The sequence below is a fragment of the Leisingera sp. ANG-M6 genome, assembly GCF_000813905.1.
In the GTDB taxonomy this organism is placed as follows: Bacteria; Pseudomonadota; Alphaproteobacteria; order Rhodobacterales; family Rhodobacteraceae; genus Leisingera.
In genome coordinates, this window is record NZ_JWLG01000003.1 from 114,790 (window position 1) to 167,246 (window position 52,457).

Consider the following 52,457-nt stretch of genomic DNA (forward strand, 5'->3'; position numbering starts at 1 on the left):
TTCATCGGCTCCTGATTGTAGTCCCAAATGTCCTGACCAACGTCATAGACAAAGCTGCCACGCCCATTAAGTCTGGTAACAAGCGGCCTCCAATTTCCTGTTGACCGGTTCACACTGCTTTCGAGCAGTTTCTCGAACCTGTGGAACTGCATAAACAGCTTGGTCAAGCCGCATGTCCTCCGGCCTCGGTCAGCACGAATGCATCGGCGCATTGCTTGGCCAGCGCGCGGACACGGCCGATATAGGCTTGGCGTTCGGTGACGGAAATCACCCCGCGCGCATCCAGCAAGTTGAAGATGTGGCTGGCCTTGATGCACTGGTCGTACGCGGGGTGCGCCATGATGATGCGCTTGCCGGTCTTCGGGTCCATATGCTCCTGCGCCAGAATTGCCGCGCATTCGGCCTCGGCCTCCTCGAAATGGCGCAGCAGCACCTCGGTGTTGGCCACGTCAAAGTTCCAGCGGGCGTATTCTTCCTCGGTCTGCTTGAACACGTCGCCATAGCTGAGCGGGATCAGCGCGTCCGGGTCGTTGAAGGGCATATCCATCACGTGATCGACGCCCAGGATATACATCGCCAGACGCTCCAGCCCATAGGTCAGCTCACCCGACACCGGGTGGCAGTCATGGCCGCCGACCTGCTGGAAATAGGTGAACTGGCTGACTTCCATACCATCACACCAGACTTCCCAGCCCAGGCCCCAGGCGCCGAGCGTTGGCGACTCCCAGTCGTCCTCGACAAAGCGGATGTCATGCATCGCCATATCGACCCCGATCGCCTCAAGGCTGCCCAGATACAGCTCCTGCAGGTTCGGCGGGCTGGGTTTGATCAGCACCTGGTACTGGTAGTAATGCTGCAGCCGGTTCGGGTTCTCGCCATAGCGCCCGTCGGTGGGGCGGCGCGAGGGCTGCACATAGGCCGCGGCCCAGGCCTTGGACCCCAAGGAGCGCAGCGTGGTCGCCGGGTGGAACGTGCCGGCGCCGACTTCCATGTCATAGGGCTGCATCACCGCACAGCCTTTGGCGGCCCAGTAGTTCTGGAGCCTCAGGATAATCTCTTGGAAGGAGCGCGGCGCGCCGTTGGTCTGGGTCATCTCTTATCCCTTTGGGGGCATCTGGGGCAGCAATTGCGGTGTTCTTCCTATGCAAGGCTCTTGGCAGGGTCAACGCCCTGCGGCGCGTCAGGCCCCGGCTCTGCCCCGATGCCCGCAGCGCATCGGCAACAAAAGTGCGGGAATGCGGCAACGGGCGGGGAATTCCCCCTGTCATGAGGAGTTCCCTTTGCCGCCGCAAAATGCTTTATCTCCGCCTCAAAGAATAAGAGTACTTCCGGGATACGAGGCCCTGACCATGAAAAAACTGTTTGCCGCTCTGGCCCTGCCGCTGATTGCGCTGGCCATTGCGTTCACGGCGCCGGTTTCGGCGCAAAGCAGCCGCGACGGTGTCTGGATCCAGATTGCCGCCCGCCCCTCCCTGCGCGAGGCCGAAAACGAGGCCCGCAGCTATGCCGCCCGCCTGCCCGATGTCTCCGGCTATGCGCTTGGCGGCGGCTGGTACGGCGTGGTGCTGGGCCCCTACGCCCGCGAGGACGCGGAACGCGTGCTGCAGGTCTACCGCGCCGAGGGCCAGATCCCGCGCGACAGCTTCATCGCGTTCCAGCGCAACCTGCGCAGCCAGTTCTACCCGGTTGCCGCGGATGCCACCCAGCCCGCAGAGCCGGCTCCGGCGCCCGCACCGGCTGAACCTGCAGTGCAGGAGCCCGAACCGCAGCCGCAAACCGCTCTGCAGACCACCCTGCCGGATGAGACCCCTGCACAGGCACGCCGCAGCGAAAGCGCGCTCAGCCGTGAACAGCGGATGGAGCTGCAGGTCGCCCTGAAGGCGGCAGGCTTCTACAATTCCGGCATCGACGGCGCCTTTGGCCGCGGCACCCGCGCCTCGATGAGCGACTGGCAGGCGGCCCGCGGCTTTGAGCCGACCGGCGTGCTGACCACGGCCCAGCGCCAGGTTCTGATGGATGAATACAACGCGCCGCTGATCTCCGTGGGCATGGCCCGGGCTGAGGACGCCAAGGCCGGCATCGCGCTGCAGATCCCGGCGGGGGAAGTTGCCTTTGACCGCTATGAATCGCCCTTTGCCCACTACTCCAGCAAAGGCGGCCTGGGTGCCCAGCTGCTGCTGATCAGCCAGCCCGGCGACAAGCGCACCCTATTCGGCCTCTACGACATTCTGCAGACGCTGGAAATCGTGCCGCTGGACGGCCCGCGCGAACGCAGCGCCAGCAGCTTCACGATCGAAGGCCGCAACAATCAGATCGTCTCCTTCACCCAGGCCAGCCTGAACAACGGCGAGATCAAGGGCTTCACCCTGGTCTGGCCCGCCGGTGACGAAGAGCGCCGCGCCCGTGTTCTGGCCGCGATGCAAGCCAGCTTCACCCGCCTCGACGGCGTGCTGGATCCGGCTGCAGGCGGTGAAGCCGTGCAGGATATCGACCTGGTCTCCGGTCTCGAAGTCCGCAAGCCGAAACTGTCGCGCACCGGTTTCTTCGTGGATGACCGCGGCAGCGTCCTGACCACGTCCGACGTGGTGGCCGGCTGCACCCGGATCACCCTCGATCACGGCTACCAGGCGGAGGTCGCGGCCAGCAACGCCGCCGACGGCATCGCTATCCTGAAACCGGCGGAGGCGCTGGCGCCTGCGGCGGTCGCCGGCCTCAGCACCGCCTCGCCCCGCCTGCAGTCCGAGGTTGCGGTCTCCGGCTTCTCCTACGAGGGCGTGCTTGGCGCTCCCAGCCTCACCTGGGGCAAGATCGCTGATGTGAAAAGCCTGGACGGCAACACCAATGTTGCCCGGCTGGAGCTGGCAGCACAGCCCGGCGATGCCGGCGGCCCGGTGATGGATGCAACCGGCGCGGTGCTGGGGATGCTGCTGCCGCAGCAGACCGGCGGCCAGCAGCTGCCCGAAGGCGTCAGCTTTGCCGTGAACGCCGATGTGATCCGCGGCGCCCTGGACGCTGCAGGTGTAACCCCGGCTGCACAGCCGGCCTCCGCGGGCAGCCTGCCGAACGCGGCGATCACCCGTCTGGCCTCCGGCATGACCGTTCTGGTCAGCTGCTGGGAGTAACCTGCGCCTGCAAGCAAACTGATGACACAAAACAGCCGGCGCGGATTTCGCGCCGGCTTTCTTCTTTGCAGTGCCCGCAGTCTCCCATGCGGTGGCGCGCTCCCGCCCGGCACCGGGCCTTTTCAGGCCCTCAGCCCGTTGGGCATGGCACCGTGCCTGCGCACGGTGCCGCGCCGCGCATCCGCGCGGCGCCCGGCCCAAGGCCGCCAAGGCGGCTGGCGCAGCCAGGCACCTGCGGGCGCGGGAGCGCTCCGCTGCCTGAAGCCTCTGATCAGTACGGGTGGATACGGCCGTCCCAGGTGTGAAAGCAGCCGGTGGTGTCCAGGGTCAGAACGTCGAATTCGTTGATCAGCCCAGTAACCGACTCCTGCACCGTGATATCGCCGTCATAACCGCCCATATCGGTCTGCACCCAACCGGGATGATAGATGCCGACGGCAATCCCTTCCGGCTTCAGGTCGGTTGCCAGGTTGCGCCCGATATTCAGCGCCGCCGCCTTTGATGCGCGGTAGGCATAGCTGCCGCCCGGCGCTCTGGTGTGGCTTGCCATCTGCGACGACAGAATGGCGATCTTGGGGCTTTCCGCCAGCCGCAGGTTCGGCAGCATCGCCTGCACGGTCAGGAACACGCCGGTCACATTGGCGGCCATCGTTTTGGTCCAGACCTCGGCGGAATAATCCTCCAGCCCCATTGCCTTGTCGATATAGACGCCGGCATTGCAGACCAGCAGATCCACCGGGCGGCCCTTGATCTGGGCGGCAAAGCGCGCCTGCTGGCCCGGGTCGGAGACATCCAGCTTGACGCCCGAGGAATGGTCCCGCGAGGTGCCCGTCACCTCATGACCCGCCTCCCGCAGCTGCTTTACCAGCTCCTTGCCGATCCCGCGGCTGGTTCCCGTTACAACTGCATGCATTCTGCCCTGTCCTTCAGTTTTCTGGCCCTCAATTTGATTTGCGTCCGGGACGGAAGGGCAGCGGCATCACCGGCACCCCTTCCTCGATCAGCTCCCGCGCGTCTTCCAGCTTGGCCTCACCGTGGATCGCCCGCTCCGGCGCCTCGCCCAGATGCATCGCCCGCGCCTCCCGCACGAAGTTGCCGCCGACGTAATCGGAGTTTTCCTCAACCTTCTTGCGCAGCTCGGCCAGCGCCTTTTCCACCTCGCCAGAGGGGCGGCTCAGCATGCCCGGCTCTGACGCAGAGGGCAAAGGTGCGGGGGGCACAGGGACTGGCACAGCTTTCGGCGCGGCCTGTGGTTCCGGCTCGCCGACACCGGACACGGCCTTGCGGCCCGTGCGCACCCGCGGCGCCATGATGGCCTTTGTCACCTTGGTGCCGCCGCAGACCGCACAGGACACCATCCCGGCTGCCGCCAGCTTGTCAAAAGCCGCCGCCGACTGAAACCAGCTGTCGAACGCATGCCCGTCCGCACATTTGAGGCTGTATTGAATCATGCTTTCTCTCTTAGCAGGAAAGGCTGATTAAATCTGCCTTTCCGGCAAGCGCAAGAGGTCTCTGTGTCCGCCGCGCAGCTACCGCGCGCCATTCTGGTTCTGCAGCCGCTGCCGCAGCCGTGCCGTCAGCTCCTCCGGCGCCACATCCGCCTCCACCGCCAGCCGCCTCAGGCCAAAATGCACATGCGCCATCTCCCGGTAATAGCCGGAAAACACATAGTTCACCGCCGCCCCCGCAACTGCGCCGGCAACCGGCACCACCTGTGCCGCCAGTTTCTGCCCCAGCACCGCACCCAGCTTGGGCGCCACCTGCGCAATCAGCTTGTGCAAGGCCCCGGGCAGCCCCAGCCGGACAGAGACAAACCCCAGATCCGCCCCGTCATCCTCCGCCAGCGGTCCCGCCGCGGCAAACACCTGAATGCAGTCAAAGGTCACGCTTTCAGCATCGGGATCAAACCCTTCTTCCGCCGCCGCGCTCTGAATGGTGCGCAGCAGAAAGGCGGTGGTGGCCGGCAGCTCCACCAGGGCGCCCGGCAGCCCGGCAGCGCCGCCCGCGGCCCCCATGGCCGCGCTCACCATCCGGTCAACGCCGGGTTTCTGATCCGGCACCAGGCGGCGCGACTGGCTGGCGCCCTTCATCGCCACCCGCAACGCGGTCTCCGTGGCACCGGTCAGCCCTGCCCGCACCGGTTCCGGCAGCCGCTCCAGCAGGCTCTCACCGCTGCCGCCCAGCCGGTTCAGCAAGTCAACGCCGGCCCCGCCAGCCGCCCGGTAGCGCGCCGCCAGCGCATCCAGCTCGGCGTCGATCTCCTGCGGGGTATAGGCCCGCGCGTTTGTCACGATGTCTTCCACATGCGCCTCCTCTGCCTCCCTAAAGATCGGCAGCGAAAGGCATAATTTCAAGCCTGCCAGCGGCTCACCTGCCCCTGCACGCCGTCCCAGGCACCCGCCTGCAGCGCCAGCCCCAGAACCCGCTCCGGGTTGGTCGGGGGCGGCATTTCCACCCCCGTGAGCTTGGTAAAACCAAAGCGCTGGTAATAGGGCGCGTCCCCTACCAGCATCACCCTGGCCCAGCCGGTTTCCTCTGCCTTGGCCAGGCTGTCGCGAATCAAAGACCCGCCCAGCCCCTCGCCTTGCCGCGTCGGGTGCACTGCCACCGGGCCCAGCAGCAGCGCAGAGGCACCGCCAATCAGAACCGGCCAGTACCGGATTGCCGCAGCCAGAATGCCGTCGCTGTCGCGTGCCACCTCGCTCAGGCCCTCAACCGGCGGCACCCCATCGCGCAGACGGTAGGACGACAGCGCCTCGCGCCCGGGCGCAAAGCACAGGTCATACAGCGCCTCGACCTCCCACCGGTCCTCCGGCTGCTCTGCCCTCAATTCGATCACGCTGCCCTGCCTCCGCATTCTTCCCTGCAGGCTGGCGTTTGGCCTAGCATGCGCGTAAGCCTTGGGCAAACATCTATGACCAGAGCAGGAAACAGAAATGTTCTACCGGCCCGAGGACGGCCACGGCCTCCCCCACAATCCGTTCAACGCCATTGTCACGCCGCGCCCGATCGGCTGGATTTCCAGCCGCTCACCGGACGGGGTGAACAACCTGGCGCCCTATTCCTTCTTCAACGCCGTCGCCTACACCCCGCCGCAGGTGATGTTTGCCTCCACCAGCGCCAAGCCGGACCAGGACGGTACCAAGGATTCGGTCGCCAATATCGAGGCCACCGGCGTCTTCTGTGTCAACGTGGTCTCCTACGCGCTGCGCGATGCGATGAACGCCAGCTCCGGTGCTCTGCCCAAGGACGTGGATGAGTTTGCCCATGCCGGCCTTGAAGCCGCGGAATGCGAAACCATCGCCTGTTCCCGCGTCGCCGCCGCCCCCGCGGCGCTGGAGTGCAAACTGACCCAGATCGTCACCCTGCCGGGCGAAGCCAACAAGGTGGTCTTCGGCGAGGTCACTGGCGTGCACCTGCGCGACGACTGCCTGCGCGATGGCGCCTTCGACGTCACCACCTTCCAGCCGCTGGCCCGCCTCGGCTACCGCGATTATTCTGTGGTGCGCGACCTGTTTTCCCTGTCCCGCCCCGGCGAGTGAGGCCCGCGATGCCGCTTCCCGATCCCCGTAAGCGCAACCCGATCACCCTGCCCGACGGCACGCCCCACGCGGGCACCGTGATGCTTTCGCAGGTCCTCGATCATCCGAACATCAAGGCAGGCGACTATTCCTACGCCTCCGATTTCGATCCGCCGCAGGACTGGGCGCAGCACCTGGCCCCCTACCTGTTCCCCGGATCGCGCGAGCGGCTGGTCATCGGCCGCTTCTGCCAGATCGCCCACGGGGTGCGCTTCATCACCGCCTCGGCCAACCATGCGCAGGACGGGCTCAGCTGCTACCCCTTCCCGGTATTCGACCCGGAGCAGATGGCAGGGTTCCAGCCCGACACCCGTGATACCACCGTGGGCAATGACGTCTGGATCGGCTACGGCGCGCTGATCCTGCCCGGTGCGCGCATCGGCGACGGCGCCATCATCGGCGCAGGCACCGTGGTGCGCGGCACCGTCCCGCCCTACGCCATCGTCACCGGCAACCCCGGCGCAGTGCAAAGCTACCGCTTCTCCAAACCCCAGATCGCCCGGCTGCTGGCGCTCAAATGGTGGGACTGGCCCGCCGACCTCATCACCCGCGCCGAACCGGCGCTGCTGTCCGGCGACCTCGACATGCTCGAAAGCATCGCCCCCGACTGACACCCTGCCCCGGCATTTGCTGGTCCGGAGCCGCCGTCGCCTGGGACCGGACGGCCGCGCGGGGCCTGCGGGGCCAAGGCAAATCGCCGAGGGGCCCCGCCTAGGTGGGGAGACGGCTATTTTCCTTGGCGCAGCGGGAACCGGGTGGCAGGCACGGATCAGGGGATGGAGGATCCGGATCAGCGCTTGCTGGTATGGTGAGCCAGAAGCCCCTTCAAAACAGAAAGCCCGCAGTCCTCAGAACTGCGGGCTTTTCTTTTACACTCCAGGCTGTTCAGTGGCCGCCCAGAATCCCGGTCTTGACCGAGTAATCCACCGCAACCTCATATTCCGGATCGTCGTCGCTATCGACCATCAGGTGGCCCGCCTTGGTCAGCAGCTGGTGGCAGTCGCGGCTCAGATGCCGCAGCACTAGCTTCTTGCCCTCGCCCTCATACTTCCCGGCCACCGCCTCGATCGCCTGCAGCGCCGACTGGTCCACCACCCGGCTGCGGGCAAAATCCACGATCACGCGCTCCGGATCACCCGCCACGTCGAACAGCTCGATGAACCCGTCGGTGGAGCCGAAGAACAGCGGCCCCTCAATCTCGTAAACCTTGGCGCCCTTGTCGGTCGCGGACTCGCGGGTATAGGCGTGGATACGGCGCGCGTTATTCCAGGCATAGGCCAGGGCTGAGACGATAACGCCCACAACCACCGCAACCGCCAGGTCCGACATCACTGTGACAACCGTCACCAGCACAATCACAAAGGCATCCATCAGCGGCACCTTGGTCATGATCTTCAGGCTGTTCCAGGCAAAGGTGCCGATCACCACCATGAACATCACGCCCACCAGCGCCGCCAGCGGGATCTGCTCGATCAGCGGCGAAGCCACCACGATGAACAACAGCAGGAACAGCGCCGCGGCAATGCCCGCAATCCGCGTCCGTCCGCCGGATTTCACGTTGATCATCGACTGGCCGATCATCGCACAGCCGCCCATGCCGCCAAAGAAGCCGGTCACCACATTGGATGCGCCCTGCGCGATGCATTCCTGCGAAGCACCGCCGCGCTTGCCGGTGATCTCCCCCACCAGGTTCAGCGTCAGCAGGCTCTCGATCAGACCGATGGCGGCCAGGATCACCGCATAGGGCAGGATGATCCACAGTGTCTCCAGCGTGAAGGGCGCCAGCGCAGTGCCATAAAGCCCCTCACCGGTGCCAAACGGATTGTGGAAGCTCGGGAACCCGCCCTTGATCGAGGCCATATCGCCCACCGTCGGCACGTCGATGTTCAGCGCAATGACCAGAACCGCTACAACGCCGATCCCCGCCAGCGGCGCCGGGATCACGGATGTGATCTTCGGCATCCCCCAGATGATCAGCATGGTCAGGCCGACCAGCCCCAGCATCATGTAAAGCTGCATCCCGCTCAGCCATTCCGCGCCGCCCGACCCCGGCACCTTGAACTGCGTCAGCTGCGCCAGGAAGATCACAATCGCCAGCCCGTTCACAAAGCCCAGCATCACCGGATGCGGCACCAGGCGGATGAACTTGCCCCAGTGCATGACACCCGCAATGATCTGCAAAATCCCCATCAGAACCACGGTGGCAAACAGGTACTCCACCCCGTGCTGCGCCACCAGCGCCACCATCACCACCGCCAGCGCGCCGGTCGCGCCTGAGATCATGCCCGGACGCCCGCCGAACACAGCCGTGATCAGCCCCACCATGAAGGCCGCGTAAAGCCCGACCAGCGGATGCACCCCCGCGACAAAGGCAAAGGCGACGGCTTCCGGCACCAGCGCCAGCGCCACGGTCAGGCCCGACAACAGCTCGGTGCGCACGCGGCCCACGGTAAAGCCCTCGTCCTGCATGATCGAAAGATTGGGCGGGGAAATCTGCTTGGCCAGCAAAGCCACGGCTGCGCGTCTCATGTCAGGTACCTGTGCTCGGGAGGAGGAGTGTTCGCTGCCCGCCCCTAGCGGAAAACCGCCAACGGGGCAAGGGCGCGGGATATTTGCGTCCCCCGTGAACCTTCGCCTGCCTCTGCCCGGCAGCACCGCAGCATCTTTTCTCAAATCCCGCGGGAACCGAACCCCGCGCAGGGCGTTTCTCCGATGAGTACTCACGCACAAGCCACCAACACACCGAGGAGTGAACGCTATGAAAAAGCTGCTACTTTCCACGGCGCTTGCCGCCGTGACCGCCCTGCCCGCCTTTGCCTCCGATACCACCGTCGGGGAAGCCGCCGAGGCAACCGCCGAACAGGGCGCTGAACTGGCGTCCGATGCCGCAAACGCAGCTGAACAGGCCGGCGAGACAATTGCCGAAGAAACCAGCGAAGCAGCGGCTGAGGCTGAAGCGGCAGCGGAAGCTGCGGCAGAAGAAGTGACGGAAGAAGCCGCAGAGGCAGAAGCCGCAGCCGAAGCAGAAACGGCTGAAACCGAAACCATGTCTGACACCGGAACCACCGCCGCCATGCAGCCCCGCGCCCCGTTTGAGCGTGACGGCTACATGACCGCGGAGGAAACCGACCTGACCGCCGAAAAACTGACCGGCGCCGCCGCCTATGACGCCAACGACGAATGGATCGGCGAGGTCTCCGAACTGCTGCTGACCGACGAAGGCAAGGTCAAATCCGCAGTCATCGACGTCGGCGGTTTCCTGGGCCTTGGCGAGAAGCCGGTTGAGCTGGACCTCTCCAAGATCGACATCCTGCGCGCCGACGACGGCTCCGGCCTGCGCGTCTACATCCCGATGACCGAGGAAGAACTGAAGGCGATGCCCGACTACGAGGGCTGACCCCAACCGCGCTGCCCCTGCAGCCCACCGAGACCCCGCCCCCCGGGCGGGGTCTTCGCGTTTCAGGGCGGCACCGCCGCTGGTTCGGAGACCGGGGCGGCCTGTCGTACCTTTTTTGGTTTCTCTCCTGCCTTGTGCGCAATGTGTCGCGCGCGAAAATTCTGGTCTGACGTGCGCACGTAATACTTTAACGCTTGTTGCAACTTCACCGCTCGTCCCGCCTTGAAAACACTCCCCAAGCCGCCGATGATCCCTCTATTCGGTTTGAGGGATTTGAGATGCAGCGATTCAAAAGCTGGGACGAGATTGAACCCACCGCAACCAAGGCGGAGCGGAAGCTGAAGCAGGCGGCAGAAGCCGGTGAATTCTGCATCTGCGGCCCCAAAGGTCAAACCCCGCCCGAGCCAGCGGACTGGTCGTCGCTACCCGCTGACCGCCGCATCCGCGCCGATGTGCTGCGCTTCTTCCTGCTCGGCGGCTGCGCAGACAGCCTAGTCACAGAAGTCGGCGTTATGCTGACTGGCGCGCTGATCAGCGGTGAATTGGATCTGGCGGATTGCGAAATCCCCGGCAACATGCTGGTGCATAATTGCCGTTTCCAGCATGGCATCCACGCCACCCGCTGCAACGCATTGAAAAATTTTCGGCTCGAGTCCTGCAAGCTGCCGTTTCTTTCAGCTGCCGGGCTTAAGGTCGGCGAGCAGCTGGACTGCGAAGGTGCAGAGTTCCAAAGTCAGGGCGGGATAGCGCTGAACCTCCAGGGTGCAAAAATCGATCAGAATGTTTTTCTAGGCTCTGCAAGAATACTCGGTGAGGCAAATCTGAATGGCCTTCAAACCGACGGGCAACTGGGTTGTACCAGTGCTACATTTCGGAACCAAGGAAGGTCGGCCCTTAGCGTCCAAGGTGCAAAAATTGGACAGGATGTCTTCCTCAATTCTGCAAAAGTCCTTGGTAAGGCAGACTTGAATGGCATCCATATCGGAGGACAGCTGGGATGCGATGACACTGAATTCCAGTGTCCTGGTAGAATCGCCCTGAACCTCCAAGATGCAGTTATCGGCCACGGGTTATTCTTTCGTCATCAAGTAAAAATAAAAGGAGCCGTAGACCTAAGAGCTGCACGCTGTGGTGTTATGGTCGATGATCCAGACTGCTGGCCCGAAAGAGGCCAACTAATTCTTGACGGGTTCAGTTATGGTCGCATTATCGGCTCCACAGATGCCCAGACCCGGCTTACTTGGCTGGCACGCAGTGATAACCAAAGTCGAGAGTTTTTCCCGCAACCTTATAAACAGCTCGCAAAGGTATTGCATGATGCTGGGCATGAAGCCGATGCCAAAACCATCCGGGTTGCACTAGCCCAAAAGCTGGCATTTGAGGCCCGCAGGCTGCGCCGAATCGAACTTGACGGCAACTGGGGGCCTGCCTGGGCCAGCATCTGGTATGATATCACCCGCCCGGTTTTGTGGCTTATTCATCAGGTACTGAATATTCTCACCAGCCACGGCTTCCGCCCCGAGCGCAGTCTTTTTGCCCTCGTTCTTCTTTGGCTGCTCGCCGTTCTCCCAGCTCATCTTGCCTGGAAAGAAGGCAGCTTTGCCCCGAATTCCAGCATTATCCTCACATCCGAGGAATGGGCAGAATACGATACCCGCAATGGTCCTCCAGACGTGGAAAACCCAGCGCAGGACTGGAGCGACAACACAGTTGCGGGACGCGACTGGGAAAGCTTCCACCCGCTCGCTTACGCAGCAGACGTCGTGATCCCCATTATCAATTTCGGCCAGACCGACGCCTGGGCGCCCTCAACCACCCGCGGCCCGGCCGGTGTGTTCCTCTGGTGGGCGCGCTGGCTCTTCACCCTGGCGGGCTGGATCGTCACCGCCCTTGGTGCCGCAGCACTGACCGGGATCATCCGGCGCGAATAGCCCCTGCTCTTTCATCTTTCCCCAAATACTCATGTCCCGCTGCCCGGCAGGCGGCTTTACCGCCGAGAGGGGCAGGCAACCGCCCCTGGCACCCATCCGCTGCACAGGCGGTGCACAGGCGGTGCACGCCTGTCACCCCCTGTTTACCGTACCGCTCTTGCCAAATCCCGCTCCGCTTGCGCATATCCAAAACCAGCAGCAAAAGGAGGGCAGGAAATGACCCGGGAAACCATGATCGCCGTGATCGGCGGCTCCGGCATTTATGAGATCGACGGGCTGGAAGGCGCCCAGTGGACCACGGTCGAAACGCCCTGGGGCGCGCCGTCGGACCAGATCCTGACCGGCTCGCTGGACGGCGTCAAAATGGCCTTCCTGCCCCGCCACGGCCGCGGCCATGTGCATTCCCCGACGCAAGTTCCCTACCGCGCCAATATCGACGCGCTGAAGCGGCTGGGGGTGACGGATGTGTTCTCCGTCTCCGCCTGCGGCTCCTTCCGCGAGGAGATGGCGCCGGGCGATTTTGTTGTTGTGGATCAGTTCATTGACCGGACGTTTGCGCGCGAGAAAAGCTTCTTCGGCACCGGCTGCGTCGCCCATGTCAGCGTCGCGCATCCGACCTGCGAACGGCTCTCGGACGCGGCAGAGACGGCAGCGCGGGAGGCTGGCGTCAAGGTCCACCGCGGCGGCACTTACCTGTGCATGGAGGGGCCGCAGTTCTCTTCGATGGCCGAAAGCAAGATGTACCGCGAGCAATGGGGCTGCGACGTGATCGGCATGACCAATATGCCCGAGGCCAAGCTCGCCCGCGAGGCAGAGCTGTGCTACGCCTCCATCGCCATGGTCACCGATTACGACAGCTGGCACCCGGAGCATGGCGCGGTGGAAATCACTGATATCATTGCCACTTTACAGGGCAACTCCGCCAACGCCCGCGAACTGGTGCGCCGCCTGCCCGGCCTCTTGGGCAAGGCGCGGCAGGACTGCCCGCACGGCTGCGACAAGGCGCTGGAATACGCCATCATGACCGCCCCGGAGAAACGCGACCCGGCGCTTTTGGCCAAGCTGGACGCGGTGGCAGGCCGGGTGCTGGGCTGACACTCGGACATCCCGCTCCGCAAAAGCCCTGTGCTGCCAAGGAAGCCCTTGCATGGCCCGGCAGCATCGGCCAAACCCGCTGTGGCCCCGGGCGCGAAACCCGGGGCGCCGCATTCAATTCGCCAAGGGGAGCCGCGCCGATGCCCAAGAAACCCGCCGTCAAGGATTACATCCGCACCATCGTCGATTTCCCGCACGAAGGGATCATGTTCCGCGACGTGACCACGCTGTTTGCCGATCCGCGGGGATTTCGCATGGCCATCGACCAGATGCTGCACCCCTACGCCGGTGAGCAGATCGACAAGGTCGTGGGGCTTGAGGCGCGCGGCTTTATCCTCGGCGGCGCGATTGCCCACCAGCTGGGCACCGGCTTTGTGCCGATCCGCAAGAAGGGCAAACTGCCCGGCACCACCATCAGCCAGGACTACAAGCTGGAATACGGCGAGGCGATTGTGGAGATTCACGACGACGCCATCCAGCCGGGCGAGAAGATCCTGGTGGTCGATGACCTCTTGGCCACCGGCGGCACCGCGGGCGCGGGCATCAAGCTGATCGAACGGCTGGGCGGCGAGATCGTCTCCTGCGCCTTCATCGTCGATCTGCCGGAACTGGGCGGGAGCAAGCTGCTGGAGGACATGGGCATGGACGTGCATGTGCTCTGCGAGTTCGAGGGTCTCTGAAGCCCGCCTCCTGACCGTATCTGTGCGTGGCCGGAAGGCTCCCGCCGGTCAGGCGCCTTTCCAGGGAAAGACTGTTCCCGTTGGGCATGGCCCCTTCAGGCCCCTTGGGCCGAAGGGGCGCGCCGCGCGGATGCGCGGCGCCGGGCCCAAAGCCGCCAAGCGGTCCGGCGCAGCCGGGCAGCCGGGCAGCCGCGCAGCCGCGGGTGCGGGAGCCCCCAAAAATACCAGACCAAATCACTCCGCGCGCAGCACCGCGCCCGGATTCATGATGCCATTGGGGTCCAGCGCCTGTTTGATGGCGCGCATCGCCGCCAGCTTGGCCGGGTCGCCATAGCGCTCCAGATCACCTGATTTCATCCGCCCCACCCCGTGCTCGGCACTAAAGGAGCCGCCGAAGGCCTGCACCAGATCATGCACCGCTTCTTTCACCGCACCGCGCGCGGCCTCATACTCCTCGCGCTTGCGGCCCTTGGCCGGGAACACGTTGTAATGCAGGTTGCCGTCGCCCAGGTGGCCAAAGCAATTGATGCGGAAATCGCCAAGCCGGGCAACCGCCGCCCGGCCCTGTTCGATGAATGCCGGGATCTCCGAAATGGGCACCGAAATGTCATGGCTGGACACCGAGCCGATAGCCTTGTTGGCCAGCGGGATATGCTCGCGCACCGCCCACAGCATCTGCCGCTGGCTGTCCGACTGGGCGATCACCCCGTCGCTGGCAAGCCCTGCTGCCTCGGCGGCTTCAAACAGCGCGGCCAGGGTGTCCTCCGCCTCCAGCCCGCGCGGCAGTCCCAGCTCGATCAGCACGCACCATTCCGGCGCCTCGGCAAAGGGCTGGCGGACCTGCGGCAGCGTCTCCGCCAGGAAATCCAGCCCCTGCCGGTGGATCAACTCAAAGGCGCTGACGCCCTCACCCGCGTGATCCCGGGCCAGGGCCAGCAGATCAATGGCCGCCTGCGGGTCCGTCACGGTAAAGACCGCGGTGCCTTGCGACGCCGGGATCGGCGACAGTTTCAGTGCGGCAGCGGTGATCACCCCCAATGTGCCCTCGGCCCCGATCAGCAGGTTCCGCAGGTCATAGCCGGTATTGTCTTTCCTGAGCCGCGACAGCCCGTTCCAAATCTCGCCTGAAGGCAGCACCGCCTCCAGCCCCAGGCAGAGGTCGCGGGCATTGCCGTAGCGCAGTACGTTAACGCCGCCCGCATTGGTCGCAAGGTTGCCGCCGATCCTCGCCGAACCTTCTGCCGCCAGTGACAGCGGGAACAGGCGCCCGGCTTCCTGCGCCGCCGCCTGCACGTCCGCCAGAATGGCGCCACCTTCCGCGATAAGGACATTCTCCCGGGCGTGCACCGCCCGGATCGCCGCCATCCGCTCCAGCGAGATCAGCAGCGGCGCCGGTCCCTTCGCCATCACCTGGCCGCCGACCAGCCCGGTGCCGCCGCCATAAGGTACAACCGGCACCCGCGCGGCATTGGCTTCGCGGAGCAGGATGGACACTTCCTCCACGCTGCGCGGCAAGGCCAGCAGCCCCGCCTGCCCCCGGTACCGCCCACGCGGCTCTTCCAGATAACGCGGTTCGGGAGCGCGCAAAACGCCCTCTGGCAGCAGGGGTGACAGGCGGGCAGCAAAGGCGGGATCGGCGGGGTTCAGCGTCATGCCCTATCCATGCCGCAAGGCCCCGCAACTGGCAAGGCAGCTCACTCCCCGTCCAGCAGGTACTTGGGCCGCAGCACATGGATGGTCGGGCGGCTGGGCAAGCTGCGCAGGGACACCGACAACTCGCTGTTGCCCTCATCCACCACATCAAACTCCGGGCCGATCCGGGACAGGAAACTCTGCAGCGAATAATCGCTGAACCAATGCATCGGAATGATCACCGAGGACCGCAGCCGCCCCAGCACCTCCAGCATCTGATCCAGCGGCAGGGTTATGCCTCCATCCACCGCCGCCATCACCACATCGAGCCGCCCCAGCGCCGCGTATTGCTCTGGTGTCGGCACATGGTGCAGGTGCCCGAGGTGACCGATGCACAGACCCGCGGCCTCAAAGACAAAAATAGAATTGCCGCGCGCCTCCACCCCGCCAAACATGTTGCGGATGTCTGTGGGCACATTGCGGATCAGCATCTCGCCGAGGTCGAGGTGATGCTCGATGCCTGCACCAAACGGCCCCCAGCCCTCCAGCACATGCGGGATCGCGGGGTCGGGATGAGCGGTCCAATGGGTTTCATGGGCGTGGTTCATGGTGACCACATCCGGGATCAGCGGCGCAGCGCCGGTGAAGCCGGTGAAATCGGTGACCACATTCAGCCCGCCCTCGGTGCGCAGCAGGAACGAGGCATGGGCGATGTAGCGAATCTGCACGCTGTCTTCTGCCACCGGGTCCTGCCAGCTGGCCTGCTGCAGGTACTCCAGACCGGGCGTCGCCTCTGCCAGGGCAATGCAATGGCTCTGCCTCCGCTCCTGCGCCTGGAGGGCAGCGGAACACAGAATGAAACACAGGAAAGTGGCAAACGCGCGCATGAGGCAGGTTCTAGGGCGCAAACCGCCATTGTCAGCCCTTACCGCAGAAAATTCGCCCTGCAAGCGCTCCCGCCTGCGCCAGCGGAATTGAAAATTCCGCACCGCCGTTGGGCGTGGCGCCCTGCTAGCGCAGGGCGCAGCACCGTTTGCCCCACGCGCCGCGCCGCACCGCAGGGGCGGCGCCCGGCCCAACGGGAGCGGCGCATCGCCAGATGCGCCAGCAACGGGCGGGAGCACTTTGCTGAAAGAGTGTCCGGCCTAGGCCTGCCCCGCCAGCGTCTTGCCGCGGCGATCATGGCGCAGGGAGGCATAAAGCACATGGGTGCGCCAGCGGCCGTTGATCTGCAAATAGGACTGGGCCACACCCTCGTATTTGAAGCCGGATTTCTCCAGCAGCCCGCGCGACGCCTGGTTTTCCGGCAGGCAGGCCGCCTCGATCCGGCTCAGGTCCAGCTTGGTGAAGGCATGATGCACCACCGCGCCGATCGCCTCGCGCATGTAGCCCTGCCGGGCAAACGACTGGCCGGTCCAGTAGCCAAGCGTGCCGGCCTGGGCCGGGCCGCGCCGGATATTGTCCAGGGTAATCGCCCCGACCAGCAGGTTGTCGGACCGGCGGATCAGGAACAGCGGCAGCGCGGTGCCGCCGGAAACCGACCGCCGCGCCCAGTAGACCCTGTTGGTAAAGCTCTTGCGGCTGAGGTGGTCCGCCGCCCAGCTGGGTTCCCACGGGGTAAGATAGGGCTGGCTCTGCAGCCTCAATGCCGCCCAGCCGTGAAAATCCGCATGCACCGGCGGCCTGAGGGTCAGGCGCTCGGTTTCGATACGGACCTTGCGGCGGTTGAGCAGCATCAGGCGGCGCGCCTCTCCTGCAGCCTCTCCAGCGCCGGGGCATCCGCGACCGGGCCATAAAGCGCCAGCGCCGCAGGCGCCGTCACCGCCATGGTCTCCGCCAGTTCGCGCACGTCGCTGGTGGTGACCGCATTGATCCGCTCCACCGTGCGCTCCAGCGACGGCACCTTGCCCCAGATCTGCACCAGCCGCGCCAGCCGTTCAGCCCGGTTCGAGGGGCTTTCCAGACCCATCAGCATCCCGGCCTTCATCTGGGCGCGGGCGCGCTCCACCTCGGCATCGCTCATGTCATCCGCCGCGCGTTTCATCTCGTCGATGGTGATGCCCGCCAGCTCCGTCAGCTGCTCACCGGAGGTGCCCGCATAAACGGTCATCGAGCCGGTATCGGCATAAGACCCTGCCTGCGAGAAAATCGTGTAGCAGAGGCCGCGTTTTTCGCGCACCTCCTGGAACAGCCGCGAGGACATACCGCCGCCAAGGGCGCTGGCATAGATCTGCGCGGTGTACATCGACTGATCGCGGTAGCCGGGGCCTTCAAAAGCCAGCGCGAAATGCGCCTGCTCCAGATCCTTCACTTGCCGCGCCTCGCCGCCGGTGAACTGCGCGCCCTCGGCGGTGAACTCCGGCTTGGCCTCCATATGGCCGAACAGCTGCTCCGCCAGTTTGACCAGCGCATCGTGATCGACGCCGCCCGCCGCCGCCAGGATCATCTGGCCGGGGCCGTAGTGTTCACCGACAAAGCCCTGCAGATCCTCGCGGCTGAAGCTGCGCACACGTTCCGCAGGCCCCAGAATGGTCCGCCCCAGCGGCTGCCCGCGGTAGCTTTCCTCCTGCAGCCAGTCAAAGATCACGTCGTCCGGCGTGTCCAGCGACTGGCCGATTTCCTGCAGGATCACCCCGCGCTCAACCTCGATCTCGCGCTGGTCGAACACCGGATTGAGCAGGATATCCCCGATCACATCCACCGCCAGCGGCACGTCGTCTTTCAGCACCCGGGCGTAATAGGCCGTCACCTCGCGCGAGGTGTAGGCGTTGATATAACCGCCCACATCCTCGATCTCCTCTGCGATCTGCAGGGCCGAGCGCCGCTTGGTGCCCTTAAAGGCCATGTGCTCCAGGAAATGGGCAATGCCGTTCTGCTCCAGCCGCTCGTGGCGGCCGCCGGCGCTCACCCAGATCCCGACCGCCGCGGATTCCAGACCCGGCATATGCTCGGAGACGATGCGGAACCCGTTGGCGAGTGTGTGCTGCTGAACTGTCAATTCGCGATGTTCTTTCTGATGTGATCCTCAAGGGCAGCCAGATCATTGGCGATCCGGGTGACCCGTTCCGGCCTCTCATACAGGTCTGCCATACGCGCAGGCAAGGGCGGATGAATGCCGCTGGCTTCTTCCACCGCAGCCGGGAATTTCGCCGGATGCGCAGTGGCCAGCGTGATCATCGGGACATCCGCCTTGCGGTGCTCATTTGCCACTTTCACGGCAACCGCACCGTGCGGGCAGATCAGCTCGCCCGAGGATGCCAGCTCGGACTTGATGGTCGCCAGCGTCTCTTCCTCGGAGGTGCGGCCAGAGGTGTAATTCTCCGCCAGCGCCTGCATCGCGCCCTGCGACACGTCAAAGCCGCCGTTCTTCAGTTCATCCATCAACAGCGCCACCGCCTTGCTGTCCTGGCCGTAGGCATAGAACAGCGCGCGTTCAAAGTTCGAAGACACCTGAATGTCCATCGACGGCGAGATCGAGGGCTGGGTGTCGCCCTTGTAGTAGCCCTGCCCCGACAGGCAGCGGTGCAGGATGTCGTTCTGGTTGGTGGCAACCACCAGCTGGTCGATCGGCAGACCCATCTGCTTGGCGATGAAACCCGCAAAGATGTCACCGAAGTTGCCGGTCGGCACGGTGAAGCTCACCTTGCGCTGCGGTGCCCCCAGCGACACGGCGGAGGAGAAGTAATAGACCACCTGCGCCAGCACCCGCGCGATGTTGATCGAGTTGACGCCCGCCAGCTTGACGCCGTCGCGGAAGTCGAAGTCGTTGAACATGTCCTTCACACGCGCCTGGCAGTCGTCGAAGTCGCCATCAACCGCCAGCGCATGGACGTTCTTGTCCTGCGGCGTGGTCATCTGGCGGCGCTGCACCTCAGACACGCGGCCATGCGGGTAGAGGATGAACACATCCACATTGTTCAGCCCGCGGAAGGCTTCCATGGCGGCAGAACCGGTGTCGCCGGAGGTGGCGCCTGCAATGGTCACCCGGTCGCCACGGCGTTCCAGTGCCGCCTGGAACAGCTGGCCGATCAGCTGCATCGCAAAGTCCTTGAACGCCAGCGTGGGGCCGTGGAACAGCTCCAGCAGGAAATGGTTCGGCGCCAGCTGCTTCAGCGGTGCCCGGGCGGCGTGTTCAAAGCCCTCGTAGGCGCGGGCGATGATGGCGCGGAATTCCTCTTCGGTGAAGCAATCGCCGACGAAGGGCCGCATGACGCGGAACGCGGTTTCCTCATAGGACAGCCCCGCCAGCGCCGCGATGTCGTCCTGGGACATCTGCGGGATTTCCGCCGGCACATACAGGCCGCCGTCACGCGCGAGACCAGTCAGCATCGCATCTTCAAAGGTCAGCTCGGGCGCTTGGCCCCGGGTCGAGATATATTTCATCGCCTTCAGCTCTTTCGGGTTCAGGGGCGGCTGCGCCGCAGGAAGTAGACGGTCATCGCACCCCAGATCAGGGCCAGCGAAAACCAGGTGATCGCATATTGCAAGTGGTTGTTCGGGATGCCCGCAGTTGTCACAGCCTGCGGAGTGACCGCCGCCTCAGGCGCTGTGCTGCGGGCGACAATCAAAACGGGTTCGGTGTTCAGGCGCTCTGCCATATATGCCACGTCCCTGGCATAGAGGATATTGGTGTCCACTTCCGGCGCGGGCGTCGTCCAGTCGCCCTCATCCGGCCACAGAAGATTGCCGGTGACGGTTGCCTGCCCCAAGGGCAGCGGCGCGTTCTTGTCCGCAGCCGGAATGAACCCCCGGTCCAAGAGCACCCGGCGGCCATCGCTGGTCACAAACGGCGCTATGACACGGTACCCCGTCTCGGCGTCTTTGGTGACCCAGAACACATGCAGCGCATTGCCTTCGATTTCACCCTCGACGGTAACGGCCCGGTAGCGGTCTTGCTCCTTAACCGGGACTTGCGGCAAAGCCGCCGGTGCAGCCGCGATGCTGGCCTCAATCGTCTGAAGCAGGTCTTCCTTCCAGGCCTTGCGCTGCAGCTGCCAGGTGCCAAGGCCGATCAGAATCGCCAGGCCCGCGCCTCCGATGATCAACAGGAAGATGACACGCCGCATCCGGGCCGCTCCGCTTCAAAAGACAAGGCGCGCAAGGTGTCCCCTGCGCGCCTTGCTCATTAAGGTCTGTCTGCGGTTTTTGGAACCGCAAACATGTAACCGTTACAAACCGGAGGTGCCCCAGATGTAGACGGCCACGAACAGGAACAGCCAGACAACGTCCACGAAGTGCCAGTACCAGGCAGCCGCCTCAAAGCCGACGTGCTGCTCAGGGGTGAAGTCACCCTTCATCGCGCGGATCAGGCAGACGGTCAGGAAGATGGTGCCGATGATCACGTGGAAGCCGTGGAAACCGGTTGCCATGAAGAAGTTGGAGTAGAACTCGTCTTCGCCGAACTTCCAGCCTTCGTGCAGCAGGTGGGCGTATTCATAGCCCTGCAGCGCGGTGAAAGCGATGCCGAAGGCGATACCGATCGCCAGGCCCTGGATCAGCGCCTTGCGGTCGTTGTTGTGCACCAGCGCATGGTGCGCCCAGGTCACGGCACAGCCGGACAGCAGCAGGATCAGGGTGTTGATCAGCGGCAGGTGGAACGGGTCGACCGGATAGATCGCCGGGGCCACATATTCAGTGCCGACATAGGTCTCCATCGGGTACATGGCGTGTTTGAAGAACGACCAGAACCAGGCGAAGAAGAACATCACCTCGGACATCACAAACAGGATGAAGCCATAGCGCAGGCCGATGCGGACGACGGGGGTGTGATCGCCGACCTTGCTTTCGGCAACAACTTCGGACCACCAGGCGAAGGCCGAGTACAGCACGGCAACAAAGCCGATCCAGAAGGCCCAGGCGGTGATGCCCTTCATCCAGAACACTGCGCCAACCAGCATGACGAAGGTGCCGACAGCGGCAGCCAGCGGCCAGATCGACGGCGGCAGAATGTGATAATCGTGATTTTTAGCATGCGCCATTTAAGTGTCCCTCACCTAGCGGCCTAGTTCGTGGTTGTGCCTGCCCCGGTGTTACCCCCGGTGTCGAGAGCGGCAACGCCCTCGGGCAGATCGATTTCATGGAACGTGTACGACAGCGTGATCGTATGCACGTATTTTGCGTCCCGGTCGTCAATGATTTCCGGGTCAACATAGAAGGTCACGGGCATCTGAACCCGCTCCCCCGGCTGAAGCACCTGCTCGGTAAAGCAGAAGCAGTCGATTTTCTCAAAGAACCCGCCGGCCTGATAAGGCGCCACGTTGTAGGACGCCTGCCCTGCCACGGGCCGGTCGGTCGGGTTATAGGCCTCGTAAAAGGCCAGGCCGGTTTCCCCCAGCTTGATCTCCATCTCGCGCTGCATCGGCTTGAATTCCCACGGCATGCCGCGTTCCTTGGAGCCGTCAAAGCGGACCTTGATGGTCTGGTCCAGAACCGTGTCCGATCCCGCGCTGGCCACGCCGGTGACGCCGCCAAAGCCGGTGACGCGGCAGAACCAGTCATAAAACGGCACCGACGCCCAGGACAGCCCGCCCATCAGGACGACAACGCCGACCAGCTGGACAACAGTCTTTTGGGGCCCCTGCAGCGCCATCAGCTCTGCTCCCCCTGTTCACCAGAAGACTGTGCATCGGGGAACTTGAAGCTGGCCGAGGTCACCTTGACCATGGTCAGCGCCATGATCAGCACCACGAAGGCCGCCAGCAGAATGCCGACACCCTTGTTCAGGCTGGAGCGGCGCTTGTGAATCTCATGTTCCTTGCGCAGGGCCATCTTACCAGCCCCCCAAGCCATAGGGCTTCAGCAGGGCCTCGGCCAGGATGGCGCCGAAGTGCAGGAAGAGGTACAGCAGCGACAGCTTGAAGAAGCTGCGCTCCACCTTGAAATTGTCCGCCTCGGAATCATCCTCGTCGCGGCGGGTGATCTTCCAGGCGCCATGCAGGAACAGCGCGTTCATCACCAGCGCCGCGACCAGATAGATCGGGCCGCCAATGCCGGAGAACGCGGTGCCAACAGCCAGCACGGCCAGCAGCACGGTATAGGCCAGAATGTGAATGCGGGTAGAGCGGCGGCCGTGGGTCACGGTCAGCATCGGCACGCCCGCATCGTCATAGTCGGAGCGCATGAACAGCGCCAGCGCCCAGAAATGCGGCGGCGTCCACATGAAGGTCAGCAGGAACATCAGCCAGGGCTCAACCGACATGGTGCCGGTGGCGGCGATCCAGCCGATGACCGGCGGGAAGGCTCCGGCAGCACCGCCGATGACGATGTTCTGCGGCGTCGCCCGCTTCAGCCACATGGTGTAGACCACCACGTAGAAGAAGATGGTGAAGGCCAGGAACGCGCCGGCAAAGACATTGGCGGCCAGCGCCAGCATGATCACCGACAGGCCCGACAGCGCCAGACCGAACGCCAGCGCCTCGCCGGACTCAACCTTGCCAGCCGGGATCGGGCGCGACTTGGTGCGCTTCATCACCTTGTCGATATCCGCGTCCCACCACATGTTCAGCGCGCCGGAGGCACCGCCGCCGATGGCAATGAACAGGATCGCGCAGAAGCCGACAACGGGATGCACAGAAACCGGCGCAGCCAGCAGGCCGACCAGAGCGGTGAACACCACCAGCGACATGACACGGGGCTTCAGCAGGGCGAAATAATCGCCAAAGCTGGCCTCGTCCTCATATGCCCGGCTTGCGTTGATGCTTGCGTCGCTCATCTTGGGTCCTTTGGCGGCAACGGGTGCGCAAGCTTGCGCACCCAGATCTTGTCACTGTACCACACGGCGCCCCTGCAGGCCCCATGCGGCCAGGCTATCAGTTGGAAGCGACCTGGTAGGCCTGCGGGATGCCCGCGAATTCTTCCTTGGCGCCTTCCAGCCAGGCGTCATATTCTGCCTGGGTCACCACTTTGACGGTGATCGGCATATAGGCGTGGTCCTTGCCGCACAGCTCAGAGCACTGGCCGAAGTAGATGCCTTCCTTGCCTTCTTCGACCTTGAACCACAGCTGTGCCAGACGGCCGGGAACCGCGTCCTGCTTCACGCCGAAGGCCGGGATGGTCCAGGAGTGGATCACGTCGGCGCCGGTCACGTTCATCACGATGGTCTTGCCCGACGGCACCACAACGGCGGTGTCGGTGGCCAGCAGGTACTCATCCTCGGCATAGCCGTTTGCGGCCAGGTCTTCTTTCGGCAGCATGAAGCTTTCAAAGCCGAACTCGTGGTCGGAATACTCATAACCCCAGTACCACTGGTAGCCGGTCACCTTGATGTTGATGTCGCCTTCCGGGATTTCCTGCTGCGCAAACAGCTGCGGCAGCGAGAAGGAGCCGATGAACACCAGCACCAGGATCGGGATCACGGTCCAGGCGATTTCGATCGGGGTGTAATGGCTGAACTTCGCCGGGGTCGGGTTGGCGCGCTTGTTGAACCGGACGATCGCCCACAGCAGCAGCGCAGCAACGAAAATGCAGATCACGGTGATGATCACCAGGATCATCCAGTCCAGCTTGTGGATCCCTTCCATCAGCGAGGTCGCCGCCGGCTGGAAGTTCAGGCCGCCGTCCACCGGCTTACCAATGGTTTTCAGGCCTTCTTGCGCCATTGCTGGAAGGCTCGAAAGGCCGGCGAAAAGGCCCGAAAGCATCAAAGCGTTTTTCATGTTCTGTCCTGATCGGTTGATCGTATTGTTCTTGCGGCAGCACGAAATGCACAGGAATCAATGATTCCGCAAAACGCACCTGCCCCGTTGTCTTTGATGCAGCTTAAAACCATATTCGGGCGTACAGATAAAGAGGCAGCCAAGCGTCAAACCGTCGCTTTCTTGATTTAGATCAAAAAATCTGAGGACCGTGCCATGGAAAACCCATCCTTCCGACCCTTCGAAACCGCGCTTCCGGAGGATGAGGCGCTGGCCACCCTGCGTGATGCCCTGAACGGTGCCGAGGACGGCGAGATCTTTGCCGAACGCCGCAAGTCGGAGGCGCTGTCCTTTGATGACGGGCGTCTGCGCAGCGCCAGCTACGATGCCTCCGAAGGCTTTGGTTTGCGGGCCGTGAACGGCGATGTGGCTGGATACGCCCATTCCACCGACGTCTCCATCGCCTCGCTGCGGCGGGCGGCGGAAACCGCCAAGCTGGCGGTTGGCACCGGCGGCGGCACCTACTCAGATGCGCCGCTGGCCACCAACAAGAAGCTTTACACCGACGCCGACCCGATCAGCGCCATGCCCTTCCCGGTCAAGGTGGAGACGCTGCGCGAGATTGATGATTACGCCCGCAACCTCGACAAACGCGTGGTGCAGGTGTCCGCGTCACTGGCTGCCTCGCTGCAGGAAGTGGAGATCCTGCGCGCCGACGGGGTGCGGGTGCGCGACACCCGCCCGATGGCGCGGCTGAATGTATCCGTCATCGTCGAGAAGGACGGCCGCCGCGAGAGCGGCTCCGCCGGCGGCGGCGGGCGGCTGGGCCTCGACGGGCTGGTCGATCCCGCGCACTGGCAGGCGCAGGTGCAGGAGGCGTTGCGCATCGCGCTTGTTAACCTGGATGCAGTCCCTGCGCCCGCGGGGGAAATGGACGTGGTGCTTGGCCCCGGCTGGCCTGGCATCCTGCTGCACGAGGCAATCGGCCACGGGCTGGAGGGCGATTTCAACCGCAAAGGCTCCTCAGCCTTTGCCGGGCTGATGGGTCAGCAGATCGCCGCCAAGGGCGTCACGGTGCTGGATGACGGCACCATCCCCGACCGGCGCGGCTCCATCACCGTGGATGATGAGGGCACCCCCAGCCAGAAGACCACGCTGATCGAGGACGGGGTTCTGGTCGGCTTCATGCAGGACCGCCAGAACGCGCGGCTGATGGGGGTCTCCCCCACCGGCAACGGGCGGCGGCAAAGCTATGCCCATGCACCGATGCCGCGGATGACCAATACCTACATGCTGGGCGGAGAGACTGACCCCGGCGACCTGGTGGCGGGCATCAAGAACGGCATCTGGGCGGTGGGCTTTGGCGGCGGCCAGGTCGATATCACCAACGGCAAGTTCGTGTTTTCCTGCACCGAGGCCTACCGCGTGAAGGACGGCAAGGTCGGTGAACCGGTTAAGGGCGCCACCCTGATCGGCGACGGCGCCACCGCGCTCAAACAGATTCGCGGCCTTGGAAATGACATGGCGCTGGACCCCGGCATGGGCAACTGCGGCAAGGCCGGGCAATGGGTTCCGGTCGGCGTTGGCCAGCCGTCGGTGCTGATGGGCGGGCTGACAGTTGGCGGCTCTGCTGCGTAAATTTCCGGCGAAACCATATGCTTGCCGCAAAATCCGGGGCCCGGCTGTACAGCCAGCCGGGCCAAAACACTGCAAGCACAATCGCACAACCCTTGCTTGCATGTGAATTTCTTAAGCAGTTTTCACAACTTAGCAAAAATTTTCAGGGCATTGCCAAAATCTTTCCAGCCGTTCACCACCTGTTAACCCCCTCAAGGTTAATTCTTGTCCTGCAAACAGGCGGAGCTGCGGATGACCGAAGAAACACTTTCTTCCACTCACCCCCCACTCCCACCCACCACGGAAGATAACCGGTATTCATGGCTTCGCCTTTTGCGCTCCAAACGGGTTGGCCCGGTGACCTTTCACCGGCTGCTCGCAGAATACGGTTCGGCGCAGAACGCGCTGGATGCGCTGCCCGAAGTGGCACGCTCCGCAGGCATCAAAGGGTATGAAACATGCCCTGCCAAGGCGGTGGACAAGGAACTCAAGACCGCAAAAGCCGCCAAAGCGCGGCTTTTGTGCTTTTCGGACCCCGAATATCCAGCTCTGCTCAAAGGCATCAAAGATGCCCCGCCCCTCTTGTGGGCCATCGGCGATCTGTCGGTGCTGGACCGCCCGATGATCTCCATGGTCGGCGCCCGCAATGCCTCCTCGCTGGGGGTACGGATGGCCCGGTCGCTGGCCCATTCCCTTGGTGAGGCCGGATATGCTGTGGTCTCCGGCATGGCCCGCGGCATTGACACGGCGGCGCATCAGGCTGCCCTGAAAACCGGCACCATCGCCGTGCTGGCAGGCGGGGCGGACGTGATCTACCCGGCGGAAAACGCCAAACTTGCGGCTGACATCACTGAGACCGGGCTGCGGCTGTCAGAGCAGCCCATGGGCCTCACACCGCAGGCCCGCGATTTCCCCAAACGCAACCGGATCATTGCCGCCATGTCCCGCGCCGTGGTGGTGGTGGAGGCTGCCGCCAAATCCGGCAGCCTGATCACCGCCCGCGACGCCCTCGACTATGGCCGCGAGGTTCTGGCGGTGCCCGGCCACCCGTTTGATGCGCGCAGTTCCGGCTGCAACCGGCTGATCCGCGACGGCGCCACCCTGGTCCGCGACGCAAGCGACGTGCTGGAGGCGCTGCCGCCGCAAGAGTTGCCTGCCGTGCCTGCATCCGCACCGCAAGACCTTCAACAGGCGCTTGCCGCCCTGCCGCCGCCCCCGCCGCAGCGGCGCAGCCTGGCAGAGACCCACGCCCTGCACCAGCAGATCCTCGGCCGGCTCGGCCCCTCCCCCACATCCGAGACGCAGCTGATCCGCGACCTGTCCCTGCCGTCGCAGGATCTGGCCCCCGCGTTGACGGACCTGGAACTGGACGGCGCGATCCGCCGCGAACCCGGCGGCCTGCTGTCCCGGGCCTACCCTGAAGACGACGATTAATCCCCTGTCTCTGAAACGGCGGCAAAGCGGCATCCGGAACCAGGCAAATCGCTCTGCAGCAGGTCCGCAAAGGCAGGAATTGCACCGCGTCCATTGCACCCGGATTGACATTCTCCCCTTGCGCCCCACATCCTGCCCCGCCATAGAACCCGGCAAACCGGTCCGAAGAGGTATCAGAATTTATGCCAGTAGTAGTTGTCGAATCCCCGGCCAAAGCAAAAACAATCAATAAATATCTTGGCCCCGACTATACGGTTCTGGCGTCTTACGGGCATGTGCGCGACCTGCCGCCCAAGGACGGATCGGTCGACACCGACAATGATTTCGGCATGACCTGGGAGGTCGCCAACGATTCCCGCAAGCATGTGAAGGCCATCGCCGACGCGCTGAAAGACGACAATGCGCTGATTCTCGCCACCGACCCCGACCGCGAGGGAGAGGCAATCAGCTGGCACCTGCAGGAGGCGCTGACCAAGCGGCGCTCGATCAAGAAGGACACCGCCGTCAGCCGGGTGACCTTCAACGCGATCACCAAGGAAGCGGTGACCGAGGCGATGCAGAACCCGCGCCAGGTCGACATGCCGCTGGTGGAGGCCTATCTGGCGCGCCGCGCGCTGGACTATCTGGTGGGCTTCAACCTGTCGCCGGTCTTGTGGCGCAAACTGCCGGGCGCGCGCTCGGCGGGCCGTGTGCAATCCGTCTGCCTGCGCCTGATCGTCGAGCGCGAGATGGAGATCGAGGCCTTCAACGCACAGGAATACTGGTCCGTGCGCGCCCAGCTGGCCACCCCCCGCGGCCAGGAGTTCGAGGCCCGCCTGACCGTCATGGGCGGCGACAAGCTCGATAAATACAGCCTCAAGAACTCCACCTCCGCTGAAATGGCGGTGCAGGCGGTGGCCTCGCGCAAGCTGTCGGTGCTGTCGGTCGAAGCCAAGCCCGCGGCCCGCAACCCCTCTGCCCCGTTCATGACCTCGACCCTGCAGCAGGAAGCCAGCCGCAAGTTCGGCATGGGCGCGCGCCAGACCATGAACGCGGCGCAGCGGCTGTATGAGGCCGGCCTCATCACCTATATGCGGACCGACGGCATCGACATGGCGCCGGAGGCCGTGCAGGAAGCCCGCGCCGAGATCGAAAAGCGCTATGGCGCAGAATACGTGCCGTCCTCGCCGCGGATCTACAAGAACAAGGCAAAGAACGCGCAGGAAGCGCACGAGTGTATCCGCCCCACCGACATGAGCCGCGATGCCGCCAGCCTGAAGGTTTCGGACGACGACCAGCGCAAGCTCTATGACCTGATCTGGAAACGGACCCTCTCGTGCCAGATGGAAGGCGCCCGTCTGGAGCGCACCACCGTCGATATCGGCTCCAGCGACCAGCAGGTGGTGCTGCGCGCCACCGGTCAGGTGGTGCTGTTTGACGGCTTCATGCGGGTTTATGAGGAAGGCCGCGACGATGTGGCGGATGAGGACGACAAGCGCCTGCCGCAGATCATGCAAGGAGAGGCGCTGAAATTCGCATCCTCCTTGGCAGCGCAGGCAGAGAAGGCAGGCAAGGACGCCTCTGTCCTCTCTGAGGACGGTGCCGTGCTGGCGCTGCAACACCACACCCAGCCGCCGCCGCGCTATACCGAGGCGACGCTGGTCAAGCGGATGGAAGAGCTGGGCATCGGCCGCCCCTCGACCTATGCCTCCGTGATCACCACGATTCAGGACCGCGAATACGTCCGCAAGGAAAAGAACCGCCTGTTCCCGGAGGACAAGGGCCGGATCGTTACCATCTTCCTGCTGAATTTCTTCCGCAAATACGTCGGTTACGAGTTCACCGCCAATCTGGAAGAAGAACTGGACGACGTGAGCGCGGGCGACGGCGACTATAAAGAGCTTCTGGGCAAGTTCTGGCGCGATTTCTCCGCTGCCATCTCAGAAACCTCCGAGTTGCGCATCACCGAGGTGCTGGATGTGCTGGATGATGCGCTGGCACCGCAGCTCTATCCGCCGCGTGAAGATGGCACCGACCCGCGCACCTGCCCGAAGTGCGGCGCAGGCCAGCTGCACCTCAAGACCTCGCGCACCGGCGGCTTTGTCGGTTGCGGCAATTACCCGGAATGCAACTACACCCGGCCGATCTCCGGTGAAGGTGCCGAGGGCTATGAGCGTATTCTGGGTGAAGACGACGGCGACGAGATCCACCTGAAATCCGGCCGTTTCGGGCCTTATGTCCAGCGCGGCGAGGCGACGCCCGAGAACAAGAAGCCGCCGCGCTCCTCGCTGCCCAAACAGGGCAAGGATTTCCTGCCCGGCTGGGGCCCGAATGAGATCACGCTGGAACAGGCGCTGACCCTGCTGACCCTGCCGCGCGAGATCGGCCAGCACCCGGACGGCGGTGCGATCCAGTCCAACCTGGGCCGCTTCGGGCCGTACATCGCGCACCAGCTGCCGGATGAGGAAAAGCCGGTTTACGTGAACCTCAAGGAAACGCTGGACGTCTTTGAGATCGGCATGAACCGGGCGGTGGAGATGCTGGCGGAGAAACGCGCCAACCCAGGCCGCCGCGGCAGCCGGGCCGCTGCGAAGCCGCTGAAGGAACTGGGTGAACACCCCGACAGCGGCGGCGCCATCAACATCATGGACGGGCGTTACGGGCCGTATGTCAAATGGGAGAAGGTGAACGCCACCCTGCCCAAGGACGTGGAACCCAAGGACGTCACCATGGAGATGGCAGTGCAGCTGATTGCCGAGAAATCGTCGAAGGGCGGCAAGAAGAAAGCAGCGGCGAAAAAGCCCGCCGCCAAGAAGAAACCTGCCGCCAAGAAAGCCTCGACCTAGGTCTCCGGTCCGATGGCGGCGCGCATCAGTGCCGCCATCGCCGCCTCATAAGGCGCGGACCCAGCACCTTCGGCAATGGCAAGCGCCGCCCTGTCGAAGGCCGCCGACATCACCGCTGCCAGCGCATCAAGCTCACCTTCTTTCAGGCCCGTGCCCGCAGACGCCAGCCCCGCGCGCAGCGCACTGCGCCCGCCGCCGGCATCAATTTCGTCCATCGCAGCGGCTCCCAGCACAGCGGGCCCGTCCACCAGCAGTATGCGGGCGCGGCCCGGCTTCGCCATTGCGGCAAAGAACGCCCGGCTGCCCGCCTCCAGCCCCTCCCCGCCCGGCACCTTGGCCGCGGCCTCGATTGCCTTGGTAACCGCTTGGGCCTCGGCCTCGGCAACAGCACGGAACAGCGCCTCCTTGCCATCGAAGTGATGGTAAAGCGCGCCGCGCGTGACCTCCGCGGCCTTGACGATTTCCGGCGTTGATGTCTCGGCGTAGCCCTTTTCCGAAAACAGTTTGCGGGCGGCAGCGATCAGCCGCTCCCGCATGGCGGCGCGGCGCGCGGTGTTCGGGACGGGAGCATTTCTCTCTTGCATACATGCAGCCTGTATGTTTATTTCCACATACATACAGATTGTATGTTTTTAAAATGAGGTGCAAGATGAAAGTCACTCAATACTACCCGGTGCTGCAGACCAGCGATGTCGCCGCCACCGCGGCGTTTTACCAAACCCATTTTGGATTCCAGCCGGCGTTTGAATCGGACTGGTACGTGCATCTTCAGTCGAGCACTGATCCTGCCGTGAACCTGGCCATCCTGGATGGCACGCACCCCACGGTCCCAGAGGCCGGGCGCGGCAACAGTGCCGGCGTCATCCTGAACTTCGAGGTGGAGGATGCCGCGGCCGAATACACCCGGCTGACCAGCGCAGGCCTGCCAGTGCTGAAGCCGCTCACCGACGAAGACTTCGGGCAGCGCCACTTCATCACGGCAGACCCGAACGGTGTGCTGATCGACGTGATCACCCCGATCCCGCCCAGCGCGGCGTTCGCGGCGCAATACGCCGAAGACGCCCTGCCTGTATGAGTTCCGGCCTTGACGGTCTGCCAGAACTGGCGGGCCGTCAAAGCGGCTCCGTAGAAATACGCAGCCGTCTCCGTATTCATTGACTCTGCACCGGCTGAGCGCCAGAACTCCCTGCAACCGGCATAATGGGAGATCTCCATGAAAAAGGTATATTCCAGCGCCGCTGAAGCGCTCGACGGGCTGCTTCACGACGGCATGTTCATCGCCGCGGGCGGCTTTGGCCTCTGCGGCATTCCCGAGCTGCTGCTGCAGGCGATCAAGGACGCGGGCACCAAGGACCTGACCTTTGCCTCCAACAACGCGGGCGTTGATGATTTCGGCATCGGCATCCTGCTGCAGACCCGGCAGGTGAAGAAGATGATCTCCTCCTACGTGGGGGAAAACGCCGAATTCATGCGCCAGTACCTGAGCGGCGAGCTGGAACTGGAGTTCAACCCGCAAGGCACCCTGGCCGAGCGCATGCGCGCCGGCGGCGCGGGCATCCCCGGCTTTTTCACCAAGACCGGCGTCGGCACCGTGATTGCCGAGGGCAAGATGGAAAAGCAGTTCCCCACCGGGCCGGACGGCGCGATGGAAGACTACATCATGGAGGAAGGCATCTTTGCCGACCTCGCCATCGTGAAGGCCTGGAAAGCGGATGAGACCGGCAACCTGGTGTTCCGCAAGACCGCCCGCAACTTCAACGCGCCGGCCGCGACCTGCGGCAAGGTCTGCGTGGTTGAGGTCGAGGAGATCGTGCCCACCGGCTCGCTGGACCCGGACTCGATCCACCTGCCCGGCATCTACGTGCACCGCATCATCAAGGGTGACCACGAAAAACGCATCGAACAGCGCACCGTCCGTCAGAAGAAGGAGCAAGCATAATGCCTTGGGACCGCAATCAGATGGCGGCACGCGCCGCGCAGGAGCTGCAGGACGGCTGGTATGTGAACCTCGGCATCGGCATTCCAACGCTGGTCTCCAACTACATCCCCGAGGGTGTGGAAGTGACCCTGCAGTCAGAGAACGGCATGCTGGGCATGGGCCCCTTCCCCTATGAAGGCGAAGAGGATGCCGACCTGATCAACGCCGGCAAGCAGACCATCACCGAGCTGCCGCAGACCGCCTATTTCGACTCAGCGCAGTCGTTTGCGATGATCCGCGGCGGCAAGATCGCAATGGCGATCCTGGGTGCGATGGAAGTGGCCGAGAACGGCGACCTGGCGAACTGGATGATCCCCGGCAAGCTGGTGAAGGGCATGGGCGGCGCCATGGACCTGGTGGCGGGCGTCGGCCGTGTGGTGGTGGTGATGGATCACGCCAACAAGCATGGTGACAGCAAGGTTCTGAAGGAATGCACCCTGCCGCTGACAGGCCGGGGCGTGGTGGACCGGATCATCACCAACTTGGGCGTTCTGGACGTTGTCGAGGGCGGGCTGAAGATCGTGGAATGCGCTGAGGGCGTCAGCGAAGACGAGCTGCGTGCAGCCACCGAAGCCACCATCGTGGACTGAGTTTCTATTTCTGAATTTGAAACGGCCCGCCTGTCTCAGGCGGGCCGTTTTCTGTTACGCCCTATACTCCGGCAGCCAGACCGGGCCGGTGGCGGGGGCGAAGGGTGTGCCAGACTGCCCCCTCAGGCGGGTTGACGATCTCGTACATGTAGACCCGCTTGTTGTACCAGTTGACGATCTTTTCCTGCCCGTCTTCGAACACCACAACGCAATAGCTGCCATCCGCCGGATCACAGCTGTCCTTGCCCAGCAAGGTTACAATGACGGGATCGGCCAGGTGCCGTTTGAACAGCACGGTGGCTTTGGTCATTTTACCCGAGGCATAAAGCCCGCCGGCAAAAAGTGCCGCCGCCAGAAGAATGAAACCGCCGCCCGAAAAGTTCCGGAACGGGTTGGACTTTGCGAGGCCGGGGCCAAAGGCCACAAAAATCATCCGGCCGAAGAAACCGACAAACGCAATGGTTCCGAACATGACAAATGTGCTGGTCACCTCTTGCGAGCCCGCGGCCACCGCCGACGGATCAATACCTAAATCCAATCTCTGTCTCCAATGACTTGTACGTCTGAAAATACCGGTCAGAAATCAGTCAACTGGGGCAGCAACAAGGCCAGCCGTCAGGGACACCGGCAATTTTCCGAAAAAACGCAGCGTCAGCCTGATCAAAGGCTTAGCGCACCTAGGGTCAGGACCGCGCAGCCATCGGACAGGACCAACGGCGGCGTCATGCGCGCCCCCCCCCCGGAAACGCAGCAGATTTGGCCGCCGGGGGCATTTTGCCCTTGGCGGTTTTTCCTTGCAGGTCCCTGTTTCTTTTCTTCGGTCCGTTCGGTTGTGCCTGAGGTCCCAATTAAGGGGGCGGCGCCGCCGGGGTGGAGGTGGACAGACCCCACAGGGGGCCTGCTCGGACAAGCTCGCTTGGACGACCCCCTTTTTATCAGGGCCGGTCTCCGGGTGTTGCCCATTCAGCCGCACAGATGCCTGGGCCTCGTATCATGGTCCCGCGCGCGGGATCCATGGCTGGGGGATCGCGATCATTTGGGAGTGTGGCATAGGGAAATGAGGATCGCGTGAAGGGGGCGTACGCTGGGTGCGCAACACCCTGCGGTGTGCCGTACCCACAGCTTGATGCAAAGGGCGGGCGCCTGCCCGCGGGGTGGCGCCGCAACGCTGGTGCAGGGCAAATTATCCCGGCAACGTCCGTACAAGCTATCAAAGGCGCGCAGCACTCTCGAAAGCGCCAGCCCGGTGGGGCGGCCTCTCGCGCATTGCAACGCAATGCGCTGCCGGCAGGCGCTCGCCCGGCGTCTGCGGCTTGATTCCGGGCGGGATTCGCCCGGCTCCCCTTCCCCGGCCACTGGCTGCTGGAACCAAGGGGCGCGCAGGGGGGTCAGTTCTGCATCCGGAACACGCATCCGTCCGACAGGAACAGCGGCGGCGTCATGCACAGGCCCCGCGCCACCTGGTAAGCGGCCAGGACCTTGGGCACGTAATCGCGCGTTTCGGCATAGGGCGGCACGCCCTGATGGCTGCGCACCGCGCCCTCGCCTGCGTTGTACCCTGCCAGAACCAGCATCGGGTCGCCGCCGAATTCCTTCATCAGCCAGTCCAGGTACCGGATGCCGCCGGAGATGTTCTGCTTGGCTTCCAGGGCATCGCTGACCCCGAACCGCGCGGCGGTGTCGGGCATCAGCTGCATCAGCCCCTGCGCACCTGCGGAACTGACAGCATCGGGCTTGCCCGCAGATTCGACGGCAATCACTGCCAGCACCAAGGCAGGTGACACCTCTGTGCCAATGCTTTCGGTCAGGATCTGCACGCCGCGCTCCTGCACAATGTCCTGCATCAGCTGCAGCCGCGGTGCCGTCAGTCCCTTGGCGCCGTTCAGGGCCTGCATCGCATCGTCCAAACGTCCCGGCCCCGCGCCCTCAATCCCCGACGCGACCTTGTCCCAGAACCAACCGTAACGTCCCGCGGGCGGCACAGCGGCCGGGTCCCCGGCAGCAGGCGCTGCAGCTGGGGCACTCTCTGCTTCGGGTTCCGGTTCGATCTGCACAGTTATACGCTTGCCGGTTCCCGGCGCCGGAGGTTTGACGCGCTTTGCCTCAAACTCGGGAAAGGGAGTCGCCGCCTCCTGCCCGGCCGCGGCCAGGGGCATGGCGCAGAGGGCCAGCGCCAAAACTGCGTTACGCACAAACATTGCTCGGCCTGCTTTTGGTTTTCGTTGGCCTAAGACTCGGAAAACCGGGCCGCAAAATCCAGCATTTCCGCACCAGAATCTGGCGTATTCGCCATATTTGCCCCCAACTGGCGCGGAATTACCACGGGACTCCCGCCAGTAACGATTTTTTAACGCCGCAAAAACAAGGCGTTAAGGCATTTCTTTTTGAAAAGTTAAATTTGGGCAGCAATTTCCGGCTTTCAGCCCAAATCCTGCCACGCTGCACTGGCTATATGTATTCATCCAAGCCGGACAGGAACCAAAGCTGGTGAGAGAGCAGGTTCCAGAGCGACGGCAAGGTGAAGCAAATTCAGAGATCCTTTGGAGGGACCATACCATGATCAAGTTCATCAAAAACTTCCGCAAAGACGAAGACGGCGCCGTGACTGTTGACTGGGTCGTTCTGACCGCAGCTGTCGCAGCCCTGGCCGGTGTTGCCTACACCTCCGTTGCAAGCGGCGTGGACAGCGTTGCAGACGCAACCGGCACCGCCCTGACCAACTCCGTGCCGACCACCTACAGCCTGGGCGACAACCCGACCTAAGGTCCGGCTAACGTCTAAGAGAGCTATGGAAGCCGCCTGCCCTCCAGCGGGCGGCTTTCCTCATGGTTTTTGCCGCGCGTAGCGGCTGCGGAGATCCTGCCGCAAAACATGATGACCGGAACCTAAGCAGAGTCTTTGTTCAGCACCCCGGCTGGGCATGCGACCGAAGGAGCGTCATGCGTACTGTATTCGGACTTATTCTCATCCTGGGTGTCGCTTTGGCCGGCGGCGCCGTGATGATGGCGAAAAAATATATCAGCTCATACCAGCAGGCTCTGGCACAGGAACGCGCAGCCCGGGTGGAAGCGGTTCCCACCGTCGACATCTTTGTTGCGACGGAAGAATTGAAATACGGCCACCGGCTGACCAAGGAAAACGTCCGTCAGGTCCGCTGGCCGCAGGAAAGCCTGCCCGAAGGGGTTTTCACCAGCCTGGAGGCGCTGTTCCCGCCGGGTGCAGACGAGACACCCCGTGTCATTCTGCGCACGATGGAGAAGAACGAGGCGATCATGGCCAGCAAGGTCACCCTGCCGGGTGAAGACGCTGGCATCACCTCGCGCCTGGAGCGCGGCATGCGTGCCTTTGCCATCCGGGTGGACGTGTCTTCCGGCGTGTCCGGCTTCCTGCGCCCCGGCGACAAGGTGGATATCTACTGGACCGGCCAGGTGCGTCAGGCCGGCGCCGCCGACGGTGAGTTCACCCGCCTCATTGAAACCAATGTCGAACTGATTGCTGTTGACCAAAAGGCAAACAGTGACATCAGCGGCGCCGTAATTGCCCGCACTGTGACGGTCGCGGCCAAGCCGGAACAGGTTGCCGCCCTTGCCCAGGCGCAGAGCACCGGAAAGCTGACCCTGGCCCTGGTTGGCGCGGGCGACGACACCGTTGCCTCAGTGATCGAAGTTGACCAGCGCAAGCTGCTAGGCCTTGGCGCGATTGAGGTGCAGCCGGAGGTGGAACGGGAAAAAGTCTGCACCGTCCGCACCCGCCGGGGCGCGGAAGTCGTGGAAATTCCGATCCCCTGCACCAACTAGAATTTCCATTCTTGCACAGACTGTTACCTTGTTCAGCCGCCCTTCTTTGCCGAAGGGCGGCTGACCTGTCTGTTGCCAAGGCCCCACATCAGCTGCCGCTTAGGAAAGGCCCCGAAGCCATTGATTCTTGCAATAATTCAGGAACTGAACCACAGTGCGGGAAACAGCGGGCAAAAAGACCCGGATTTTGAGGCGTGATCGGAAAGGCAGGTCACATGGCAATTCGACGGTTCGTGGCGGCGGCCCTGATGGGGCTTTCGCTTGTTGGCATACCGACTGCTGATGGGGCATCGGCGCAATCTCTTCGCGTGGTGAAAAAGGGCACGGCGGCGACGCTTGATGTGCCCATGAACCGCGCTGTGGTGGTGGAGAGCGAGACCCCTTTTGCAGAGCTCAGCATCGCCAATCCCAGTATTGCTGACATTTCCTCTCTCTCCGACCGCACCATTTACGTTTTGGGCAAGTCGCCGGGTCTGACCACGCTGACGCTGCTCGATGGGTCCGGCCGGCTGATCACAAACGTCGATGTCCGGGTTGCTGCAGATGTGACGGAGTTCAAGCAGCGGCTGCGGCAGATCCTGCCGAACGAGAAGATCGAAGTCCGCACCGCCAATGACGGCATCGTGCTCTCGGGCACCGTCTCCAGCTCCGCCCGCCTTCAGCGCGCTTTGGATCTGGCAGAGCGCTACGCGCCGGAACGGGTCAGCAACCTGATGTCGGTCGGCGGTGTGCAGCAGGTGATGCTCAAGGTCCGCTTTGCCGAAATGCAGCGCTCGGTCTCCAAATCGCTCAGCGCCTCGCTCGGCTTCAATGGCGGCACCGGCAACGGCCGCACCGGCGGCGTCAACACTCTGAACACCTCCGGGGCGCTGGCCAACTCGCTGGCGGGCAACATCCCTGCCGCCAACGAAAACACAGGCGCCTTCCTGTTCGGCTTCAACGCAGGCTCCGTACAGGTCAGCCTGCTGCTCGAGGCGCTGGAGCGCAAGGGCGTGGTCCGCACCCTGGCTGAGCCCAACCTGTCTGCCCTGTCTGGGCAGGAAGCGAAGTTCCTAGCTGGCGGCGAATACCCGGTTCCGGTGGCGCAGGAAAACGACGTTATCACCATTGAATTCAAACCTTTCGGCATTGAGCTGAACTTCATTCCGCGGGTGGTTGACGGTGATCTGATCAACCTGGAACTAAACGCCGCTGTGTCCGCGATCGACCCGACCAACTCGCTGGAACTGAACGGCCTGTCGATCGACGCCTTCTCGCGCCGCGAGACCTCGACCACGGTGGAGATGCGCGACGGCGAAAGCTTTGCCATTGCCGGCCTGATCCGGGACGAGTTCCTCGACAACTCCTCGCAGCTGCCCTGGCTGGGCGATGTTCCGGTGCTGGGCGCACTGTTCCGCAGCGCCGACTACCAGCGCGAGCAGACCGAGCTGGTCATCATCGTCAGCGCGCATCTGGTGACCCCGACCCGTGGCGAGGCGCTGACGCTGCCGACCGACCGGGTTGCGCCGCCCAGCGAAAAGGACCTGTTCCTGTTCGGGCGCACCGCCCGCACCAAAAACGGCCCCGCTGCGGAAGTGGCCAAGCAGGACTTCAACGGCTCTTACGGCTACGTGCTGGACTGATAAGGAGTGGCACATATGATCAGAACCGCTGCAATCCTCGGCCTTTTCCTGACCGCAGCCGCCTGTGAACGCGAAGCGGGGCAGGAACTGAACCGCAGGGCGACCTTCGGCGAATCCACCCTCAACAACTCGGCCGTGATGAGCGGCGAGCGCAGCTATGCGATCCAGCTGGCCAACCGGTTTGCCAAGGAAGTTCCGAACACCATCAACTTCGACTTCGACAGCACCCGTCTGGACCAGGCCGCACGTGCAGTGCTGGACCGCCAGGCGCATTGGATCAAGCAGTTCCCGGAAGTGCGTTTCCGGGTCTTTGGCCACACTGACGCGGTGGGCAGCAACGCCTACAACAAGTCCCTCGGCCTGCGCCGGGCGCGTGCTGCGGTGAACTATCTGGTTTCGCGCGGCATCAGCCGCAACCGCCTGGAGGCCGTTGTTTCCTTTGGCGAAACCCAGCCGCTGATCCCCACGCCGGAGCGCGAACGCCGCAACCGCCGCACTGTAACCGAGGTGAGCGGCTTCCTGAAACGGCACCCGCAGGTTCTGGACGGCAAGTACGCTCAGATCATCTACCGCGAGTATCTGGAAAGCGCGGTGCCGGAATCGACCCTGTCCTCGCAGCAGTCGCTGTCACGGTCGCTGCAGTAAGCCTTCAGGCGCCCTACAGCGGTTACGAAGTAGTAACAATTCCCCATATTTGGGGATTTTTGGCCCCAATATCGCCTAGATTGCCGCCGACATTGTTTCCAAGAGGCGGACTGTGCCCAAAGCCCGGTCCGCCCAAGTGAACAAGGATGATGGCGATGAGCAGCGGTATGCCGCAAACAGAAACACCTGCGATTGTTGCCTGCACAGTCAGCCGTGACGTGCAGAATTTCGACCTCCTGATTGAAGACATGGAAACCGCACTGGGTGAAGCCTGGGGAGACCTTGGTTTTTCCGAGGCGCTGGCTTTTTTCAGCCAGGCGGAGGCGGAACCGCTGCAATTCATCGCCCTGGCCATCGACAGCGCCGACGAAGGCGACCTGCCGCTGATGGGCGAGATCATCACCCAGGCCAAGTCCCGCGGGATCAAAGTGATTCTGATTGCCGAGGATGTGACACCGGCTGCACTGCATACACTGCTGCGCCAGGGGGCCGACGAATTTGTCCCCTACCCCCTGCCCGAGCAGGAGCTGCAGGCCGCCATCGACCGGCTGCAGGCCCCGCCGCCGCCGACGGTGCAGAACCCGCACCAGCTGCAAACCGGCAGCCAGCGCGAAGGCGCGGTGATCGTCTGCCACGGGCTGGCCGGCGGCACCGGGTCAACCACCATGGCCGTCAACCTGGCCTGGGAGCTTGCCGCGCTCAGCGAACGCGAGGAGCCCAGCGTCTGCCTGCTGGACCTGGATCTGCAGGCCGGTTCCGTCTCGACCTACCTGGATCTGCCCCGCCGCGAGGTGGTGATGGAAATGCTGAGCGAATCCGAAAGCATGGACGAGGATCTGTTCGGCCAGGCGCTGCTGCCGTTCCAGGAAAAACTGCAGGTTCTGACCGCGCCGTCCGAAATGGTGCCGCTGGACCTGCTGTCGCCCGAGGACATCACCCGCGTCATCGGGCTGGCACGCAGCCACTTTGATTTTGTCGTTATCGACATGCCGCACACATTGGTGCAGTGGTCCGAAACGGTGCTGAACATGGCCCATATCTATTTCGCGCTGATTGAGCTGGACATGCGCTCTGCCCAGAACGCGCTGCGGCTGAAACGGGCGCTGCAGGCCGAAGACCTGCCCTTCGAAAAACTGCGCTTTGCCCTGAACCGGGCGCCGAAGTTTACCGATCTGACCGGCAAGAGCCGGGTCAAGCGGATGGCGGAGTCGCTGGGCATCTCGATCGACCTGCAGCTGCCTGATGGCGGCAAGCAGATCCTGCAGAGCTGCGATCACGGGCTGCCGCTGGCCGTCTCTGCCGCAAAGAACCCGTTGCGCAAGGAAATCGCCAAGCTCGCAGCCTCGCTGCATGAGCTGGGCCGCAATGAAGCAGAAGCCGCCTGAACGGCTTGAATTGGGGGTGAGTTGATGTTTTCCAAGTACAAGAAACAGGCCGCGAAACCTGCAGCACCGGCGCCGGAGCCAGCGGCAGCGCCCGCGGCCTCGGCCAAACCGGCCGCCAGCCTGCGGCGTCCCGTGCAGCGCAAGGCTGCTGAAGCGCAGCCGATGGACAAGGAGCGCAAGCGCAAGGAGCGGCTGAGCGAGATCAAGATCCAGCTGCACCGTGATCTGCTGGAGAACCTGAACCTGTCCGCACTGGAACGCGCAGGCGAAGCGGAGCTGCGCACCGAAATCTCCACCATTGCAACTGAGATCCTGGCCGAAAAAAGCATCGTGCTGAACCGCGAGGACCGGCAGCAGCTGAACAAGGAGCTTTATGACGAGGTCACCGGACTTGGCCCGCTGGAAGCCCTGCTGCAGGACGAAACGGTCAGCGATATCCTGGTGAACGGCCCGCATCAGATCTTTGTCGAGCGCAGCGGCAAGCTGGAACTGAGCGACATCGCCTTCAAGGATGAAAAGCACCTGATGCGGATCATCGACAAGATCGTCTCTGCCGTGGGACGCCGTGTCGACGAATCCAATCCTTATGTGGACGCCCGCCTCGCTGACGGCTCCCGCTTCAACGCGATGGTGCCGCCGATTGCGGTGGACGGCTCTCTGGTGTCGATCCGGAAGTTCAAAAAAGACAAGCTGGGCATTGATGATCTGGTGAATTTCGGTGCCTTCACTGAGGAAATGGCAGCCTATCTCCAAGCCGCGGTTTCGACCCGCCTGAACGTCATTGTTTCTGGCGGTACCGGTTCCGGTAAAACCACCACGCTGAACGCGCTGTCGTCCTTTATCGACAACGCCGAGCGCATCCTGACAATTGAGGATACCGCGGAACTTCAGCTGCAGCAGACCCATGTGGGCCGGATGGAAAGCCGCCCGCCCAACGTCGAGGGCAAGGGTGAGGTTTCCCCCCGCGACTGTCTGAAAAACGCGCTGCGGATGCGCCCCGACCGCATCATCGTCGGCGAGACCCGCGGCGAGGAAGTGATCGACATGCTGCAGGCCATGAACACCGGCCACGACGGTTCGATGACCACAATCCACGCCAACTCTGCCCGCGACGGCATCTCGCGTCTGGAAAACATGATCGCCATGGCCGGCATCGAAATGCCGATCAAAGCCGTGCGCAGCCAGATCGCCTCAGCTGTGAACCTGATCGTGCAGGCCTCGCGCCTGCAGGACGGCTCGCGCCGGATGACTTCGATCACCGAAGTCACTGGCATGGAGGGCGACGTGATCTCGATGCAGGAAATCTTCCGGTTCCAGCGCGTCGGCCTGACGCCGGACAACAAGATCATCGGCCATTTCACCGCCACCGGCGTGCGCAGCCACTATTCCGAGCGCTTCCGTCTTTGGGGCTATGACCTGCCGCCGTCGATCTATGAACCCACAGTGATGGAGCAGCGCTGATGGAGCTGAGTTCAGAACCGCTTATCTATGGCGCGATCTTCTTTGGCGTCCTGGCGCTGGTGGAAGGCCTGTATCTGTTTGTCTTCGGCAAGTCGATCAGCCTCAACAGCAAGGTGAACCGCCGGCTGGAGATGATGGAAAAGGGCGGCAACCGCGAGCAGGTGCTGGAGCAGCTGCGCAAGGAGCTGGGCCAGCACGCCAGATCGCAGTCGATCCCGCTTTACTCGCTGCTGTCGGAACGGGCGCAGAAGGCGGCCATCGCCTTCTCCCCCAAACAGCTGATCCTGATTATGGCAGGTCTGGCAGGCATCGCCTTTGTCGGCCTCGGCATCGGCACCAGCGCGCCGCTGCCGGTGCGCGTTCTGGGCTCTGTCATCATCGGTGTCGGGGCGGTGTTCTTTTGGGTCAACAAGAAGGCCGCCAAGCGCATGGCACTGATCGAAGAGCAGCTTCCCGACGCGGTGGAGCTGATGGTGCGCTCCCTGCGGGTCGGCCACCCGTTTACCTCTGCTGTGCAGATCGTCGCCAATGAGGTCGAGGATCCGCTGGCCACCGAGTTCGGCATCATCTCCGATGAATGCGCCTATGGCCGCGACGTTGGCGAGGCGCTCAAGGAAATGGCGGAGCGGCTCGATATGCAGGACATGCGCTTCCTCGCGGTTGCGGTGACGATCCAGCAGCAGTCGGGCGGCAACCTGGCCGAGGTCCTGGCGGGCCTGGCCAAGGTGATCCGTGCCCGTTTCCGCCTGTTCCGCCGCGTGAAGGCAATCACCGCCGAGGCGCAATGGTCCGGCAAGTTCCTGTCCGGCTTCCCGCTGCTGTGTCTGATCGGGATCCTGGTCAAGGACCCGGGCTACTATGACGAGGTGATCGACCATCCCTGGTTCATTCCCGCCTGTTTTGCAGTGGGCGTGATGCTGACCGCCAACCTGATTGTCATGCGCGTGCTGACAAACATCAAAGTGTAAGGAGCGGATCGTGGATTTTGTAACCGGTATTGACGGCTTCCTCACATCGCAGTTCGGCGAGTTCGGACCGCTCCTGGCGCTTGGCATTGCGGGCATGTTCATGATCCTGCTCGCTATTCCCTTACTGCTGAACCAGCCGGAAGACCCGCTGAAGAAGCTGCAGAAGAATATCAAACCCGAAACCCGGCAGAGCACGCAAAAAGAGCGCCTGAGGCAGACCAGCCGCAACGAGCAGCTGCAGAAGTTCGCCAACTTCCTGGAGCCGCAGAACGCGGATGAGCTTTCCGCGATGGAGCTGAAACTGCGCCAGGCGGGCTATCACTCCAAGGACTCGGTGCGCCTGTTCCATTTCGCGCAGTTTGCGCTCGGCCTGCTGGGGCTGATCGGCGGGCTGTTCTTTGTCTATGTGATCAAGGCGGACATCGACTACGACAGCCAGCAGATGGCGCTGCGCATCATCGCGCCTGGCGGGGCGGGCTATATGCTGCCAAAATACTGGATCACCCGCCGCATCGGCGAACGCCAGCAAAAGATCACCGAGGGCTTCCCCGATGCGCTCGATATGATGCTGGTCTGTGTCGAGGCCGGCCAGTCGCTGGACCAGGCCATTGTGCGGGTGTCTCAGGAACTGCACGCGTCCTTCCCGGAACTGGCTTCGGAATTCGAAGTCGTCGCGTACGAACTGAAGGCGGGCAAGGAAAAGGACAAGGTGCTGCGCGACATGGGCACCCGCTGCGGGGTGCAGGATGTGTCCTCCTTCGTGACGGTGATGATCCAATCCGCCAGCTTCGGCACCTCAATCGCCGATGCCTTGCGGGTTTATGCCGGGGAAATGCGCGACAAGCGCGTGATGCGCGCCGAAGAGGCCGCAAACAAGTTGCCCGTGAAGATGACACTTGCCACAATGGGGCTGACAGTCCCGCCGCTGCTGATCATTCTTGTTGGTCCGTCGGTGCAGGGCATCATGAACATGGGCAATATGGGACCCCAGTAATGAAAACGGCACTACGGGCAGCTTCTGCCCGTCTGCTCAAGGTTACAGCTGCCGCCAGCGCCCTCGCGCTGGCGGCAGCGTGTTCGACCAGCGGGCTGAAACAGGACAAGGGCAGCCCCTGGGCACCCGGGGATGATCACCGTCAGGAGGCCGCAGACGGGCTGGTAGTCGGCCACCGGCTGATGGCAGCGGGCGAACACGAGCTGGCCCTGGAGGCCTTCACCCGCGCCGCCCTGGATCACGGGCTGACGGCGGAGGTGCTCTCGGGCATGGGCAGCGCCAAACTGGGCCTCAGGCGGCTCGGCCAGGCCGAAGACCTGCTGCGCCAGGCCGTGGACGCGGATCCCGCCTGGCCGGAGCCGATGAACAACCTTGGCGTGGCGCTGATGGAGCGCGGAAAGACCGCCGAGGCGGTGCAGGTCTTCCAGCGCGCCTATGCCCTCGACAATGGCGAAAGTGACGCAATCCGCGATAATTTACGCCTGGCCCTCGCAAAACTTGAAAATCCCGCGCATAGTGAGCCTCAAAAAGAAGACTATAAATTGGTGCGGCAGGGCAGCGGCAGCTACCTGATTCGCGAAGCACCATAACAGAGGCAGAGCAGTAAAAAGGACGCACAAAATGCGCCAGCAGATTTTCCTATCCGCTTCTCTGGCAGGGGCGCTGGTCCTGTCGGCCTGCGCGGACAAAGCCGATGAAACCGTCGAACGCGCGTTTCAGGAAGTGAACGTCATCGACGAAAGCAACCTCAACGATGTCATGCTGTCGGTGGCCGACCCGAACGAAGCGGTGACCCACTTCCAGCGCACGCTCAAGACCAGCCCGGACCGGATCGATCTGCAGCGCGGCCTGGCGCATTCGCTGATCCGCGCCAAACGCACCACCGAAGGCACCGCCGCCTGGAAGAAAGTGGTGACAATGAAAGGCGCCACCAGCGAGGATCACGTGCAGCTGGCCGGCGCGCTGGTACGCAGCGGCGAATGGGATGCGGCCAAGGCAGAGCTGGACCAGGTGCCGCCAACCCATGAAACCTATGAACGCTACCGGCTGGAGGCCGTTGTGGCCGACGCCAATAAGGACTGGAAGCGCGCCGACAGCTTCTATGAAATCGCCGTCGGGCTGACCACCACACCGGCCAAGGTGATGAACAACTGGGGCTATTCCAAGCTGACCCGCGGCGACTTTGCCGGTGCGGAGCGCCTGTTCGGCGAGGCCATCCGCCAGGACCAGGGCCTGTTTACTGCCAAGAACAATCTGGTGCTGGCCCGCGGCGCGCAGCGCAATTACACCCTGCCGGTAATCCCGCTGGAGCAATCCGAACGCGCTCTGCTGCTGCATACGCTGGCCCTGTCCGCTGTCAAACAGGGCGATGTCAAGGTTGGCGAAAACCTGCTGCGCGAGGCGATTGATACCCACCCGCAGCATTTCGAAGAAGCCGCGCGCTCTCTGGCAGCGCTGGAAAACGGCTGAGCCATGCAGTTCCCGGCCCACGCAGCCCTGTGGTTCCTGCCTTTCGTGCTGCCGATCTGCTATACGGTGGCGCTGACCGATCTGCGCGGCATGCGCATCCCCAACTGGGCGGTTGACCTGCTGGCGGTGATCTATGTCGTCATTGGCGCGCTGGTGATGCCCAGCTGGGCGGACTATGGCTGGCACCTGCTGCACCTGCCGGTGGGCATTGCGCTCGGCTTCCTGTTCTATGCCGCAGGGGCCGTTGGTGCAGGGGACGCCAAGTTTGCCGGTGCCGCCGCGCCCTTTTTTGCGCTTGGCGACCTGCGGATGCTGATGGTTGTCTTTGCCGCCACCCTGCTGGCCGGCTTCACCGCCCACCGGATTGCCAAGCACACGCGCCTGCGCCAGCTGGCGCCGCAATGGCAGAGCTGGGACACCGGAAAGAGCTTTCCGATGGGCCTCTGCCTGGGCGCCACCCTTGCCCTCTACCTCGGCCTCGCCGCGCAATTCGGCAGCTGATACTGGCAGGCACCGCCCGGCCTGCGGTTTCGGGCGGTCCATAAAACTGCGGTGGATTTCACGCCCCTTTCGCGGAAATGCTGCAGCTCTGCCCCGCTGTTGCCACAGTCCTGAATAGTCTGTTTCCAGGAGCGCCCCGCCGGCCGGGGCCGGATATGGATATCAGGGACAGGCACCGCCATGAACATGCAAAACCTCACCGTTGTGGCCCCTCCCGCCCCCAAGGGGCTGGAACAGATGCAGCTGCCGCTGGTGATGATGCGGGATATCCTGCTCAAGACCATCTTCCGCAAGAACGTGGAGAACGTGACTGAGATCGCCGAGGCGATCTGCCTGCCCTCCTCTGTCACCCAGGAGCTGGTGGATATGGCCCGCGAGCAGAAGCTGCTGGAGGCCACCGGCACGCTCAACGCCAACAGCGGCAACGAGATGGGCTACCAGCTGACTGACGCGGGCAAGGCGCGGGCGCTGGATGCGCTCAGCCAGTCCGAATACTTCGGTGCCATGCCGGTGCCGCTGGCGGTCTACCGCGAACAGGTGAAGCGCCAGTCGATCCGCAATATCCAGGTGACCCGCGACCAGCTGACCAATGCGATGGGGCATCTGGTGCTGCCGGACAGCCTGCTGGATCACCTTGGCCCCGCCGTCAGCGCCGGCCGCTCGATCCTGATGTACGGCCCGCCGGGCAACGGTAAGTCCTCGATCTCCAACGGCATCCGCGATGCGCTGGGGGATCATGTCTATGTGCCGCGCGCCATCGAATACGCGGGCCAGGTGATCACCGTCTATGACCCGATCGTGCACACCGCGGTCGAGCAGGAGCCGGAAGACCCCAACGCCCTGCGCCGCCGCCGCCGTTTTGACGAGCGTTACGTGATGTGCGAGCGCCCCACCGTGATCACCGGCGGCGAACTGTCGCTGGACATGCTGGATCTGGTCTACAACCCGACCGCGCGCACCTACCAGGCGCCGCTGCAGCTGAAATCCACCGGCGGTATCTTCATCGTCGACGACCTTGGCCGCCAGGCGGAACCGCCGCAGTCGCTGGTCAACCGCTGGATCGTGCCGCTGGAAGAAAGCAAGGACATCCTGGCACTGCAATCGGGTGAAAAATTCGAGGTGCCCTTTGACACGCTGGTGATCTTCTCCACCAACTTCCACCCGAATGAGATCTTTGACCAGGCGGCGCTGCGCCGGATATTCTTCAAGATCAAGATCGACGGGCCGAACCAGGAGAACTTCCTCAAGATCTTTGCCATGGTGGCCCGCAAGAAGGGCATGCCGCTGGACGAGGCGGCGCTGGTGCATCTGCTGAAGAAGAAATACCCGACGATCAACAACATCTATGCCAACTACCAGCCGGTGTTCCTGATCGACCAGATGATTTCCATCTGCGAATTTGAGGGCATCCCCTACCAGATGTCGCCGGAGCTGATCGACCGAGCCTGGGCCAACATGTTCGTCAAGGACGAACACATCGTGAAGTGATGAAAAAGGGCGGGGTCATCCCGCCCTTCCGTTTTCTGCGGTCAGAACTTGCCGTTGTCGTGCGCCATCTCCGCCGGGATTGGGCTGACGGTGTCCCAATGCTCTACGATCTTGCCGTCCTCGACCCGGAACAAGTCGAAGAAGGCCATCGGTGTTTCGCCCAGGCTGCCCTCTGAGGCGGTGAAGACAAAGTTCCCCTCTGCCACCACAATCGGCGTGCTGGTATAGGCCAGAGCCTGGCCGGTTTCCGCCAGATGCTGAATCATTCCGCCAAGCGCCTCCAGACCGTCGCCGATGTTCGGGTTGTGCTGCAGGTAGGTCTCTGTTGAAACGTAACTGGTGATCTTCTCCGGCGCCTTGCCGTGCAGAACATCAGTGACAAAGCCCTGTACCAGCGCCTTGTTCTCTGCCGTCTTGTCCAGGTCGGTGATCTCCGTCGTGCCGTCAGTCAATGTGCGGCCTGAGGCGTTCGGCGCGGCGGGCGGCTGCAGGTTGTCCCAATGCTCGGCCACCTTACCGTCTTCGACCCGGAACACGTCAAAGGCCACCAGCGTCTCTCCGCCAAAGGCCTGGGCATTGCCGAAAGTGCTGTGCAGCACCACCATGTCGCCCTCGGCAATCACCCGGTGGACCTCCATCGTGACGCCGCTTTCCTTCAGCGCCGGAATGAACCCGATAATGGGCGCGGCCCCGGTCGGCACCATCGGGTTGTGCTGGATATAGCCCGGCGCCAGCAGTTGCTCTGCCGCCTCCGGGTCGAACGAGGTGAAAATCGCCGCTACGGCATTCAGAACGAGTTCTTTGGCACTCATCGGATGTCCTTTCGAATCGCATTGTCGTGACAGCCCAATGTGGTATCCTTTCCGCACCAGATATCAATTACGCACTATTTAGGAACCAGGTATGCTTCCAGTAACCGCCCTCTCCAAGGACCAAGCCGAGAACTGCCCGATCCGGCAGGTGCTGTCGCAGGTAACCGGCAAATGGCAGATGCTGATCGTGCTGGTGCTGGAGGACGGCGCGCTGCGGTTCGGCGCGCTGCGGCGCACCATCGGCGATGTGACCCAGCGGGTATTGACCGAGAACCTGCGCAAGCTGGAGCGTGACGGCTATGTCACCCGCAGCGTTGATCCCGGCCCGCCGGTGGCAGTGTCTTATGCGCTGACGCCCTTGGGGCAGGAGCTTCTGGAACACATGAAGTCCCTGACCATCTGGGCCGCCGGGCGGCATCAGCAGGTTCTGCAGGCGCGGACCGTTTATGACAGCAAATGACGTTGCAATGAGGTTCAAAGCCTCCCAGATTTCACAGGATGAGTGACACCGCCCCTGCCCTGCCTGAAGCGATTGAAAACTGGTTCTCCGCCCGCGGCTGGACCATCCACCCGCATCAGCACACCATGCTGCAGCGGGCCGCGGCCTCCTGCACCCTGCTGATCGCCCCCACCGGCGGCGGCAAAACCATGGCAGGCTTCCTGCCAACGCTGGCGGAACTGGCCGACGGAACCCACGACGGGCTGCACACGCTTTATATCTCGCCGCTCAAGGCACTGGCCGCCGATATCAAGCGCAACCTGCGCACGCCGGTTGAGGAAATCGGCCTGCCCATCCGCATTGATGACCGCACCGGCGACACGCCCGCCTCCCGCAAGAGGCGCCAGCGGGCCGACCCGCCGCATATCCTGCTGACCACGCCGGAGAGCCTGGCGCTGCTCACCTCCTACGAGGACGCTGCCCGCACATTCAAAGGGCTGAAACGGGTGGTGGTGGACGAGATCCACGCGCTGGCCGAAAGCAAGCGCGGCGACCAGCTGATGCTGGCGCTGGCGCGGCTGCAGACGCTGTGCCCGAACCTGCGGCGGGTGGGTCTGTCGGCCACGGTGGACGACCCGCAAGCGATCGCCAGCTACCTCGCCCGCCACCCGGGCCCCTGCGATATTGTGCTGGCCGACCCCGGCCCGGCGCCGGACATCCGGATGCTGGAAACGGAGGAGGCCCCGCCCTGGGCCGGCGGCGGCGCGGCTTATGCGATCCCGGCGGTGATGGAACAGATCAAGGCGCACAAGACCACGCTGATCTTCCACAACACCCGTGCCCAGGCCGAGATTTTCTTTCACAACCTCTGGCTTGCCAACGACGACGCCCTGCCGATCGGAATCCACCACGGCTCGCTTGACCGGGTCCAGCGCGAGCGGGTGGAGGCGGCGATGGTCCGGGGAGAGCTGCGCGCCATCGTCTGCACCGGCTCGCTGGACCTCGGCATCGACTGGGGCGACGTGGATCTGGTGATCCAGATCGGCGCGCCCAAGAACGTGAAACGGCTGGTGCAGCGCATCGGCCGCGCCAACCACCGCTACAATGCCCCGTCCAAGGCGCTGCTGGTGCCGGCCAACCGGTTCGAGGTGGTCGAATGCCGCGCCGCGCTGGAAGCGGTGCGCGAAAATGATCTGGATGGTGACCCGCGCGGGCCCGGCCCCCGTGACGTGCTGTGCCAGCACATCCTGATTTCCGCTTGTTCAGGCCCGTTCAATGCAGATGACCTTTATGCCGAGATGACCCAAGCCGGGGCCTATGCCGGTCTGACCCGCGCCGCATTCGATGCCTGCCTCACCTTCTGCGCCACCGGCGGCTACGCGCTGAAGGCCTATGACCAGTGGCAGCGGCTGCTGCAGCGCCCGGACGGCAAGTGGCAGCTGCGCGACCCGCGCGCGGCACAGCGCATCCGCATGAACCTGGGCACCATACAGGACGCTGACCTGATCAAGGTCCGCCTGAAACGCAGCCGCGGCGGCAAACCTTTGGGCGAGGTGGAGGAAGCCTTTGCCGCCACCCTCACCCCCGGCGACACCTTCCTGATCGGCGGCCAGACCGTGCGCTACGAGGGCCTGCGCGAAATGACCGTGGAGGTCACCCGCAACCCCGGCAAGAAACCCAAGATCGCGGTGTTCTCCGGCACCAAATTCGCCACCTCCACCCAGCTCAGCGCCCGCATCCTGGCGATGTTCAAACAGGACAGCTGGCCCGCCCTGCCCCGCCACACGGCGGAGTGGCTGGACCTGCAGCGGGAGGTCTCCGAACTGCCGCGCGCCGGGCGGCTGCTGATCGAAAGCTTCCCGCACGACAGCCGCGAACACATCTGCGTCTACGGCTTTGCCGGGCGCAATGCCCAGCAGACTCTTGGTCTCTTGCTGACCAAGCGGATGGAGGAACTGGGGCTTGATCCGCTGGGTTTTGTATCGACCGATTACGCCACCCTGATCTGGGGCCTGCAAGAAGTCACCGACCCCGCGCCGCTGTTTGACCCGGATGCGCTTCGCGACGGGCTGGAGGGCTGGCTGGCCGGCAATGCGGTGATGAAACGCTCCTTCCGCGGCGCCGCCACCATCGCGGGCCTCATCGAACGCAACACGCCGGGCGCGCGCAAGAACGGGCGGCAGGCGACGTTCTCCTCTGACATCCTCTATGACACGCTGCGCAAGTACGACCCGGATCACCTGCTGATGGACATCACCCGAGAGGAGGCCTTGCGCGGGCTGGTGGACTTTGGCCGCATCGAGGAGATGCTGGAGCGGACCCGCGGCCGCATCACGCTGCGGCGGCTGGAGCGGATCTCTCCCCTAGCTGCGCCTTTGCTGCTGGAGGTTGGAAAGGTCCCGGTCAAGGGCGCGGCGGAGGAGAAACTGCTGCAGCAGGAAGCCGCGGCACTGATGCGGCAGTCCGGGCTGGACAAGCTGCAGTGATACCTTCTTGGGTTCAGGAACCCGTTAGGCGCTCAGGTAGACGACCGCAGCAACAGCCGCCATGACGACGGCCGCCCCCCACCCTAAACCCAATAGCCCCAAGCGCATCTGAATCGGTTTCAGAGGATCTGACTTGTCTCTTAGAACGGCATGTAGCAAGTGAAATCCGGTCCGTTTCCAAATCACCCCTTCCTCGCGCAGAGGCGCGTAGACCGGGTTTTGCAATTCGCGGCGGTACAGCAAAAACGAGACAACGAAAATCAGAATGACAGCGACTCCAGCCATGTTTTCCCACTGTCTCCATCAGCGACATCTTAACCTGCCCTGCTTGCATAGACTGCGCCACCCGTTAAAGGCAACTGCATGACCGGATATGATTTCATCCTCGCAGGCGCCCGCCTCACCGCCCTTGGCTCCGGCGCGCTTTGGTGGGCCACGCAGCGCCTGATCTGTGTCTCCGACCTGCATTTGGGCAAATCCGAGCGCCACATCCGGCGCGGCGGCAGCGCCCTGCCGCCTTATGAGACGCGGGACACGCTCATCCGTCTCGCCAAACTGGTGTCTGCCCTGCGGCCGGACACGGTGGTCTGCCTCGGCGACAGTTTCGACGATGACGCCGCCTCGCGGGCTTTGCCGGATGCGGAGCAATCGCAGCTGGCCGCCCTGACGAAAGGCCGCCGCTGGATCTGGATCACCGGCAACCACGACCCGGCCCCTGCGGATCTGGGCGGCGAGCAGATGGCAGAGCTGCATCTTGCCTCCCTCACCTTCCGCCACATCGCCGATCCTGCGGCCAAGGCCGAAGTCTCCGGCCACTACCACCCCAAGGCGCGGGTGCGCAGCACCTCCCGCCCCTGCTTCCTGCTGGACCAGTCACGCCTCATCCTGCCCGCCTTCGGCACCTATACGGGCGGGTTGCGCAGCTCCGATCCCGCGCTCACCTCCCTGATGAAAAGGGACGCGCTGGCGATCCTCACCGGCCCGCAGGCGCTGCCGGTTCCCATGCCCCGCTAAGTGGCGCAGCGTCACAGGCCCTTTGCTATCCGGCCTCTTCTATGCTTGGCGCAACCAGCAGAAGGAAAGAAGTGATGGACGACCGCATCCGCAGCAGTTTCGCCAAGCAAAGCATGATGCAGACACTGGGCGCGGAGGTCGCCAGCGTTTCGCCGGGCGAAGTGGTGATCACCGCCCCGATCCTGCCCGGCAGCCGCCAGCAGCACGATGTGGCCCATGCGGCGCTCAGCTTTGCCATCGGCGACACCGCCGCGGGCTATGCGGCGCTGACAATGATGTCTGAGGGCAGCGAAGTGATGACGGCGGAGATGAAGATCAACCTGCTGGCCCCGGGCGCAGGGGACTATCTGCGTGCCACCGGCAAGGTCATCAAACCGGGCCGCCGCCTGGTGATCGTCACGGCAGAAGTTCACGCGGTGACAGGCGAAGAGGAAAAGCTGGTCGCGCTCCTGCAAGGCACCATGGTGCCCGTCTCCGCTTAAACGCCCCTCATTTCATCTTTCCAAAAAAACTCCCGCCGGAGGCGATCCGGCGGGAGTGTCATTTTCAGCCGTTGCTGTTCTGCGAACGTCTTACGCCGTCAGGCCTTCGGGCTCTGCGAGGTTGTTGGCGCGGCAGCAGGCGGTGACGGTGTTGGCCAGCAGGCAGGCGATGGTCATCGGGCCGACGCCGCCCGGCACCGGGGTGATGGCGCCGGCGCGCTCGGCGGCGGAGGCGAAGTCGACGTCGCCCACCAGCACGTTCTTGCCGTCGCGCTCGATCCGGTTGATGCCCACGTCGATGACGGTGGCGCCTTCCTTGATCCAGTCGCCCGGAACCATTTCCGGGCGGCCCACGGCAGCAACCACGATGTCGGCGCG

At 63.6% G+C, this 52,457-nt stretch carries 52 protein-coding genes and 1 pseudogene (1 of these 53 running past the window's edge); 29 read left to right on the top strand and 24 right to left on the bottom strand.

Annotated features, from left to right (window positions below; all coding sequences use genetic code 11):
* A protein-coding gene (locus RA24_RS01920) for a hypothetical protein (protein WP_039189411.1) crosses the window boundary here: on the bottom strand, positions 1-167 show its start. It extends 373 nt beyond the left edge of the window; the window shows 167 of its 540 coding nt (coding positions 1-167); its start codon is at positions 165-167; its stop codon lies off the left edge, out of view.
* Positions 164-1,093 (bottom strand): glycine--tRNA ligase subunit alpha, encoded by a 930-nt coding sequence (locus RA24_RS01925; RefSeq protein ID WP_039189413.1) that lies wholly within the window; start codon positions 1,091-1,093, stop codon positions 164-166. Before RA24_RS01925 ends, RA24_RS01920 begins: the two co-directional genes overlap by 4 nt.
* 256 nt (positions 1,094-1,349) lie before the next feature.
* On the opposite strand from RA24_RS01925, the gene RA24_RS01930 reads away from it, so the two are divergent.
* Positions 1,350-3,122 carry a trypsin-like peptidase domain-containing protein gene (locus RA24_RS01930; protein WP_019298370.1) on the top strand — a complete coding sequence of 591 codons (1,773 nt, stop codon included), beginning with the start codon at positions 1,350-1,352 and terminating at the stop codon, positions 3,120-3,122.
* 271 nt (positions 3,123-3,393) lie between these two features.
* Here the strand turns inward: RA24_RS01930 and RA24_RS01935 are convergent, their stop codons facing one another.
* The 4 genes from RA24_RS01935 to RA24_RS01950 all read right to left on the bottom strand — a co-directional run bounded on the left by RA24_RS01935 (position 3,394) and on the right by RA24_RS01950 (position 5,979).
* Positions 3,394-4,035, bottom strand: coding sequence for an SDR family oxidoreductase (locus RA24_RS01935; protein WP_019298369.1), 642 nt, complete (start codon positions 4,033-4,035; stop codon positions 3,394-3,396).
* A gap of 28 nt (positions 4,036-4,063) precedes the next feature.
* A complete protein-coding gene (locus RA24_RS01940; protein ID WP_039189415.1) occupies positions 4,064-4,573 on the bottom strand; it encodes a DUF1178 family protein in 510 nt (169 codons plus the stop codon).
* 78 nt (positions 4,574-4,651) lie between these two features.
* Complete coding sequence (locus RA24_RS01945; RefSeq protein ID WP_082020305.1) at positions 4,652-5,425, bottom strand: EcsC family protein; 774 nt, start codon at positions 5,423-5,425, stop codon at positions 4,652-4,654.
* A 47-nt stretch (positions 5,426-5,472) separates the two neighbouring features.
* The gene (locus RA24_RS01950) at positions 5,473-5,979 is read right to left on the bottom strand and encodes a GNAT family N-acetyltransferase (protein ID WP_019298366.1); all 507 of its coding nucleotides are present in this window, start codon (positions 5,977-5,979) and stop codon (positions 5,473-5,475) included.
* Positions 5,980-6,058: 79 nt separating this feature from the next.
* Here RA24_RS01950 and RA24_RS01955 point away from each other — a divergent pair, with 79 nt between their 5' ends.
* Positions 6,059-6,664: a flavin reductase family protein gene (locus RA24_RS01955; protein WP_039189417.1), complete on the top strand. Its 606-nt coding sequence runs from the start codon at positions 6,059-6,061 to the stop codon at positions 6,662-6,664.
* 8 nt (positions 6,665-6,672) lie between these two features.
* Positions 6,673-7,314 carry a CatB-related O-acetyltransferase gene (locus RA24_RS01960; protein WP_039189420.1) on the top strand — a complete coding sequence of 214 codons (642 nt, stop codon included), beginning with the start codon at positions 6,673-6,675 and terminating at the stop codon, positions 7,312-7,314.
* Positions 7,315-7,588: 274 nt separating this feature from the next.
* Here the strand turns inward: RA24_RS01960 and RA24_RS01965 are convergent, their stop codons facing one another.
* Positions 7,589-9,232 (bottom strand): SulP family inorganic anion transporter, encoded by a 1,644-nt coding sequence (locus RA24_RS01965; protein WP_039189421.1) that lies wholly within the window; start codon positions 9,230-9,232, stop codon positions 7,589-7,591.
* Positions 9,233-9,461: 229 nt separating this feature from the next.
* Here RA24_RS01965 and RA24_RS01970 point away from each other — a divergent pair, with 229 nt between their 5' ends.
* The 4 genes from RA24_RS01970 (at position 9,462) to RA24_RS01985 (ending at position 13,806) form a co-directional block, all read left to right on the top strand.
* Positions 9,462-10,100 (top strand): PRC-barrel domain-containing protein, encoded by a 639-nt coding sequence (locus tag RA24_RS01970; protein WP_052269507.1) that lies wholly within the window; start codon positions 9,462-9,464, stop codon positions 10,098-10,100.
* A 194-nt stretch (positions 10,101-10,294) separates the two neighbouring features.
* A complete protein-coding gene (locus RA24_RS01975) occupies positions 10,295-12,031 on the top strand; it encodes a hypothetical protein (RefSeq protein ID WP_152612792.1) in 1,737 nt (578 codons plus the stop codon).
* Between the two features lie 216 nt (positions 12,032-12,247).
* On the top strand, positions 12,248-13,126 hold the full coding sequence (locus RA24_RS01980) for an S-methyl-5'-thioadenosine phosphorylase (protein WP_039189426.1): 879 nt from the start codon (positions 12,248-12,250) through the stop codon (positions 13,124-13,126).
* Between the two features lie 140 nt (positions 13,127-13,266).
* Positions 13,267-13,806, top strand: coding sequence for an adenine phosphoribosyltransferase (locus RA24_RS01985; RefSeq protein ID WP_039189428.1), 540 nt, complete (start codon positions 13,267-13,269; stop codon positions 13,804-13,806).
* A 234-nt stretch (positions 13,807-14,040) separates the two neighbouring features.
* On the opposite strand, the gene RA24_RS01990 is transcribed toward RA24_RS01985, so the two are convergent.
* The 11 genes from RA24_RS01990 to coxB all read right to left on the bottom strand — a co-directional run bounded on the left by RA24_RS01990 (position 14,041) and on the right by coxB (position 24,092).
* Positions 14,041-15,459 (bottom strand): FAD-binding oxidoreductase, encoded by a 1,419-nt coding sequence (locus tag RA24_RS01990; protein ID WP_039189429.1) that lies wholly within the window; start codon positions 15,457-15,459, stop codon positions 14,041-14,043.
* A gap of 41 nt (positions 15,460-15,500) precedes the next feature.
* Positions 15,501-16,325: an MBL fold metallo-hydrolase gene (locus RA24_RS01995; RefSeq protein WP_019298357.1), complete on the bottom strand. Its 825-nt coding sequence runs from the start codon at positions 16,323-16,325 to the stop codon at positions 15,501-15,503.
* 258 nt (positions 16,326-16,583) lie between these two features.
* Positions 16,584-17,174, bottom strand: a complete 591-nt coding sequence (locus tag RA24_RS02000; protein ID WP_019298356.1) for a GNAT family N-acetyltransferase — start codon at positions 17,172-17,174, stop codon at positions 16,584-16,586.
* Positions 17,174-18,436, bottom strand: a complete 1,263-nt coding sequence (locus RA24_RS02005) for a M16 family metallopeptidase (protein ID WP_039189431.1) — start codon at positions 18,434-18,436, stop codon at positions 17,174-17,176. The genes RA24_RS02000 and RA24_RS02005 overlap by 1 nt, the downstream gene beginning before the upstream one ends.
* Positions 18,433-19,821, bottom strand: a complete 1,389-nt coding sequence (gene thrC, locus RA24_RS02010) for a threonine synthase (RefSeq protein WP_039189433.1) — start codon at positions 19,819-19,821, stop codon at positions 18,433-18,435. Before thrC ends, RA24_RS02005 begins: the two co-directional genes overlap by 4 nt.
* 20 nt (positions 19,822-19,841) lie before the next feature.
* The gene (locus RA24_RS02015; RefSeq protein WP_039189435.1) at positions 19,842-20,504 is read right to left on the bottom strand and encodes an SURF1 family protein; all 663 of its coding nucleotides are present in this window, start codon (positions 20,502-20,504) and stop codon (positions 19,842-19,844) included.
* Positions 20,505-20,606: 102 nt separating this feature from the next.
* Entirely contained in the window at positions 20,607-21,416 is an 810-nt protein-coding gene (locus tag RA24_RS02020) for a cytochrome c oxidase subunit 3 (protein ID WP_019298352.1), read from the bottom strand.
* A 23-nt stretch (positions 21,417-21,439) separates the two neighbouring features.
* Positions 21,440-22,027: a cytochrome c oxidase assembly protein gene (locus tag RA24_RS02025; RefSeq protein ID WP_019298351.1), complete on the bottom strand. Its 588-nt coding sequence runs from the start codon at positions 22,025-22,027 to the stop codon at positions 21,440-21,442.
* Complete coding sequence (locus RA24_RS02030) at positions 22,027-22,206, bottom strand: hypothetical protein (RefSeq protein WP_039189438.1); 180 nt, start codon at positions 22,204-22,206, stop codon at positions 22,027-22,029. Before RA24_RS02030 ends, RA24_RS02025 begins: the two co-directional genes overlap by 1 nt.
* A 1-nt stretch (position 22,207) precedes the next feature.
* Positions 22,208-23,149: a heme o synthase gene (gene cyoE, locus RA24_RS02035; protein ID WP_039189439.1), complete on the bottom strand. Its 942-nt coding sequence runs from the start codon at positions 23,147-23,149 to the stop codon at positions 22,208-22,210.
* 97 nt (positions 23,150-23,246) lie between these two features.
* Complete coding sequence (coxB, locus tag RA24_RS02040; RefSeq protein WP_019298348.1) at positions 23,247-24,092, bottom strand: cytochrome c oxidase subunit II; 846 nt, start codon at positions 24,090-24,092, stop codon at positions 23,247-23,249.
* A gap of 195 nt (positions 24,093-24,287) precedes the next feature.
* On the opposite strand from coxB, the gene tldD reads away from it, so the two are divergent.
* From tldD to topA, 3 genes are all read left to right on the top strand, one after another.
* Complete coding sequence (tldD, locus tag RA24_RS02045) at positions 24,288-25,709, top strand: metalloprotease TldD (RefSeq protein WP_039174319.1); 1,422 nt, start codon at positions 24,288-24,290, stop codon at positions 25,707-25,709.
* A gap of 231 nt (positions 25,710-25,940) precedes the next feature.
* Positions 25,941-27,122: a DNA-processing protein DprA gene (gene dprA / locus RA24_RS02050; RefSeq protein ID WP_039189479.1), complete on the top strand. Its 1,182-nt coding sequence runs from the start codon at positions 25,941-25,943 to the stop codon at positions 27,120-27,122.
* Positions 27,123-27,304: 182 nt separating this feature from the next.
* Positions 27,305-29,947, top strand: a complete 2,643-nt coding sequence (gene topA / locus RA24_RS02055) for a type I DNA topoisomerase (protein ID WP_039189441.1) — start codon at positions 27,305-27,307, stop codon at positions 29,945-29,947.
* Here topA and RA24_RS02060 read toward each other — a convergent pair.
* Entirely contained in the window at positions 29,944-30,531 is a 588-nt protein-coding gene (locus tag RA24_RS02060; RefSeq protein WP_039189443.1) for a TetR/AcrR family transcriptional regulator, read from the bottom strand. The two genes, topA and RA24_RS02060, sit on opposite strands and share 4 nt — an antisense overlap.
* Before the next feature lie 65 nt (positions 30,532-30,596).
* Here RA24_RS02060 and RA24_RS02065 point away from each other — a divergent pair, with 65 nt between their 5' ends.
* The 3 genes from RA24_RS02065 to RA24_RS02075 all read left to right on the top strand — a co-directional run bounded on the left by RA24_RS02065 (position 30,597) and on the right by RA24_RS02075 (position 32,515).
* A complete protein-coding gene (locus RA24_RS02065) occupies positions 30,597-31,022 on the top strand; it encodes a VOC family protein (protein ID WP_039189444.1) in 426 nt (141 codons plus the stop codon).
* Between the two features lie 138 nt (positions 31,023-31,160).
* Complete coding sequence (locus tag RA24_RS02070; RefSeq protein ID WP_019298342.1) at positions 31,161-31,886, top strand: CoA transferase subunit A; 726 nt, start codon at positions 31,161-31,163, stop codon at positions 31,884-31,886.
* The gene (locus RA24_RS02075) at positions 31,886-32,515 is read left to right on the top strand and encodes a CoA transferase subunit B (protein ID WP_019298341.1); all 630 of its coding nucleotides are present in this window, start codon (positions 31,886-31,888) and stop codon (positions 32,513-32,515) included. Before RA24_RS02070 ends, RA24_RS02075 begins: the two co-directional genes overlap by 1 nt.
* A gap of 61 nt (positions 32,516-32,576) precedes the next feature.
* On the opposite strand, the gene RA24_RS02080 is transcribed toward RA24_RS02075, so the two are convergent.
* Complete coding sequence (locus RA24_RS02080) at positions 32,577-33,053, bottom strand: hypothetical protein (protein ID WP_019298340.1); 477 nt, start codon at positions 33,051-33,053, stop codon at positions 32,577-32,579.
* Between the two features lie 850 nt (positions 33,054-33,903).
* Positions 33,904-34,713: a lytic transglycosylase domain-containing protein gene (locus RA24_RS02085; protein ID WP_152612793.1), complete on the bottom strand. Its 810-nt coding sequence runs from the start codon at positions 34,711-34,713 to the stop codon at positions 33,904-33,906.
* A 358-nt stretch (positions 34,714-35,071) separates the two neighbouring features.
* Here RA24_RS02085 and RA24_RS02090 point away from each other — a divergent pair, with 358 nt between their 5' ends.
* From RA24_RS02090 to RA24_RS02145, 12 genes are all read left to right on the top strand, one after another.
* Complete coding sequence (locus RA24_RS02090) at positions 35,072-35,278, top strand: hypothetical protein (RefSeq protein ID WP_019298338.1); 207 nt, start codon at positions 35,072-35,074, stop codon at positions 35,276-35,278.
* 176 nt (positions 35,279-35,454) lie between these two features.
* Positions 35,455-36,312: a Flp pilus assembly protein CpaB gene (gene cpaB / locus RA24_RS02095; protein ID WP_019298337.1), complete on the top strand. Its 858-nt coding sequence runs from the start codon at positions 35,455-35,457 to the stop codon at positions 36,310-36,312.
* Positions 36,313-36,527: 215 nt separating this feature from the next.
* The gene (locus tag RA24_RS02100; protein ID WP_029205052.1) at positions 36,528-37,934 is read left to right on the top strand and encodes a type II and III secretion system protein family protein; all 1,407 of its coding nucleotides are present in this window, start codon (positions 36,528-36,530) and stop codon (positions 37,932-37,934) included.
* Positions 37,935-37,949: 15 nt separating this feature from the next.
* A complete protein-coding gene (locus RA24_RS02105; protein ID WP_019298335.1) occupies positions 37,950-38,579 on the top strand; it encodes an OmpA family protein in 630 nt (209 codons plus the stop codon).
* A 155-nt stretch (positions 38,580-38,734) separates the two neighbouring features.
* A complete protein-coding gene (locus RA24_RS02110) occupies positions 38,735-39,964 on the top strand; it encodes an AAA family ATPase (RefSeq protein WP_029205051.1) in 1,230 nt (409 codons plus the stop codon).
* Positions 39,965-39,988: 24 nt separating this feature from the next.
* Entirely contained in the window at positions 39,989-41,425 is a 1,437-nt protein-coding gene (locus tag RA24_RS02115; protein ID WP_039150124.1) for a CpaF family protein, read from the top strand.
* Positions 41,425-42,393, top strand: a complete 969-nt coding sequence (locus RA24_RS02120; protein WP_019298332.1) for a type II secretion system F family protein — start codon at positions 41,425-41,427, stop codon at positions 42,391-42,393. Before RA24_RS02115 ends, RA24_RS02120 begins: the two co-directional genes overlap by 1 nt.
* A 10-nt stretch (positions 42,394-42,403) precedes the next feature.
* A complete protein-coding gene (locus tag RA24_RS02125) occupies positions 42,404-43,387 on the top strand; it encodes a type II secretion system F family protein (RefSeq protein ID WP_019298331.1) in 984 nt (327 codons plus the stop codon).
* Positions 43,387-43,977: a tetratricopeptide repeat protein gene (locus RA24_RS02130; protein WP_039150130.1), complete on the top strand. Its 591-nt coding sequence runs from the start codon at positions 43,387-43,389 to the stop codon at positions 43,975-43,977. The genes RA24_RS02125 and RA24_RS02130 overlap by 1 nt, the downstream gene beginning before the upstream one ends.
* Positions 43,978-44,008: 31 nt before the next feature.
* Entirely contained in the window at positions 44,009-44,857 is an 849-nt protein-coding gene (locus RA24_RS02135) for a tetratricopeptide repeat protein (RefSeq protein ID WP_019298329.1), read from the top strand.
* A gap of 3 nt (positions 44,858-44,860) precedes the next feature.
* On the top strand, positions 44,861-45,358 hold the full coding sequence (locus tag RA24_RS02140; protein WP_019298328.1) for a prepilin peptidase: 498 nt from the start codon (positions 44,861-44,863) through the stop codon (positions 45,356-45,358).
* 180 nt (positions 45,359-45,538) lie between these two features.
* Positions 45,539-46,846, top strand: a complete 1,308-nt coding sequence (locus tag RA24_RS02145) for an ATPase (protein ID WP_039189446.1) — start codon at positions 45,539-45,541, stop codon at positions 46,844-46,846.
* A 41-nt stretch (positions 46,847-46,887) separates the two neighbouring features.
* On the opposite strand, the gene RA24_RS02150 is transcribed toward RA24_RS02145, so the two are convergent.
* Entirely contained in the window at positions 46,888-47,658 is a 771-nt protein-coding gene (locus RA24_RS02150; protein ID WP_039189449.1) for a nuclear transport factor 2 family protein, read from the bottom strand.
* A 91-nt stretch (positions 47,659-47,749) separates the two neighbouring features.
* Between RA24_RS02150 and RA24_RS02155 the strand changes: the two genes are divergently transcribed.
* Positions 47,750-48,118 (top strand): winged helix-turn-helix transcriptional regulator, encoded by a 369-nt coding sequence (locus RA24_RS02155; RefSeq protein ID WP_039189451.1) that lies wholly within the window; start codon positions 47,750-47,752, stop codon positions 48,116-48,118.
* Between the two features lie 38 nt (positions 48,119-48,156).
* The gene (locus RA24_RS02160) at positions 48,157-50,583 is read left to right on the top strand and encodes a ligase-associated DNA damage response DEXH box helicase (RefSeq protein ID WP_039189453.1); all 2,427 of its coding nucleotides are present in this window, start codon (positions 48,157-48,159) and stop codon (positions 50,581-50,583) included.
* A gap of 24 nt (positions 50,584-50,607) precedes the next feature.
* Here the strand turns inward: RA24_RS02160 and RA24_RS02165 are convergent, their stop codons facing one another.
* Positions 50,608-50,868 carry a hypothetical protein gene (locus RA24_RS02165; protein ID WP_039150145.1) on the bottom strand — a complete coding sequence of 87 codons (261 nt, stop codon included), beginning with the start codon at positions 50,866-50,868 and terminating at the stop codon, positions 50,608-50,610.
* A gap of 78 nt (positions 50,869-50,946) precedes the next feature.
* On the opposite strand from RA24_RS02165, the gene pdeM reads away from it, so the two are divergent.
* Positions 50,947-51,597 carry a ligase-associated DNA damage response endonuclease PdeM gene (gene pdeM, locus RA24_RS02170; RefSeq protein ID WP_039189456.1) on the top strand — a complete coding sequence of 217 codons (651 nt, stop codon included), beginning with the start codon at positions 50,947-50,949 and terminating at the stop codon, positions 51,595-51,597.
* Positions 51,598-51,671: 74 nt separating this feature from the next.
* Complete coding sequence (locus RA24_RS02175) at positions 51,672-52,079, top strand: PaaI family thioesterase (RefSeq protein ID WP_082020306.1); 408 nt, start codon at positions 51,672-51,674, stop codon at positions 52,077-52,079.
* 90 nt (positions 52,080-52,169) lie between these two features.
* Here RA24_RS02175 and RA24_RS02180 read toward each other — a convergent pair.
* A pseudogene (locus tag RA24_RS02180) lies at positions 52,170-52,457 on the bottom strand (bifunctional methylenetetrahydrofolate dehydrogenase/methenyltetrahydrofolate cyclohydrolase); the annotation flags it as partial.

Bases quoted from the DNA above. Each gene is read 5' to 3' on its own strand.
- RA24_RS01925 (WP_039189413.1), bottom strand. From the start codon at position 1,093: ATGACCCAGACCAACGGCGCGCCGCGCTCCTTCCAAGAGATTATCCTG.
- RA24_RS01930 (WP_019298370.1), top strand. From the start codon at position 1,350: ATGAAAAAACTGTTTGCCGCTCTGGCCCTGCCGCTGATTGCGCTGGCC.
- RA24_RS01935 (WP_019298369.1), bottom strand. From the start codon at position 4,035: ATGCATGCAGTTGTAACGGGAACCAGCCGCGGGATCGGCAAGGAGCTG.
- RA24_RS01940 (WP_039189415.1), bottom strand. From the start codon at position 4,573: ATGATTCAATACAGCCTCAAATGTGCGGACGGGCATGCGTTCGACAGC.
- RA24_RS01950 (WP_019298366.1), bottom strand. From the start codon at position 5,979: ATGCGGAGGCAGGGCAGCGTGATCGAATTGAGGGCAGAGCAGCCGGAG.
- RA24_RS01955 (WP_039189417.1), top strand. From the start codon at position 6,059: ATGTTCTACCGGCCCGAGGACGGCCACGGCCTCCCCCACAATCCGTTC.
- RA24_RS01960 (WP_039189420.1), top strand. From the start codon at position 6,673: ATGCCGCTTCCCGATCCCCGTAAGCGCAACCCGATCACCCTGCCCGAC.
- RA24_RS01965 (WP_039189421.1), bottom strand. From the start codon at position 9,232: ATGAGACGCGCAGCCGTGGCTTTGCTGGCCAAGCAGATTTCCCCGCCC.
- RA24_RS01970 (WP_052269507.1), top strand. From the start codon at position 9,462: ATGAAAAAGCTGCTACTTTCCACGGCGCTTGCCGCCGTGACCGCCCTG.
- RA24_RS01980 (WP_039189426.1), top strand. From the start codon at position 12,248: ATGACCCGGGAAACCATGATCGCCGTGATCGGCGGCTCCGGCATTTAT.
- RA24_RS01985 (WP_039189428.1), top strand. From the start codon at position 13,267: ATGCCCAAGAAACCCGCCGTCAAGGATTACATCCGCACCATCGTCGAT.
- RA24_RS01990 (WP_039189429.1), bottom strand. From the start codon at position 15,459: ATGACGCTGAACCCCGCCGATCCCGCCTTTGCTGCCCGCCTGTCACCC.
- RA24_RS01995 (WP_019298357.1), bottom strand. From the start codon at position 16,325: ATGCGCGCGTTTGCCACTTTCCTGTGTTTCATTCTGTGTTCCGCTGCC.
- RA24_RS02000 (WP_019298356.1), bottom strand. From the start codon at position 17,174: ATGCTGCTCAACCGCCGCAAGGTCCGTATCGAAACCGAGCGCCTGACC.
- thrC (WP_039189433.1), bottom strand. From the start codon at position 19,821: ATGAAATATATCTCGACCCGGGGCCAAGCGCCCGAGCTGACCTTTGAA.
- RA24_RS02015 (WP_039189435.1), bottom strand. From the start codon at position 20,504: ATGCGGCGTGTCATCTTCCTGTTGATCATCGGAGGCGCGGGCCTGGCG.
- RA24_RS02020 (WP_019298352.1), bottom strand. From the start codon at position 21,416: ATGGCGCATGCTAAAAATCACGATTATCACATTCTGCCGCCGTCGATC.
- RA24_RS02025 (WP_019298351.1), bottom strand. From the start codon at position 22,027: ATGGCGCTGCAGGGGCCCCAAAAGACTGTTGTCCAGCTGGTCGGCGTT.
- RA24_RS02030 (WP_039189438.1), bottom strand. From the start codon at position 22,206: ATGGCCCTGCGCAAGGAACATGAGATTCACAAGCGCCGCTCCAGCCTG.
- cyoE (WP_039189439.1), bottom strand. From the start codon at position 23,149: ATGAGCGACGCAAGCATCAACGCAAGCCGGGCATATGAGGACGAGGCC.
- coxB (WP_019298348.1), bottom strand. From the start codon at position 24,092: ATGAAAAACGCTTTGATGCTTTCGGGCCTTTTCGCCGGCCTTTCGAGC.
- tldD (WP_039174319.1), top strand. From the start codon at position 24,288: ATGGAAAACCCATCCTTCCGACCCTTCGAAACCGCGCTTCCGGAGGAT.
- dprA (WP_039189479.1), top strand. From the start codon at position 25,941: ATGACCGAAGAAACACTTTCTTCCACTCACCCCCCACTCCCACCCACC.
- topA (WP_039189441.1), top strand. From the start codon at position 27,305: ATGCCAGTAGTAGTTGTCGAATCCCCGGCCAAAGCAAAAACAATCAAT.
- RA24_RS02060 (WP_039189443.1), bottom strand. From the start codon at position 30,531: ATGCAAGAGAGAAATGCTCCCGTCCCGAACACCGCGCGCCGCGCCGCC.
- RA24_RS02065 (WP_039189444.1), top strand. From the start codon at position 30,597: ATGAAAGTCACTCAATACTACCCGGTGCTGCAGACCAGCGATGTCGCC.
- RA24_RS02070 (WP_019298342.1), top strand. From the start codon at position 31,161: ATGAAAAAGGTATATTCCAGCGCCGCTGAAGCGCTCGACGGGCTGCTT.
- RA24_RS02075 (WP_019298341.1), top strand. From the start codon at position 31,886: ATGCCTTGGGACCGCAATCAGATGGCGGCACGCGCCGCGCAGGAGCTG.
- RA24_RS02085 (WP_152612793.1), bottom strand. From the start codon at position 34,713: ATGTTTGTGCGTAACGCAGTTTTGGCGCTGGCCCTCTGCGCCATGCCC.
- RA24_RS02090 (WP_019298338.1), top strand. From the start codon at position 35,072: ATGATCAAGTTCATCAAAAACTTCCGCAAAGACGAAGACGGCGCCGTG.
- cpaB (WP_019298337.1), top strand. From the start codon at position 35,455: ATGCGTACTGTATTCGGACTTATTCTCATCCTGGGTGTCGCTTTGGCC.
- RA24_RS02100 (WP_029205052.1), top strand. From the start codon at position 36,528: ATGGCAATTCGACGGTTCGTGGCGGCGGCCCTGATGGGGCTTTCGCTT.
- RA24_RS02105 (WP_019298335.1), top strand. From the start codon at position 37,950: ATGATCAGAACCGCTGCAATCCTCGGCCTTTTCCTGACCGCAGCCGCC.
- RA24_RS02110 (WP_029205051.1), top strand. From the start codon at position 38,735: ATGAGCAGCGGTATGCCGCAAACAGAAACACCTGCGATTGTTGCCTGC.
- RA24_RS02115 (WP_039150124.1), top strand. From the start codon at position 39,989: ATGTTTTCCAAGTACAAGAAACAGGCCGCGAAACCTGCAGCACCGGCG.
- RA24_RS02120 (WP_019298332.1), top strand. From the start codon at position 41,425: ATGGAGCTGAGTTCAGAACCGCTTATCTATGGCGCGATCTTCTTTGGC.
- RA24_RS02130 (WP_039150130.1), top strand. From the start codon at position 43,387: ATGAAAACGGCACTACGGGCAGCTTCTGCCCGTCTGCTCAAGGTTACA.
- RA24_RS02135 (WP_019298329.1), top strand. From the start codon at position 44,009: ATGCGCCAGCAGATTTTCCTATCCGCTTCTCTGGCAGGGGCGCTGGTC.
- RA24_RS02140 (WP_019298328.1), top strand. From the start codon at position 44,861: ATGCAGTTCCCGGCCCACGCAGCCCTGTGGTTCCTGCCTTTCGTGCTG.
- RA24_RS02145 (WP_039189446.1), top strand. From the start codon at position 45,539: ATGAACATGCAAAACCTCACCGTTGTGGCCCCTCCCGCCCCCAAGGGG.
- RA24_RS02150 (WP_039189449.1), bottom strand. From the start codon at position 47,658: ATGAGTGCCAAAGAACTCGTTCTGAATGCCGTAGCGGCGATTTTCACC.
- RA24_RS02155 (WP_039189451.1), top strand. From the start codon at position 47,750: ATGCTTCCAGTAACCGCCCTCTCCAAGGACCAAGCCGAGAACTGCCCG.
- RA24_RS02160 (WP_039189453.1), top strand. From the start codon at position 48,157: ATGAGTGACACCGCCCCTGCCCTGCCTGAAGCGATTGAAAACTGGTTC.
- RA24_RS02165 (WP_039150145.1), bottom strand. From the start codon at position 50,868: ATGGCTGGAGTCGCTGTCATTCTGATTTTCGTTGTCTCGTTTTTGCTG.
- pdeM (WP_039189456.1), top strand. From the start codon at position 50,947: ATGACCGGATATGATTTCATCCTCGCAGGCGCCCGCCTCACCGCCCTT.
- RA24_RS02175 (WP_082020306.1), top strand. From the start codon at position 51,672: ATGGACGACCGCATCCGCAGCAGTTTCGCCAAGCAAAGCATGATGCAG.